At 71.4% G+C, this 57,671-nt stretch carries 42 protein-coding genes, 6 tRNA genes and 1 riboswitch (1 of these 49 running past the window's edge); of the genes, 18 read left to right on the forward strand and 30 right to left on the reverse strand.

Going from position 1 to position 57,671, the window contains the following annotated elements; all coding sequences use genetic code 11:
• Positions 1-392: 392 nt before the first annotated feature.
• Positions 393-941 (reverse strand): MarR family winged helix-turn-helix transcriptional regulator, encoded by a 549-nt coding sequence (locus IG54_RS0127730; RefSeq protein WP_030790235.1) that lies wholly within the window; start codon positions 939-941, stop codon positions 393-395.
• Positions 942-1,063: 122 nt separating this feature from the next.
• On the opposite strand from IG54_RS0127730, the gene IG54_RS0127735 reads away from it, so the two are divergent.
• Complete coding sequence (locus IG54_RS0127735; RefSeq protein ID WP_030790236.1) at positions 1,064-2,347, forward strand: MFS transporter; 1,284 nt, start codon at positions 1,064-1,066, stop codon at positions 2,345-2,347.
• Between the two features lie 6 nt (positions 2,348-2,353).
• Here the strand turns inward: IG54_RS0127735 and IG54_RS0127740 are convergent, their stop codons facing one another.
• Both IG54_RS0127740 and IG54_RS0127745 read right to left on the reverse strand, forming a co-directional pair.
• Entirely contained in the window at positions 2,354-4,024 is a 1,671-nt protein-coding gene (locus IG54_RS0127740) for an ATP-binding SpoIIE family protein phosphatase (RefSeq protein ID WP_030790238.1), read from the reverse strand.
• Positions 4,025-4,206: 182 nt separating this feature from the next.
• Positions 4,207-5,565, reverse strand: a complete 1,359-nt coding sequence (locus tag IG54_RS0127745; RefSeq protein ID WP_030790240.1) for an NAD(P)/FAD-dependent oxidoreductase — start codon at positions 5,563-5,565, stop codon at positions 4,207-4,209.
• A 373-nt stretch (positions 5,566-5,938) separates the two neighbouring features.
• Here IG54_RS0127745 and IG54_RS0127750 point away from each other — a divergent pair, with 373 nt between their 5' ends.
• Together IG54_RS0127750 and IG54_RS0127755 are read left to right on the forward strand one after the other, a co-directional pair.
• Positions 5,939-6,709 carry a TetR/AcrR family transcriptional regulator gene (locus IG54_RS0127750; protein WP_030790243.1) on the forward strand — a complete coding sequence of 257 codons (771 nt, stop codon included), beginning with the start codon at positions 5,939-5,941 and terminating at the stop codon, positions 6,707-6,709.
• Between the two features lie 200 nt (positions 6,710-6,909).
• Entirely contained in the window at positions 6,910-8,802 is a 1,893-nt protein-coding gene (locus IG54_RS0127755) for a sigma-70 family RNA polymerase sigma factor (RefSeq protein ID WP_037897858.1), read from the forward strand.
• 175 nt (positions 8,803-8,977) lie between these two features.
• Here IG54_RS0127755 and IG54_RS43645 read toward each other — a convergent pair whose 3' ends face one another.
• Positions 8,978-14,449 (reverse strand): BTAD domain-containing putative transcriptional regulator, encoded by a 5,472-nt coding sequence (locus IG54_RS43645; protein ID WP_324615432.1) that lies wholly within the window; start codon positions 14,447-14,449, stop codon positions 8,978-8,980.
• Positions 14,450-15,209: 760 nt separating this feature from the next.
• Here IG54_RS43645 and IG54_RS0127765 point away from each other — a divergent pair.
• The 4 genes from IG54_RS0127765 to IG54_RS0127780 all read left to right on the forward strand — a co-directional run bounded on the left by IG54_RS0127765 (position 15,210) and on the right by IG54_RS0127780 (position 20,603).
• The gene (locus IG54_RS0127765) at positions 15,210-16,655 is read left to right on the forward strand and encodes a hypothetical protein (protein WP_030790252.1); all 1,446 of its coding nucleotides are present in this window, start codon (positions 15,210-15,212) and stop codon (positions 16,653-16,655) included.
• Positions 16,656-16,753: 98 nt separating this feature from the next.
• Complete coding sequence (gene lhgO, locus IG54_RS0127770) at positions 16,754-17,980, forward strand: L-2-hydroxyglutarate oxidase (protein WP_030790255.1); 1,227 nt, start codon at positions 16,754-16,756, stop codon at positions 17,978-17,980.
• A 360-nt stretch (positions 17,981-18,340) separates the two neighbouring features.
• Complete coding sequence (gene trmB, locus IG54_RS0127775) at positions 18,341-19,189, forward strand: tRNA (guanosine(46)-N7)-methyltransferase TrmB (RefSeq protein WP_051820060.1); 849 nt, start codon at positions 18,341-18,343, stop codon at positions 19,187-19,189.
• Between the two features lie 43 nt (positions 19,190-19,232).
• The gene (locus IG54_RS0127780; protein WP_030790261.1) at positions 19,233-20,603 is read left to right on the forward strand and encodes a PrsW family intramembrane metalloprotease; all 1,371 of its coding nucleotides are present in this window, start codon (positions 19,233-19,235) and stop codon (positions 20,601-20,603) included.
• A gap of 6 nt (positions 20,604-20,609) precedes the next feature.
• On the opposite strand, the gene IG54_RS0127785 is transcribed toward IG54_RS0127780, so the two are convergent.
• The 5 genes from IG54_RS0127785 to IG54_RS0127805 all read right to left on the reverse strand — a co-directional run bounded on the left by IG54_RS0127785 (position 20,610) and on the right by IG54_RS0127805 (position 25,474).
• Positions 20,610-21,554, reverse strand: coding sequence for an aldo/keto reductase (locus tag IG54_RS0127785; protein WP_030790265.1), 945 nt, complete (start codon positions 21,552-21,554; stop codon positions 20,610-20,612).
• Positions 21,555-21,633: 79 nt separating this feature from the next.
• A complete protein-coding gene (locus IG54_RS0127790) occupies positions 21,634-22,722 on the reverse strand; it encodes a M23 family metallopeptidase (RefSeq protein WP_030790268.1) in 1,089 nt (362 codons plus the stop codon).
• An 11-nt stretch (positions 22,723-22,733) separates the two neighbouring features.
• A riboswitch (cyclic di-AMP (ydaO/yuaA leader) is annotated at positions 22,734-22,881 on the reverse strand.
• A 174-nt stretch (positions 22,882-23,055) separates the two neighbouring features.
• Entirely contained in the window at positions 23,056-24,195 is a 1,140-nt protein-coding gene (locus tag IG54_RS0127795) for a PP2C family protein-serine/threonine phosphatase (RefSeq protein WP_420712290.1), read from the reverse strand.
• A gap of 190 nt (positions 24,196-24,385) precedes the next feature.
• Positions 24,386-24,459 (reverse strand) — tRNA-Met (locus IG54_RS0127800).
• 121 nt (positions 24,460-24,580) lie between these two features.
• Positions 24,581-25,474, reverse strand: coding sequence for an alpha/beta fold hydrolase (locus tag IG54_RS0127805; protein WP_030790272.1), 894 nt, complete (start codon positions 25,472-25,474; stop codon positions 24,581-24,583).
• Positions 25,475-25,616: 142 nt separating this feature from the next.
• Here IG54_RS0127805 and IG54_RS0127810 point away from each other — a divergent pair, with 142 nt between their 5' ends.
• Entirely contained in the window at positions 25,617-26,864 is a 1,248-nt protein-coding gene (locus IG54_RS0127810) for a glycosyltransferase (RefSeq protein ID WP_030790274.1), read from the forward strand.
• 142 nt (positions 26,865-27,006) lie between these two features.
• Here the strand turns inward: IG54_RS0127810 and IG54_RS0127815 are convergent, their stop codons facing one another.
• The gene (locus IG54_RS0127815; protein WP_030790276.1) at positions 27,007-27,588 is read right to left on the reverse strand and encodes an HD domain-containing protein; all 582 of its coding nucleotides are present in this window, start codon (positions 27,586-27,588) and stop codon (positions 27,007-27,009) included.
• 11 nt (positions 27,589-27,599) lie between these two features.
• Positions 27,600-28,718, reverse strand: coding sequence for a helix-turn-helix domain-containing protein (locus IG54_RS0127820; RefSeq protein ID WP_030790278.1), 1,119 nt, complete (start codon positions 28,716-28,718; stop codon positions 27,600-27,602).
• 263 nt (positions 28,719-28,981) lie between these two features.
• Between IG54_RS0127820 and IG54_RS0127825 the strand changes: the two genes are divergently transcribed.
• On the forward strand, positions 28,982-29,383 hold the full coding sequence (locus IG54_RS0127825; protein ID WP_051820064.1) for a hypothetical protein: 402 nt from the start codon (positions 28,982-28,984) through the stop codon (positions 29,381-29,383).
• A gap of 496 nt (positions 29,384-29,879) precedes the next feature.
• On the opposite strand, the gene IG54_RS0127835 is transcribed toward IG54_RS0127825, so the two are convergent.
• The 4 genes from IG54_RS0127835 to IG54_RS0127850 all read right to left on the reverse strand — a co-directional run bounded on the left by IG54_RS0127835 (position 29,880) and on the right by IG54_RS0127850 (position 33,940).
• Positions 29,880-29,952: transfer RNA gene (locus IG54_RS0127835), tRNA-Lys, on the reverse strand.
• Between the two features lie 227 nt (positions 29,953-30,179).
• On the reverse strand, positions 30,180-32,603 hold the full coding sequence (locus IG54_RS0127840; RefSeq protein ID WP_030790285.1) for a DEAD/DEAH box helicase: 2,424 nt from the start codon (positions 32,601-32,603) through the stop codon (positions 30,180-30,182).
• Between the two features lie 259 nt (positions 32,604-32,862).
• Entirely contained in the window at positions 32,863-33,423 is a 561-nt protein-coding gene (locus IG54_RS0127845; RefSeq protein WP_030790288.1) for a hypothetical protein, read from the reverse strand.
• Positions 33,424-33,589: 166 nt separating this feature from the next.
• Entirely contained in the window at positions 33,590-33,940 is a 351-nt protein-coding gene (locus tag IG54_RS0127850) for a metallopeptidase family protein (protein ID WP_199809601.1), read from the reverse strand.
• Between the two features lie 71 nt (positions 33,941-34,011).
• On the opposite strand from IG54_RS0127850, the gene IG54_RS0127855 reads away from it, so the two are divergent.
• The 4 genes from IG54_RS0127855 to IG54_RS0127870 all read left to right on the forward strand — a co-directional run bounded on the left by IG54_RS0127855 (position 34,012) and on the right by IG54_RS0127870 (position 35,915).
• Positions 34,012-35,550, forward strand: coding sequence for a metallophosphoesterase family protein (locus tag IG54_RS0127855; RefSeq protein WP_030790293.1), 1,539 nt, complete (start codon positions 34,012-34,014; stop codon positions 35,548-35,550).
• Positions 35,551-35,630: 80 nt separating this feature from the next.
• Positions 35,631-35,703 (forward strand) — tRNA-Glu (locus IG54_RS0127860).
• A gap of 39 nt (positions 35,704-35,742) precedes the next feature.
• A tRNA-Asp gene (locus IG54_RS0127865) sits at positions 35,743-35,817 on the forward strand.
• Positions 35,818-35,841: 24 nt separating this feature from the next.
• A tRNA-Phe gene (locus IG54_RS0127870) sits at positions 35,842-35,915 on the forward strand.
• Between the two features lie 80 nt (positions 35,916-35,995).
• Here the strand turns inward: IG54_RS0127870 and IG54_RS0127875 are convergent.
• From IG54_RS0127875 to IG54_RS0127890, 4 genes are read right to left on the reverse strand one after another with little or no spacing between them, the layout of a single operon-like run.
• Positions 35,996-37,081, reverse strand: coding sequence for a hypothetical protein (locus tag IG54_RS0127875; protein ID WP_051820066.1), 1,086 nt, complete (start codon positions 37,079-37,081; stop codon positions 35,996-35,998).
• 41 nt (positions 37,082-37,122) lie between these two features.
• The gene (locus IG54_RS0127880; protein ID WP_030790298.1) at positions 37,123-37,968 is read right to left on the reverse strand and encodes a cytochrome c biogenesis CcdA family protein; all 846 of its coding nucleotides are present in this window, start codon (positions 37,966-37,968) and stop codon (positions 37,123-37,125) included.
• Positions 37,965-38,765: a DsbA family protein gene (locus tag IG54_RS0127885; protein ID WP_030790301.1), complete on the reverse strand. Its 801-nt coding sequence runs from the start codon at positions 38,763-38,765 to the stop codon at positions 37,965-37,967. Before IG54_RS0127885 ends, IG54_RS0127880 begins: the two co-directional genes overlap by 4 nt.
• A 54-nt stretch (positions 38,766-38,819) precedes the next feature.
• Positions 38,820-39,179 carry a hypothetical protein gene (locus IG54_RS0127890; RefSeq protein WP_051820067.1) on the reverse strand — a complete coding sequence of 120 codons (360 nt, stop codon included), beginning with the start codon at positions 39,177-39,179 and terminating at the stop codon, positions 38,820-38,822.
• An 83-nt stretch (positions 39,180-39,262) separates the two neighbouring features.
• Here IG54_RS0127890 and hrpA point away from each other — a divergent pair, with 83 nt between their 5' ends.
• The 3 genes from hrpA to IG54_RS0127905 all read left to right on the forward strand — a co-directional run bounded on the left by hrpA (position 39,263) and on the right by IG54_RS0127905 (position 44,754).
• Positions 39,263-43,246: an ATP-dependent RNA helicase HrpA gene (hrpA, locus tag IG54_RS0127895; protein WP_030790307.1), complete on the forward strand. Its 3,984-nt coding sequence runs from the start codon at positions 39,263-39,265 to the stop codon at positions 43,244-43,246.
• A 95-nt stretch (positions 43,247-43,341) separates the two neighbouring features.
• Positions 43,342-43,416 (forward strand) — tRNA-Asp (locus tag IG54_RS0127900).
• A gap of 1,083 nt (positions 43,417-44,499) precedes the next feature.
• Complete coding sequence (locus IG54_RS0127905; protein ID WP_030790310.1) at positions 44,500-44,754, forward strand: DUF6274 family protein; 255 nt, start codon at positions 44,500-44,502, stop codon at positions 44,752-44,754.
• A 499-nt stretch (positions 44,755-45,253) separates the two neighbouring features.
• Here IG54_RS0127905 and bldC read toward each other — a convergent pair whose 3' ends face one another.
• Both bldC and IG54_RS0127915 read right to left on the reverse strand, forming a co-directional pair.
• Positions 45,254-45,460, reverse strand: coding sequence for a developmental transcriptional regulator BldC (gene bldC / locus IG54_RS0127910; protein WP_003949541.1), 207 nt, complete (start codon positions 45,458-45,460; stop codon positions 45,254-45,256).
• Between the two features lie 491 nt (positions 45,461-45,951).
• The gene (locus IG54_RS0127915) at positions 45,952-46,839 is read right to left on the reverse strand and encodes a hypothetical protein (RefSeq protein ID WP_030790313.1); all 888 of its coding nucleotides are present in this window, start codon (positions 46,837-46,839) and stop codon (positions 45,952-45,954) included.
• A 154-nt stretch (positions 46,840-46,993) separates the two neighbouring features.
• On the opposite strand from IG54_RS0127915, the gene IG54_RS0127920 reads away from it, so the two are divergent.
• Positions 46,994-48,070: a Leu/Phe/Val dehydrogenase gene (locus IG54_RS0127920; protein WP_030790316.1), complete on the forward strand. Its 1,077-nt coding sequence runs from the start codon at positions 46,994-46,996 to the stop codon at positions 48,068-48,070.
• Positions 48,071-48,354: 284 nt separating this feature from the next.
• The gene (locus IG54_RS0127925) at positions 48,355-48,609 is read left to right on the forward strand and encodes a DUF3073 domain-containing protein (RefSeq protein WP_030790319.1); all 255 of its coding nucleotides are present in this window, start codon (positions 48,355-48,357) and stop codon (positions 48,607-48,609) included.
• Between the two features lie 114 nt (positions 48,610-48,723).
• Here IG54_RS0127925 and purM read toward each other — a convergent pair whose 3' ends face one another.
• From purM to purQ, 9 genes are all read right to left on the reverse strand, one after another.
• The gene (gene purM / locus IG54_RS0127930; RefSeq protein ID WP_030790322.1) at positions 48,724-49,797 is read right to left on the reverse strand and encodes a phosphoribosylformylglycinamidine cyclo-ligase; all 1,074 of its coding nucleotides are present in this window, start codon (positions 49,795-49,797) and stop codon (positions 48,724-48,726) included.
• Positions 49,798-49,833: 36 nt separating this feature from the next.
• Positions 49,834-51,360 carry an amidophosphoribosyltransferase gene (purF, locus tag IG54_RS0127935; protein ID WP_030790325.1) on the reverse strand — a complete coding sequence of 509 codons (1,527 nt, stop codon included), beginning with the start codon at positions 51,358-51,360 and terminating at the stop codon, positions 49,834-49,836.
• Between the two features lie 73 nt (positions 51,361-51,433).
• On the reverse strand, positions 51,434-52,303 hold the full coding sequence (locus IG54_RS0127940) for an META domain-containing protein (protein WP_030790328.1): 870 nt from the start codon (positions 52,301-52,303) through the stop codon (positions 51,434-51,436).
• Positions 52,304-52,351: 48 nt separating this feature from the next.
• Positions 52,352-53,152: a maleylpyruvate isomerase family mycothiol-dependent enzyme gene (locus IG54_RS0127945; RefSeq protein ID WP_030790331.1), complete on the reverse strand. Its 801-nt coding sequence runs from the start codon at positions 53,150-53,152 to the stop codon at positions 52,352-52,354.
• Positions 53,153-53,161: 9 nt separating this feature from the next.
• On the reverse strand, positions 53,162-53,800 hold the full coding sequence (locus tag IG54_RS0127950) for a TetR/AcrR family transcriptional regulator (protein ID WP_030790334.1): 639 nt from the start codon (positions 53,798-53,800) through the stop codon (positions 53,162-53,164).
• A gap of 5 nt (positions 53,801-53,805) precedes the next feature.
• Complete coding sequence (locus IG54_RS0127955) at positions 53,806-54,645, reverse strand: M23 family metallopeptidase (RefSeq protein ID WP_030790337.1); 840 nt, start codon at positions 54,643-54,645, stop codon at positions 53,806-53,808.
• Between the two features lie 77 nt (positions 54,646-54,722).
• Entirely contained in the window at positions 54,723-55,223 is a 501-nt protein-coding gene (locus tag IG54_RS0127960) for a helix-turn-helix domain-containing protein (protein ID WP_030790342.1), read from the reverse strand.
• Positions 55,224-55,348: 125 nt separating this feature from the next.
• Positions 55,349-57,598 (reverse strand): phosphoribosylformylglycinamidine synthase subunit PurL, encoded by a 2,250-nt coding sequence (purL, locus tag IG54_RS38330; protein WP_037897861.1) that lies wholly within the window; start codon positions 57,596-57,598, stop codon positions 55,349-55,351.
• Positions 57,595-57,671: the end of a phosphoribosylformylglycinamidine synthase subunit PurQ gene (purQ, locus tag IG54_RS0127970; protein WP_030790344.1), read on the reverse strand. The gene runs 604 nt beyond the window's last position; the window shows 77 of its 681 coding nt (coding positions 605-681); the start codon falls outside the window, past its right edge; its stop codon occupies positions 57,595-57,597. The genes purL and purQ overlap by 4 nt, the downstream gene beginning before the upstream one ends.

Raw genomic sequence — 57,671 nt, forward strand, 5'->3', positions numbered from 1 at the left:
GCGTTTCCGACTCTATCAGACTCTTTCGTGTCCGATTTCCTCGGTGCCTTTCCGGTTCCCGCTCCAGCCTTTCGGCTTTCGCGTTTCCCTTTCCGGCGGTTCCGACTCTATCAGATCCTTGCGGGCCTGACTCCCAGTCGAATGGGGGTTGTCCTCGCGGCTGTTGGGCCGTTCCGACGTCTCAAACTCTAGCGGGTTTTCCCGGCGACTCATAATCGAGTCCTGGAATTGAATTCGGGCATGCCGAATGCGTTCCGTTGGGAGGTTGTGCTGAGTTTGGTTTGCCGCTCGATCAGCGGCGGAGGTGTGGCCGCAGAACCGTTACGGCTCAGTGGCAACCCGAAGAACCTTACGGGTCGGTCGGGTGACTGTCAACCCCCACCCAGCGGCCTTCAGTCAAGGTCCGTCAGGCGTCCGCCGGCGTCCGGCTGGGCGTGCTCCACGCGGCGCAGAAGCCGGGTCAGCAGCTCGTCCAGGACGCCGCGCTCGTCGTCGGACAGGTCCTGGAGGAGGTCCTCCTCGAAGACCGTGGCCAGGCGCATCGCCTCCAGCCACTTCTCGCGGCCCTCCGCGGTCAGCTCCACGATGACGCGCACACGGTTCGTCTCGTCGCGGTCGCGGGTGACCAGGCCCTCCCCCACCATGCGGTCGATGCGGTGGGTCATGGCGGCGGGCGTGAGGCCGAGCCGCTTGGCCAGGTCGCCGGGGCCCATTTGGTACGGGGCTCCGGACAGGACGAGGGCCTTGAGGACCTCCCACTCGGCGTTGCTGATGCCGAGGTTCGCGGTCTGACGGCCGTACGCCACGTTCATCCGGCGGTTCAGGCGGCCGAGGGCCGAGACGATCTTCTCGACCTGGGGGTCGAGGTCCTGGAACTCGCGCTGGTACGCGGCGATCTGCTCTTCAAGTGTCGGCTCACTTGGGCCGGGGGTGTCACCCATGGCCGCAGTATGGCACGCCCCCACTTGGCATTGAAGTCCTTCAGTGTGTACTGTTTAGATCCTAACTTTAGCTTCGAAGTCTTCACTTCTAACTCCTAAGGCAGGTGAAAGTGACCAGGGCGATGGGCGCAGCGATGCGTCGTATCCAGGCAGGCAGCGCGCTGAGCGCGTTCGGCATCGGGTTCACGGTTCCGTTCCTCTACGTCTATGTGGCGCAGGTGCGGGAGCTGGGGGCCAGTACGGCGGGCATCGTGCTGGCCGCCTTCGCCATGGCCGCGCTGATCGTCCTGCCCATCACCGGCCGCGTCATCGATCGGCGCGGTCCGCTGCCCGTACTCGTGGGCGCGGCGGTCGTCGCCTCCGTGGGCGCGGTCGCGCTCGGTGTCGCGAACAGTGAGACGACGGCGATCCTGTCCGCCGCCCTGCTCGGCGCGGGCACGGCGGTCATGCAGCCGGCGCTCGCGACGATGATCGTCTGGTCGTCGACGCCGGCGACCCGTACGCGCTCCTTCGCGATGCAGTTCTTCCTACAGAACCTGGGTCTCGGCATCGGCGGCCTCATCGGCGGCCAGATCGTCGACGAGCACCGGCCGAGCAGCTTCACCCTGTTGTTCTCCATCGAGTCCGTGATGTTCCTGGTGCTCGCGGCGATCGCGCTGACCGTGCGGCTGCCGCACGCGCCGTCCATCCAGGACGCGATGCCCACGGACGGCGCTCCCCGAGGCGGGCTGCGCGCGCTCCTGAAGCACAAGGCCATGGTGCAGCTGTGCGTCCTCGGCTTCGTGCTCTTCTTCGCCTGCTACGGACAGTTCGAGTCGGGTCTTTCCGCGTACGGCGTGGAGGCCGCGGGGATCTCGCCGTCGACGCTCGGCATCGCGCTCGCCGCCAACACGGCGATGATCGTGCTCGCGCAGTTCGCGGTCCTGAAGTTCGTCGAGCGGCGCAAGCGGTCCCGGGTGATCGCGTCCGTCGGTCTGATCTGGGCCTTCGCGTGGATCCTCGCGGGGTACGCGGGGCTCGGGCACGGCAGCCAGGCGATGGCGACCGCCGCGTTCGTCTCGACGTACGCCCTGTTCGGGCTCGGTGAGGCGATGCTGTCGCCGACCGTCGCGCCGCTGGTCGCGGACCTGGCGCCGGGCGGCATGGTCGGGCAGTACAACTCGGCCTTCGCCCTGGTGAAGCAGCTGGCCCTCGCGGTCGGTCCGGCCGTGGGCGGTCCGATGGGCGCCGCGCTGCACGCGCCGTACATCGTGACGTTCGTACTGTTCTCGCTCGGCATCACGGTGCTGGCGGTGCGGATGGGACGTCAGCTCACTCCGGTGCAGAACCAGCCCTCGCTGGCCAAGAGCGCTGTGGTGGCGCAGGGCGGGCCTGCTACGGCCGCGCCCGCCAAGGCCGACGCGTAACGCGCGCTACTTGGGGAGCGCGAACTCGCACCACACGGCCTTGCCGCCGCCCGGTGTGCGGCGGCAGCCCCAGCTCGACGCGATCGTGGCGACGATGGCGATGCCGCGTCCCGCCTCGTCGGCCGGTTCGGCGCGGCGGCGGCGCGGCAGGTGGTCGTCGCCGTCGGTGACCTCGATGATCAGGCGGCGGTCGGTGCGGCGCAGCCGCAGCCGCATCGGCGGGGTGCCGTGCTGGAGGGAGTTGGCGACCAGCTCGCTGGCCGCGAGGACGCCCAGGTCGTGCAGCTCCGGGGAGAAGCGCCAGCTGGCCAGCACGCCCGTGGCGAAGGCACGCGCGCGTGGCGCCGCCTCGACGCCACCGAGCAGCTCCAGGGCGGCGTTTCTGAACAGCTCGGCGTCCGAGCCGACGCGGGCGGGGTGCTGGAGGACCAGGACCGCGACGTCGTCGTCGTGGTCGGCCGTCACCCCGAGGGCGCGGATGAGGCGGTCGCACACCACTTGGGGGGTGCCGGTGGCGCCGGCCAGGGCGCGCTCCAGGGAGGCCACACCCTCGTAGATGTCCTCGCTGCGCCGCTCGACCAGGCCGTCCGTGTAGAGGACGGCCGTCGAGCCGGGGGCGAGCGGCACGGAGCCCGAGGTGTGCAGCCAGCCACCGGTGCCGAGCGGGGGTCCGGTGGGCTTCTCGGCGCGGTGGATGGTGCCGTTCTCGTCGCGTACGAGGATGGGCAGGTGCCCGGCGGACGCGTAGACGAGGCTTCCTTCGTTCGGGTCGTGTACGGCGTAGACGCAGGTGGCGATCTGGCTCGCGTCGATCTCGGAGGCGAGGCCGTCCAGGAGTTGCAGTACCTCGTGCGGGGGCAGGTCCAGGCGGGCGTAGGCGCGTACGGCCGTGCGGAGCTGGCCCATGACGGCCGCCGCGCGTACGCCGCGGCCCATCACGTCGCCGATGACGAGGGCGGTGCGGCCGCCGCCGAGGGTGATCACGTCGTACCAGTCGCCGCCGACCGCGGCCTCGGTGCCGCCCGGCTGGTAGGTGGCGGCGATGCGCAGGTCGTCGGGCTGTTCCAGTTCCTGGGGCAGCAGGGACTTCTGGAGGGTGACGGCCGTCTCGCGCTGGGCGCGCTCGCTGGCGCGCAGGCGCTCGGCGGCCTCGGCGTGGTCGGTGACGTCGGCGGCGAAGACGAGCACACCGCCGCCTTCCCCGGCGCCCGCCTCGGAGCCGCCCAGGGGCAGCGTCACGGGCGTGCAGGTGAAGGTGTACGAGCGTCCGCCGGGGGCCTTGCGGGACTTGACGGTGCGCGGCTTCGCGCTGCGCAGGACCTGGTCCAGGAGCGGCAGCAGGCCCAGCTCGTCCAGTTCGGGCAGGGCCACGCGCGCGGGCTCGCCGATGGGGCGGGGGCCGAAGGCGGCGACGTACGCGTCGTTGACGTGGGCGATGCGGTGGTCGGCGCCGTACACGAGGGCGACGAGGGCGGGGATGCGGTCGAGCACCTCGCGGGCCGGCAGCTGGTCGATGCCGTCGGCGGGCGTGGGCCGGGTCCCGTCGGAGAGCCGCTCGGCGCGGGCCGCGGGGACGGAGCCGTCTCCTCGGGATGCCGTGGCGATCGTCTGTTCGGTCCGCGCTGCTGCGCGGCGCTGCGTTCCGGGGAGCCGGGCGCTCCAGCGCGTGAAGTTCACTGCGGTAGGCCTCGTGGTGTCGCTTCTGGATCGGGAACACAGCATGTCGAGGGCGGACGTCCCTGGTCGGCCTTGCGGCCGGACCATGGTCACACGAACAGTCTCGTCTGCCGGACTGACATCGGCGGTCCGGACGGACATCCGTCAGACGTGGGTCCTGCGCGGGGAGTTCCTGACTCCGGTCAGGAGGACTCCTTCGGGCGCTCGCGCCCGGCCGCCAGTTCGAACTCCGCACGGGGGTGCTCAAGCGATCCGAGGGAGACGATCTCGCGTTTGAACAGTCCGGAGAGGGTCCATTCGGCGAGCACACGGGACTTGCGGTTGATGGTCGGCACTCTGCTCAAGTGGTAGACGCGGTGCATGAACCAGGCAGGGTAGCCCTTCAGCTTGCGTCCGTAGACGTGTGCGACACCTTTGTGCAGTCCCAGGGACGCTACGGAGCCGACGTATTTGTGCCGGTACTCCTTGAGGGGCCGCTCGCGCAGGGTCGCCACGATGTTGTCGCCGAGGACCTTGGCCTGGCGCACGGCGTGCTGGGCGTTGGGCGCGCACTCCTTGCCGGGCTCGTCCGCGGTGACGTCGGGGACCGCGGCGGCGTCTCCGGCCGCCCACGCGTGCGTGGCGCCTTCGACGGAGAGCCGCGCGGTGCACTTGAGGCGGCCGCGTTCGTTCAGCGGCAGGTCGGAGGCGGCGAGGACGGGGTGCGGTTTGACGCCCGCCGTCCACACGACGGTGCGGGTGGGGAAGCGGGAGCCGTCGCTCAGCACGGCGACCCGGTCCTCGCAGGAGTCGAGGCGGGTCTCCAGGCGTACGTCGATATTGCGCCGTCGCAGCTCCCGCACGGTGTACTGGCCCATCTCCTCGCCGACCTCGGGCAGGATCCGCCCCGTCGCCTCGACGAGGATCCACTTCATGTCCTCGGCCTTGATGTTGTGGTAGTACCGGGCGGCGTAGCGCGCCATGTCCTCCAGCTCGCCGAGCGCCTCCACGCCCGCGTACCCGCCACCTACGAAGACGAAGGTCAGGGCCGCGTCGCGGATCGCGGGGTCGCGGGTCGACGAGGCGATGTCCATCTGTTCGATGACGTGGTTGCGCAGTCCGATGGCCTCTTCGACGGTCTTGAAGCCGATGGCGTACTCGGCGAGGCCGGGGACGGGCAGCGTGCGGGAGATGGATCCGGGGGCCAGCACCAGTTCGTCGTACACGATGTCGACCGGCCCGGTGCCCTCCTCCTCGGTGGCGAGCGTGGTGAAGGTCGCGGTGCGCTTGGCGTGGTCGACCGACTCGACCTCGCCGATGACGACGCGGCACTGGTCGAGGACGCGGCGCAGCGGTACGACGACGTGGCGCGGCGAGATGTTTCCGGCCGCCGCCTCGGGCAGGAATGGCTGATACGTCATATACGGCTCGGGAGTGATCACGACGATCTCGGTCTCACCCCGCTTCAGCTCCGACTTCAGCTTCCGCTGGAGCCGCAGCGCGGTGTACATACCGACGTAGCCGCCGCCGACGACGAGAATGCGCACAGGTTCCTTCACCATCCCATGACGCACCCGGCTACAGAGTTTGTCCACAGGCCCGGCAATTTGTGTGACCAGTCGCAGTGCGCCCCCGGCGCCCGGGGTATTGCGCCGGAGCGTGCAAGGTGCGCAGGTCAGCGGGGGTGAGGGGGGTATGCGGATGGGGGACGATAAGGCCGGAAACGGTGCGTACTCCGATCGGGGGGCGCTCCGTGCGGAACCCACCCCTTCTGAATTGACTCAGGCTCAACTATGTTCGTGGGACGTCGGGGTGTCGGGGGATGCGCTCGTCGAGCCGAGTTTCCGGGCTCGCGGAAGGGTTCGCTCCCCACACGCCGGTTGACCAATGGCGGGGAGTCTCCGGGGGGAGACGTCATTAACCGGGGGAACGTGTATGAGCATTCAGGAAACCCACTGGACTTCCGCTGCCGCGTCGGCATCAGCCGTCGGCCTCAGCGGGAACGGACGTGACATGGGGGAAGGAGCGCGCACGACACCGCTGCGTGTCGACGCACAGCGCAATCTCGAGCATGTACTTCGCGCGGCACGCGAGGTCTTCGGCGAGCTGGGTTACGGCGCGCCGATGGAAGACGTGGCACGCCGCGCGCGGGTCGGGGTCGGCACCGTCTACCGCCGCTTCCCGAGCAAGGACGTGCTGGTCAGGCGGATAGCCGAGGAGGAGACCGCCCGGCTGACCGACCAGGCGCGTGCCGCCCTCGGGCAGGAGGACGAGCCGTGGTCGGCGCTCTCGCGCTTCCTGCGGACGTCCGTGGCGTCGGGCGCGGGGCGGCTGCTGCCGCCGCAGGTGCTGCGGGTGAGCGTCGAGGACGGCGCGGCCGACGAGGACGAGGCGAGGGTGCCGCAGCAGCGCCAGCCCGCCCCGGACTCGCCCGAGCTGCGCCTGGTGGAACAGCGCCAGGCGCCGGCCGAGGAGTCGGTCCCGATGGGCGAGGACCCGGGGACGGCGACGCTCCTCGATGTCGTCGGCCGTCTCGTGGAGCGTGCCCGTGCGGCGGGCGAGCTGCGCCCGGACGTGACCGTCTCGGACGTGCTCCTGGTGATAGCGACGGCGGCGCCCTCGCTGCCGGACGCGGCACAGCAGGCCGCGGCCTCCTCGCGACTGCTGGACATCCTGCTCGAAGGACTGCGGTCGCGGCCGTCGTAGCGGCACCCTGACGGCGGAAGACTCAACTCCGTTTAGCACCGCGGCTGTTGAGTCTTCCCCGAATGGGTGAACGGTAGTGCTCCGTTGCGGGAAGTCACCTCGGACGAGTGGTTGCCTGTCATCCCCCGTGGTCCGAGCGCGGCCGTGTGCCACGCTTTCCCGGTGGTCGGGTCTGAGTGTGCAACCGGGGGCGTTCCGCGATGAGTGTTGACGGTCGGGACGAGCCGCCGTCCACCGGCTTCGGCGAGGAGGCACCCTCGGCGAGCGGTGGCCAGGGGACCGGCGGGACGGCATCCGGCACGGCCCCCGGCCCCAGCGTGCCGCCGCAGCGCGAGGGCGGCCCGGGAGCCGCCGCGCCCGGCAACGGGGAAGCGGTGCCGTCCGACGCCGACCTGATCTCGCGGATGCGGACGGGCGACGACTCCGCGTACGAGGAGCTGTACCGCAGGCACGCCCAAGCCGTCCGCCGCTACGCCGGCACCTGCTGCCGCGACGGCCACACCGCCGACGACCTCACCGCCGAGGTCTTCGCCCGCATGCTCCAGGCGGTACGCGGCGGCAGCGGGCCCGAGTACGCGGTGCGCGCCTATCTGCTGACCACGATCAGGCGCGTCGCCGCCGGGTGGACGAAATCGGCCAGGCGGGAGCAGTTGGTCGACGACTTCGCGGTGTTCGCCGCGCAGGCCGCGCGCGGCACCGACGTGGGTGACGACGACACCCTGGACCTGGGCGCGGACGTCCGCGCGATGCACGAGGCCGAGCAGTCGATGGCCATGCAGGCCTTCCGCAGCCTGCCGGAGCGCTGGCAGGCCGTGCTGTGGCACACGGAGATCGAGGACGAGTCCCCGAGCGAGGTCGCCACGCTCTTCGGCCTCGACGCGAACGGCACGCGCGTGCTCGCGAGCCGCGCCCGCGAGGGCCTCAAGCAGGCCTACCTCCAGGCGCACGTGAGCGCCACCCTCACCGAGAGCGAGGAGTGCGCGCGCTACGCCGACCGCCTCGGCGCCTACGCCCGCGGCGGGCTGCGCACTCGCGCCGAGCGGGGCCTGCGCAAGCACTTGGAGGAGTGCGCCAAGTGCCGGCTGGCCGCGGGCCAGATCAAGGAAGTCGCCAGCGGGATCCCCGCGGTCGTGCCGATCGCCGTCATCGGCTGGTTCGGTGCCGCCGGGTACGCGAAGGTGGCCGCGCTCGTCGGATGCGGCACCGCGAGCGCGGGCGCCGCGGGAGCCGCGGGCGCGGCCACGGGCGGCTCATCCGGAGGGTCGACCGCGGGCGCGGCCGCCGCTTCCGAAGGGCTCGGCGCCCCCGCGAAGGCCGGTATCGCCGCGGGCGTCGTCGTGGCGGCCGGGGTCGCCGCGGCGATCGCCCTCACCGGTGGCGACGGCAAGCCCAAGGAGGACCGGCCGCCGAAGGCCAAGGAGCCCGCGGTGTCCGAGTCGATCGTGCCGCAGAAGCCGCCGCCCCTGAAGCCCAAGCCCTCTCCGCCGCCCCCCGCGGCGAAGCCGACCCCCAAGCCCACGCCGCCGCCGCCCGCGCCGAAGCCGCCCGCCGAGGAGAAGCCCAAGCCGAAGCCGCCGCCACCGCCGCCACCTCCTCCCAAGCCCGAGCCCACCCCGCCCCCCAAGCCGGCTCCGAAACCACCGCCCCCGCCACCGGCCCCGGCGGTCTACCACTGGAGCGAGCTCCAGTACGGCACGGTGGGCGACGGCACCAAGCCCGAGATGAGGCTCAGCGAGAGCAGCTGGGTGTGGCAGCGCCGGGGCCTGTCGATCGACGACCGGCGCTACTCCCACGGAGTGACCGTGCACGGCAAGTCCTCCGTGACGATCGACCTCAACCGCAGCTGCACGACGTACGACGCGCTCGTCGGCGTCGACGACATGACGATGGAGCTGGGCGCGGTGCGCTTCTCCGTGTACGCGGACGGGGCGCGGCTGTGGCAGTCGCCGCTGATGAAGGGCGGCGACCCCGCGCTGCCCATGCAGGTGAACCTCACGGGCCGCAAGACCATCCGCCTCGTCGTCGAGCCGCACACGCCCTTCTCCTCGGTGGCACTCGCGGACTGGGCGCAGTCGCGGATGCGCTGCTTCTAGGGCGGGCCCACTAAGTCCCGTCGCTCACCCGCAAGGCGGGCGGCAGGGCGGTCCGGTGCCCGCGCTCGGCGTGGCGGCCGGATGCCCTCGTACGGGGTGTACTCGGGCTTTTCGGCCGACGCGGCGAGAGTGCGTGCCGGGCGTCGCGGCGCAGGCGGGACTTCGCGGCGACGCCCTAGGGCGTGTCCGGCCCCGCATGGCCGGACGGGGCCGGGCCGTTCATGGCCTCGGTCAGTTCGCTGAGCAGTTCGTCGATCGTGAGGTCGTCGCCTGCGGCGTACGCGGCCTCGTAGCGTGGCGCGGTGAGGGCGGCCGTGGCGGCGGTTCTGACGCGGTCGGCGGCCCTCACCTCGGGGCGGGGGCGTGGATGGCCGCCCCGGAGGCGGGTGCCGACGGCCAGGAGGCGGGCCGCGCGCGCGTGGTCGCCGAGGTCGCTGAGGAACGTCGCGCCGGTATCCACCAGGGACGCGACGATCACCTCGGAGCACCGCGCGTTCACGGCCTCGCGCAGCGCGTCGGTCAGCTCGGGCAGGGCCGCCGCCGGGCCCGACTCGGCGGCGGTGACCCGGGCCTCCACGCCGCGCACGGCCACGCTGAACTGCGGTGGCGGCGTGCCGTACGTCGACTCGCCGCGGGCAGCGGCGCACAGCCTGCCGGCCGCGGCCGGATCACCGTCGTCCAGCGCCATCACGGCGCGCAACAGCCGTACGTAGGAATGCGAGTCGGTCACGCCGTAGCGGTCGGCCTCGGTGCTCGCCTCGTCCAGGGTCTTCTCCGCCGCCTCCCGGTCGCCCTCCAGGTAGGAGATCTCGGCGAGCCTCGCCAGGAGGAACGGCGTTTCCGCGTACGCCCCCACTTCGTAGGCCAGGCGCAGCCCTTCCTCGTAGGCGACGCGGGCCTCTCCGTGGCGGCTGCGGGCCATCGCTGCCTCGCCCGCGGCGCTGCTCACCTGGGCCCCTACCCACCGGTCGCCCACGCGTCCGCTGAGCGCACGCAGCTCGGCGAGGTCCTCGTCGACGCCCGAGAAGTTGCCGTTCATGTCGATGGCCATGTGCGCGCGGAACATGAGGATGACGCAGAGTTCCCAGTCGCCGCCGTAGCGGCGGCAGTTCTCGACCGCCTGGTCGACGGCGGGGCGGGTGTGGTCGTGCGTGCCGCCGGTGAAGAAGATCGTGAACGGCCAGATCAGTCCCGGGAACCGGGCGGACTCCGGGCCGGGGCGTGCGAAGACGGCGCGCACCCGCTCGACGTACCCGCCCTTGGTCCAGCCCTCCTGGTCCGTTCGCGCGTCGGCGGGCAGGGTCTCCGTCACCAGGAAGAGGTGCAGCAGCCGCAGCTCCATCCACGGCCAGTAGAGCGGGTCGTCCTCGTCGGGCAGGCCCCAGGCGCCGTGCGTGGCGCAGCTCGGGGCCAGGCCGAGGACCCGGCTCATCCACTCGCAGCCCTCGCGGCGGAAGTTGCGCAGCCACCAGAACCAGCCGGTGTGCAGGGCGAGGGCGAGGGCCGTCGTCGTGTCGCGCGCCTCGACGGAGTGCTGGAGGGCCGCGCGGATGTTGTCCAGCTCCGTCTCCAGACGTCTGATCCACGGCAGTTGCTCGGCGGTACGCAGCAGGGGCTCGGCGCGCTCGACCAGCGCGCGGAAGTACGCGCTGTGGCGCCGGGCCGCGGCCGGGAGCAGGCCGGGGGTCTCGGCGGCGCGCTCGGCGGCGTACTCGTGGATGGTCTCCAGGAGGCGGTAGCGCATGCCTCCGTCCTCGGGCCCCGAGCCCGGGACCGCCACGATCAGGGACTTGTCGACGAGGGCGCCGATCAGTTCCGTGGCGGGACCGGTGCAGACCGCCTCGGCGGCAGGCAGGTCCCAGCTGCCCGCGAAGACGGACACCTCGCACAGGACGGTCCGCTCCGCCTCGCCGAGCAGGTCCCAGGACCAGTCGACAACGGCCCGCAGGGTCTGCTGGCGGGGCAGGACCGTGCGGCTGCCGCTGGTCAGGAGGCGGAAGCGGTCGTCGAGCCGGTCGGCGATCTGGCGCGGGGCGAGCAACCGCAGGCGGGCGGCGGCCAGTTCGATCGCGAGCGGCAGGCCGTCCAGGCGGCGGCAGATCTCGGCGACGGCCTCGGCGTCCTCCTCGGGGGCGAAGCCGGGCCGCACCGCCGCGGCCCGCTCGGCGAACAGGCGGTGTGCCGGGTCGGGCGGGAGCGGCTCGACGGGACGGACGGACTCGCCGGGCACGCCCAGGGGCTCGCGGCTGGTGGCGAGGATCGTGAGGCCGGGGCAGTGCGTGAGGAGCGTCTCGGCGAGCGCGGCGGCGGCGTCGATCACGTGTTCGCAGTTGTCAAGGATCAGGAGCAGTGCGCGCTGGGCGCAGTACTCGACGAGCAGGCCGAGCGGGTCGTCCTGCGGGACGGACAGTTCGCTGGTCATCAGCAGGGTCTCGCGCAGACCGAGCGCGCTGACGACAGCGCCGGGCACCGCCTCGGGGTGGTCGAGCGGGGCCAGCTCGGCCAGCCATGCCTGCGGATGCCCGGCGGCGGCTTCCTCGGCGAGGCGGGTCTTTCCGGAGCCGCCCGGTCCGGTGAGGGTGACGAGGCGGGCCCTGTGCAGATCCGAACGGATGGCGGCCAGCTCGGGTTCCCGTCCGACGAAAGAGGTCAAACGGTTACGGATGTTCCCCTTCCGCTCGGGCTTCCGGTCCGCCGGGGCGCGGTTCCGGGCGGCTTCCTGGGTGCCGTCCTGGTCGGCTTCCCGAGCGCCGTCCTGGTCGGCTTCCCGCTGGGGCCGCCGGCCGGCGGGGGCAAGCAACTCCTCGTGCAACGCGCGCAGTTCCGGCCCCGGATCGGCTCCGAGGCCCTCGGCGAGGGCGCGGCGCGCGTCCTCGTAGGCGGCGAGCGCGTCGGCCCCGCGTCCGGCGTCGCGCAGGGCGCGGATCAGCAGGGCGCGCGCTGTCTCGTCGTAGGGCTGGGCCGCGGTCAGTTCCCGCAGTTCCGGTACGACATCGGGCGCGCGGCCCAGCAGCAGGTCCGCCTCGATCCGCGCCCGGAGCACCTCCGCTCGCTGGGCCTCGGGGCGTGCGGCGGCGGCCCGGTCGGGCAGGTCGGCGAGGGCCGGGCCGCGCCACAGGGCGAGCGCGGCACGCAGGGCGCGGGCGGCGGGCGCGGGGTCGTCGCTGTCCAGGGCCGCCCTGCCCTCGCGCGCGAGGCGTTCGAAGCGGTGCAGGTCGACGTCTTCGGGGGCGACGTCGAGGCGGTAGCCACCGGGGGCGGAGGCGACGGCGTCCTTGCCGAGGGCGCGGCGCAGCCGGCCGACGAGGGCCTGGAGGGCGGCTGGGGCGTCGGTCGGCGGATCGTCGGCCCAGACCTCGTCGATGAGGGCGCCGACGGTGACCGTGCGGTTCGCGTGCAGCGCCAGGGCGGCGAGCAGGGCGCGCAGCCGCTGGCCCCCTACGGGCAGGGGGGCGCCTTGCTCGTCGTACGCCTCGGTGGCGCCCAGGATTCCGTACCGCACCGGGCCATTCTCCCTGGCATGTCCCCTTAAGGCGCGCGCTTTAGCGGCGGGCGCGCTAGGGCGTGTCCGCAAAGTCGCGTCGTTCGCCCGGAGGGCGGGCGTCGCGGCGTCCGGTGCGTGCTCTCGGCGTGCCGGCCGGAGGCCCTCGTACTGGCTTCGCGACAGCAGTCTGCGCAGCCACAGCTCCGTGGAGACCAGGTCGGCCAGGCCGTCCAGCGGGAGCGGCTCCCCCTCCGCCGCCTCGCGCAGCGCCTTGCGGACGACGCGGGCCTCGACCAGGCCCGCCTGGGCGAGCAGCGGGGTGTCGAAGAGGGTGATCAGCTCGTCCACCGCCACGCGCAGGCCGGTGCGGGCGGCGGCCGCGTCCGAGGCGTGGGAGGGGGCGCCCCAGCCGGACGGCAGATCGGCGACCCCGGCGCCCTCCAGCACCGTACGCAGGATCGCGGCCCGCGCCCCCGGCTGGACGCGCAGGGCCTCGGGGAGCGCCCGGCACGCGCGGACGACCTGGTTGTCCAGGAAGGGCGCGTGCAGGCGCTGGAAGCGCACCTCGGCGGCCTGCTCCAGGATGCGGAGGTCGGCGGCGTGCCGGGCGAGGGCGGCACGCGCGCGGAATTCCCCGGGGCGCTGGCCGGGGCCGCCGGGGCGCATCGTCGTGTCGTTGAGCCGAACCGATACTTCAGCGAGGGCCTCGCCGGTCAGCCAGCGTGCGGCCGGGCCTGGTCTGGCCCAGGCGAGGGCGGCGAGCGACGCCCCCACGGCTCCGCCCGGTTCGTCGAAGCGGCGGTGCAGCAGCCGTTCGGCGAGCGACTGGACGCCCGCGCGGTGCGGCATGCGGGCCAGCTTGCGCGCCGCGCCGTACACGCGCGCGGGGACCATCACCGAGCCGTCGGCCTTCGCCAGCGCGGCCACCGGGCGCACGAGGTGGCGGCGCTTGCGGTCCATCAGGAGGTCGGCGAGCCGGGCCGGGTGGGCGTCGAGGACCTGTCGCGCCCCGTGGCCCGTGAAGTGGTCCGCGCTGCCCGAGGAGAGCCGGGCGCGGTGGCGCTGGGCGGTCACCAGGGTGCTGCTCGGTTCGTCCGTCAGGGGCCCTTCCAGGTCGGCGTAGGGCAGGGCGTCCTCGCCCCCGGCGACGACCACGTGGTGCAGGCGCGGGTTGGCGGCGATGGCGCCGGCCCGTTCCAGCTCCGCCTCGCGGCCGTTGACGGCGAGGTCGTTGAAGGTGACGGCGAGGAGGCGCTCCCCGGCGCCCGTGCCATGGCCGAGGACCGTGCCGGGCATGCCGGGCAGACCGGCGGCGAGGAGGGCGAGGGTGCCGGACGCGGGCCCGCCGGAGAGGTCCGCTCCGATGCCCGGCACCGGCATGCCGCGCGCGGCGCGCCGCTCGGCGGGTCCCATGCCGGGCACCGGGCCGGGGTCGATGTCCGTGCCGGGCACGTGGCGCGGGGCGGTGAGGCGGGCTCGTACCGCCTCCACGAGGGCGTCGCGGACGCCGTCCACCGCGCTCGCCGCGTCGGCGGCGGGGGCGGCGACGGCGAGCGAGGCGACCGGCTCGTACCCGGCGACTTCCCGCGCGCCCGCGCGCAGGATGAGCGCGTGCCCCGGGGGCACGCGCCGCACGCCCTGGTAGGGCGTCGAGTCGTGCAGCGCCTCGGGGACCTCGGGGGCGGCGAGCAGCGCCGCGAGGTGGCCGATGTCGAGGTGGGCCTCGATGAGGTCGGCCAGCGGCAGCGCGGCGGTGGCGTAGGCCGTACCGCCCGCCCAGGGGGTGTGGAAGACGGGGCGGGCACCCGCGAGATCACCGGCGATCATGACGCGGCGGCCGACCTGGACGACCGCCGTGTAGCTGCCGGACCAGGCGGTGAGGTGGCGCAGCGCGCCGCCGCGCGCGGCGAACAGGCCCACCCGCAGCTGCTCGTCGGAGGCTCCGCAGGTGCCGAGGACCGCGATGCGGGTCTGTTCGTCGACCTTCAGCGTCCGCACTTCGTCGGGCCGCCAGTCGCCGACCGCCCAGAGCGGGTCCGGGTCGCCCCACAGGAGCTGGGAGCCCACGGGGTGCACGGACTCGCCGTCGTCACCGGTGGCCCCGGCCGAGCCCACCACCGAGGGCCTCGCGGCGGTACTGCTCCACCCCACCAACCACCGCATCACTGCCTCCACAGGCTGTGGACGACCGTCGGCAGGCGCCGAGAGGCACGGCCGACCAGTGCACCGAAGCACTGGGGTCCCATGCTGCCACGAAGAAGGCACACGGGAGGGGCCGCGTGGCCGCTCGCACGGCGGTGAATCCACCCTGTGAGGGCGGTAGTTGAAGGGCGGAAGATGCCCTTCTCCTTGCGCACGATTCCAGCGGGCCAGGGCACGCGCGTGGCGCCCAACTCGCGAATGGGCGAAATGCCCGATCCATCACATAGGCTATTTTCGGCCAAATCGGCCTGGGATGAGCCCAGGACGTCATCATTGAAGGGCAACACTCAGCCCGGGAGGCGGTGTTCGCCTCCCGGACCGGTCCGCCGCCCGCGGGGACGGAGGCGGCGGTGTCCCCCAGCCCACTGACTCCAGCGCAGCGGGCCGACCCACGCATCCCCAAGGGAAGCGCTCCCGCCATGGCCGCAGAAGAGCGCACGGACAGGCGCACGGCCACACACCGGGAGCACGCTCCGCGGCCCCTCGTGCTTCCGTACGGACAACAATCCCGCCATACGGAACTGCGCCTCTTAACGCTTGGGATGCGGCGAACTACGCTGTGTGTGCTGATGTTTTCGCGGAGGCATATACCTGGAGGATCGGCCAAACGCTCTTGCGGCCGGGATTCCGGCCACCGGGCCCACTGCCCCCGGGGGAACGCAGCACGAATGCCGTGCGGTCCAGTCATCGCCCGGCAGCCGTCTGTGTCGAGGGGTGGCGCATGTCCAGGGAGCAACGCGGGCCGAACGAAAAACTCGGCACCGTTCTCGCCCTCGCGGGAATCAGCAACGCGGGACTCGCACGCCGGGTCAACGACCTCGGCGCACAACGCGGGTTGACGCTTCGATACGACAAGACATCGGTGGCGCGCTGGGTGTCCAAGGGCATGGTGCCGCAGGGCGCCGCCCCGCACCTGATCGCGGCGGCCATCGGCCAGAAGCTCGGCCGCCCGGTGCCGCTGCACGAGATCGGCCTCGCGGACGCCGACCCGGCGCCCGAGGTCGGCCTCGCCTTCCCCCGTGACGTGGGGGCGGCCGTGAAGTCGGCCACCGAGCTGTACCGCCTCGATCTGGCGGGCCGCCGCGCGGGCGGCGGCATCTGGCAGTCCCTCGCGGGATCCTTCGCGGTCAGCGCGTACGCGACACCCGCCTCACGCTGGCTGATAACCCCGGCCGACAGCTCCGTGGCGCGCGACGCCTCGCGCGACGTGCCGCGGGACCTGGCGCACGCCGACGACGGCGGCGCGCCGATGAAGGTCGGCCACAGCGACGTGCTGAAGCTGCGGGAGGCCGCGGAGGACGCGCGGCGCTGGGACTCCAAGTACGGCGGCGGCGACTGGCGTTCCTCCATGGTCCCGGAGTGCCTGCGGGTCGAGGCGGCGCCGCTGCTGCTCGGCTCCTACTCCGACGAGGTGGGCCGCGCCCTCTTCGGAGCGTCCGCCGAGCTGACCCGCCTCGCCGGGTGGATGGCCTTCGACACCGGCCAGCAGGAGGCCGCCCAGCGCTACTACATCCAGGCGCTGCGGCTCGCCCGCGCGGCCGCCGACGTGCCCTTAGGGGGGTACGTCCTCGCCTCCATGTCCCTCCAGGCGACCTACCGCGGCTTCGGGGACGAGGGGGTCGACCTCGCGCAGGCCGCCCTGGAGCGCAACCGCGGCCTCGCGACGGCCCGCACCATGAGCTTCTTCCGGCTCGTCGAGGCGCGGGCACACGCGCGTGCCCATGACGCGCCGGCCGCGGGGGCGGCGCTGCGGGCCGCCGAGGGCTGGCTGGAGCGGGCCCGCGACGGCGACAACGACCCCTCCTGGCTCGGCTTCTACTCCTACGACCGCTTCGCCGCGGACGCCGCCGAGTGCTACCGCGACCTCAAGGCGCCCCGGCAGGTGCGGCGCTTCACGGAACAGGCGCTGTCCCGCCCCACCGAGGAATTCGTACGGTCGCACGGCCTGCGCCTGGTCGTCTCGGCGGTCGCCGAGCTGGAGTCCGGCAACCTCGACGCGGCCTGCGAGCAGGGCACGCGCGCGCTGGAGGTCGCCGGGCGCATCTCGTCCGCGAGGACCACGGAGTACGTGCGCGACCTCCTGCACCGCCTGGAGCCGTACGGGGACGAGCCCCGGGTCGTCGAACTGCGCGAGCGGGCCCGCCCGCTGCTGATGGCACCCGCGTAGAGGCGCGGAGTGGGGCATATCGGCCGCACGCATCCACCCCAGGTTTGAGGGCGTTGTCAGTGGCGCAGGGCAGTATCTGTGGTGGGAGGTGAGGCGCGGTGAAGAAGGTCGCGTACGACTGCGATGTGCTGGTGATCGGCGGCGGGATCGTCGGTCTCGCGACGGCGTACGCCCTCACGCGCGCCGCCCCCGGCACCAGCGTCACGGTCCTGGAGAAGGAGACGGGTCCCGCCCGCCACCAGACGGGCCGCAACAGCGGCGTGATCCACAGCGGGATCTACTACGCCCCGGGCTCGCTGAAGGCCAGGTACGCGGTCCGCGGCGGCGCCGAGATGATCAAGTTCTGCGCGGAGTACGGCATCGCGCACGAGGTCACCGGCAAGCTGATCGTCGCCACGGACCGCGCCGAGCTGCCCCGCCTCCACGCCCTCGTCCAGCGCGGCAGGGAGAACGGCATTCCGGTGCGCGAGCTGGGCCCCGCCCAGATCGCGGAGTACGAGCCGGAGGTCCGCGGCCTGGCCGCCATCCACGTCGGGACGACCGGCGTCTGCGACTACGGCGCGGTGGCGGAGCATCTGGCGGCCGCCTCGGGCGCCGACATCCGCTACGGCGCGGGCGGGCGCGTCGTCCGCGTCGACCGCCGCCCCTCCCTCGGTGTCGCCGTCCGGACCGCCGACGGCGCGGTGGTGCGCGGCAAGGTCCTGGTGAACTGCGCGGGGCTGCACTGCGACGAGGTCGCGCGGCTCACCGGCGACGACCCGGGCATGCGGATCGTCCCCTTCCGGGGGGAGTACTTCGAACTGGCCCGCCCCGAGCTGGTGCGCGGACTCGTCTACCCCGTGCCCGACCCCGCCTTCCCCTTCCTCGGCGTCCACCTCACCCGGGGCATCGACGGCGGCGTCCACGTGGGTCCGAACGCGGTCCCGGCCCTGGCCCGCGAGGGGTACACCTGGTCGGCCGTCCATCCCCGGGAGCTGGCCGGCACGCTCGGCTGGCCGGGCTCCTGGCACATCGCCCGCCGGCACTGGCGGTACGGGGCGGGCGAGCTGCGCCGGTCCGCCTCCAAGGGGGCGTTCACCGAAGCGGTGCGCAGGCTGCTGCCCGCGATCGACTCCGAGGACCTGGTGCCCGCCCCGGCCGGGGTCCGGGCCCAGGCGGTTCTGCGGGACGGGACGCTGGTCGACGACTTCCTTATTCGGGAGGGGCCGCGGGCGGTGCATGTTCTGAACGCTCCCTCGCCTGCGGCTACGGCGTCCCTCCCTATTGGTAGGGAGGTGGCCCGCCGGGCCATCGGGGCGTTGCGGGCTGGTTCTCAGGGGGGCTGAGGGGGCGATCCCGGGGGCCCGGGGGGGGCGGCTTCCCGGGAGGCCGGAGAGGCTCGGCAGGCGGCTTCCCTGCGGGGCGGTTCGTAGTTGCTTCCCTGCGGCACGGTCGTGGCTGAGCGCAGCTTCCCTGCGGGGCGGTTCGTAGTTGCTTCCCTGCGGCACGGTCGTGGCTGAGCGCGCAGTTCCCCGCGCCCCTTATGGGGCACGTCTGGGCGCCCTCGTGATTCCCGGCGCCCCTTACGGGGCACCTCCCCGCGCCCCGCGTCGGATCCCCCGCGCCCCCTTACAGGGCACCTCCGCGCGCCCCCTCCACAGCACGGCCCCGCTTCCCCCCGGCCCAACCCGTAAAATCGCCGCACTGTGTCTGACTCATCCCATAACCCCGAAGCCCCTCGGTCCAGTGGCCGTGTGCAGGCCGCGCCCCGGTTTCCCGGGGGGCCCTCGCCCGATCCCGCCGGGTCGCACCACGAGCGGCGGATCCGCAGTTTTCAGCCTCGTCGCAGCCGGGTGACCGCCAGCCAGGGTGATGCCCTGCGGCGGCTCTGGCCCACGTGGGGACTGGACATCGACGGGCTGCGCAAGCTGGACCTCGCCGAGCTGTTCGCGGACGAGACCGGGCCGCGCCCCGACCTCCCCGTCGTCCTGGAGATCGGCTTCGGCATGGGCGAGGCGACCGCGCAGATGGCCGCCGCCGACCCCGGCACCGGCATCCTCGCCGTCGACGTGCACACCCCCGGCCAGGGCAACCTCCTCGGGCTCGCCGAGCGCGGCGGTCTGACGAACGTCCGCGTGGCCAACGGCGACGCGATCATCCTGCTCCGCGAGATGCTCCCGCCCGAGTCCCTCGACGGACTCCGCGTCTACTTCCCCGACCCCTGGCCCAAGGCCCGCCACCACAAGCGCCGCCTGATCCAGCCGGAGTTCCTGACGCTGGCCGCGCCCTCGCTCAAGCCCGGCGCGCTGCTGCACTGCGCGACGGACTGGGAGCCGTACGCCGAGCAGATGCTGGAGGTGCTCACCGCGCACCCCGACTTCGAGAACACCCAGCCCGACGGCGGGTACGCCCCGCGCCCCGCCTTCCGCCCCTTCACCCGCTTCGAGGGCCAGGGCCTGGACAAGGGCCACACCGTCCACGACCTGCTCTTCCGCCGCGCCGAGACCCTGCACGAACCGGCCCGCGAGGGCACCGGAACAAGCCCCCGGAGCTGACACCCCGTCGCGGTCACCCGTATCCCTCGTTAGGGTCAACGACGTGGCCACCAGTCCTCCGTATCCGATACCCCCCGAGGCCCCCGCCCCGGGGGAGCTGCGCCGCGCCCGCTGGTGGCAGCGGCGCGCGATACGGGCGGCCGGGCTCGTCACCCTGCTCGCCCTCTCCGGCCTGGTGATCCTCGCCCTGGTGAGGGAGCAGACCGGCACCGAGGGCTTCCTCGTCGGGCTCGGCCTCGCCACGGTTCCCGTACCGCTGCTCGTCGCCGCGTTCCGCTGGCTGGACCGGGTGGCGCCGGGGCCCTGGCGAAACCTCCTCTTCTCCTTCGCGTGGGGTGCCTGCGCGGCCGCGCTCGTCGCGATCGTCGCGAACAGTTTCGCGATCCGCTGGATAGCCACCGCCACCGCCGACCCCACCAGCGCCGACACCCTGGGCGCCACGGTCATCGCCCCGATCGTCGAGGAATCGGCCAAAGCGGCGGCCATACTCCTCGTCTTCCTCTTCCGCAGACGGGACTTCACCGGCCTCGTCGACGGCGTGGTGATCGCCGGGGTGACCGCGACCGGCTTCGCGTTCACCGAGAACATCCTCTACCTCGGCAACGCCTTCGTCACCGACCAGCTCAGCCGCGACAGCGGCCTCGCCTCCGTGACGGCCGCGACGTTCTTCGTACGCGTGGTCATGTCACCCTTCGCGCACCCGCTGTTCACGGTCCTGACCGGCATCGGCTTCGGCCTCGCCGCGTTCGCCGCCGAGCGCCATCACCTGCGCCGCGTACTGCTTCCCCTTACGGGACTGCTGCTCGCGATGGGCATGCACGCGCTGTGGAACGGCTCCGCGGTCTTCGGCCAGTACGGGTTCTTCACCGTGTACGCGCTCATCATGCTGCCCTCCTTCGGCCTGCTGACCTGGCTGGCGATCTGGACCCGGCAGCGCGAACTGCGCCTGATCCGCGCGGAGCTGCCCGCGTACACGGCGGCGGGCTGGCTCACCCCGCCCGAGCCGTTCGCGCTCGGCTCGATGCGCGCCCGCGCGTTGGCCCGCGACTACGCCTCGTACACCTGGGGAAAGGCCGCGGCCCGCACGGTCGTGGAGTACGAGATGTACGCGACGTCGCTCGCGTTCCTGCGCCACCGGGGCCGGCGCGGCAGGGCGGGCCCCGACTTCGTCGTACGCGAACGGGAGCTGCTCGAAAAGCTCTGGGAGCGCCGCGAACCGGCCCGCCCCGCCCTGGCCTACGCGGCCCGCGCGACGGCCCCGGTCATGCTCCCCATGCCCATGCCCGCGCCCATGCCGTACGCCGGGCACGGGTACGCGTACGGGTACCCGGGTCACCCCCAGGCCCCGTACGCGCAAGCTCCGCCCCTCCAAGCCCCGTACGTCCAAGCCCCGTACAACCCCTACCGCTCGTAGCCGCCGCTAGGCCGAAGCCGCCGTGAGCGCCGCGGTCTCCGTCTCCGTCAGTTCCACGTCCGCCACCGCCAGCAGGGCCGGCAGCTGCTCGACCGTGCGTGCGGAGGCGATCGGTGCCGCGACGGTGGGCTGTGCCGCCAGCCAGGCGAGCGCCACGGTCGCGACCTGGACGCCGCGCTCCGCCGCGATCGTGTCGAGCGCGGCGAGGACTCGGTCGCCCCGCTCGCTGCCCACGTACTCCTCGACCCGGCCGCTGCGCGCGCTCTCCACCCGTGCGCCGGGGCGGTACTTGCCGGTGAGGAAGCCGGACGCGAGCGCGAAGTAGGGGACGGCCGCGAGGCCGGAGCGGGAGGCGACCGCCTGGAGCGGGCCCTCGTAGGTGTCGCGGGAGACGAGGTTGTAGTGCGGCTGGAGCGCGACATAGCGCGCGAGGCCCTCGCGGTCGGAGAAGTCGAGGGACTCCTGGAGCCGCTCGGGGCTGATGTTGGAGGCGGCGATGGCGCGCACCTTGCCGGCCTCGACCAGCTCGTCGAGCACCCCGATGACCTCCTCCACCGGGACCGACGGGTCGTCGTAGTGGGTGTAGTAGAGGTCGATGTAGTCGGTGCCCAGGCGGCGCAGTGACGCGTCGGCGGCCCTCTTGACGGTGTCGGCGGCGAGCCCCTTGTACTCGGGGTGGGCGCCCACCTTCGTCGCGATGACGACGTCGGAGCGGTTGCCGCGCTCGGCCAGCCACTCGCCGATGACGGTCTCGGACTCGCCGCCCTTGTTGCCCTCCACCCAGTGCGAGTAGGCGTCGGCGGTGTCGATGAAGTTGCCGCCCGCCGCGGTGTAGGCGTCGAGGACGGCGAAGGACGCGGTCCGGTCGGCGGTCCAGCCGAAGACGTTGCCGCCGAGGGCGAGCGGGAAGACTTCGAGGTCGGATCCGCCGAGGGTACGAAGAGGAGTCATGCATTCCTCAACGTCCTTGCCGGAAAACGAATTCCGGGAACTCCCCCAAGGGAACGTCAAGTCCGCCCTACGGGACCGCTCAGGGGTTGAGGCCCTTGCTCCGCAGCCAGGCCAGCGGGTCGATGGCGGCGCCGCCGGAGGTGCGGACTTCCAGGTGGAGGTGGGGCCCGGTGACATTGCCGGTCGCGCCGACGCGGCCGATGACGTCGCCCGTGCTGACCTTCTGCCCGACGCTCACGTTGAGGGAGGACTGGTGGCAGTACCAGACCTCGGTGCCGTCCGACAGCTCCAGGACCGTGCGGTAGCCGTACGCGCCCGCCCAGCCGGCTTCCTTGACGGTGCCGGTGTGCACGGCCTTGAGCGGGGTACCCGTCGGCGCAGCGAAGTCGAGACCGGTGTGCTGACCGGAGGACCACATCGAGCCCGAGTCACCGAAGTGCGAGGTCAGGGTGTACGAGGAGGTGGGGATGGCGTAGCTTCTCGCGAGCTTGGCGCGACGCTCGGCCAGGGCCTTGGCCTTGCGGGCCTCCTCCTCCTTCTTCTTCTTCGCGGCAGCCTTGGCATCGGCCTTGGCGTCGGCCTCGCGCTTGGCTTCCTTCTGCTGGGCGGCGGCCTCCTCGGCGGCCTTCTTGGCGGCGGCCTCCTCGGCAGCGGTCCGCACCGCGTCGTCCGCCTGGTTCTGCTGGCTCTCGGCCTGCTGCATGATGCGGGCGCGCAGGGCCTCGCCCGCGTCGGAGGTGCCCTGCCCCGCGTCGGCGGTGGTCATACCGGCGGTCGTGAGCGGAGCGCCGGCGGGGACGGCATCGGAGCCCGCGGCGTCCGGCGCGTCGTCGGATATCAGGGAGCCCACGCCCGGAAGGGACTTGGCCTCCGGCAGCGAGTCGGTGACGGCGCCCAGGTCGGGCATCGATATGGAGACCGGGGGCTTGCCGTCCTGCGCGGTGGCGATGCCGCCCGCGCCGACGGCGGCGATGACGCCGACGCCCAGCACGGTGGAGCTGCGGGCGAGCCCGCCGCCGCCCTTCTTGTGCACACGGTGCCTGCCGCGGACGGGACGGACGGACTCCTCAGTGGGATTCCATTCCTCCCAGGTCTCCTGGTCGTACCCACCGAAATCGTCGTCGTTCGGTATGTACACGGCTTGGGGGGCAGGCCGGTTGGACGCCACTGGGGCGCACTCCTTTCCTTCCTTCTCGCCTACCGGGTTAGCTGACGGGTTCGGAGCAGGAAGGTCTCCTACGAACAGCTGGCACGGATGCACAGATGCCCGATTCACCCCAAGTTGGTGGTTCCCCGGCTCCCTTGCGGGATTAGGCGTGTGCGCACGGAGCCGCCTCTAGTGACGGCTGGGACGACCGTGCTGCGTTATCGAACGTTAATAGACAGGGGGTCCGTATTCCAAGCTGTTCCGGTTGATCGTTAACGCGGACCCCCGCCCACCCGCCACCGGAACTTCACATTCCCTTGACAGGACGTCAATTGTTCTGCGGAGCGGTGCACTTCAGTCACGGCCGGTGACCTCGGCGTCCCCGGCCGTCGGCCGCCGCACCGCGAGCAGCGCCATGTCGTCCGTCGCCGCGCCCCCGGTGTGCCGCCGTACCTCCTGCGCGAGCGCGGCGAGCAGCGCGTGCGGCCCCTCGCGGCCGGGGAAGATCCGCCCGCCGAGCCGGGTCGCGGGATCGTAGAACTCCCCCGCGGCGTCCCGCGCCTCCGAGAGGCCGTCTGTGTAGAAGAGCAGCATCGCGCCGGGCGGGAACTCCGACTCGTCCGCCCGGTCCGGCCAGAACCCCAGCTCACCCATGCCGAGCGGCAGCGCGGGCTCGCTCGCGGAGAGCACGCACAGCCGTCCGTCGCCGCGCAGCAGCAGGGGCGCCGGGTGCCCTCGGTTGACCAGCCGTACGGCCCCTTCGCCGTGCCGGATCTCCGCGAGGACGGCGGTGGTGAACCCCTCGAAGGCGTCGAGCCCGTCCCGCCGCATGCCTTCCCGCGCGAGCGCCCGCTCCAGGCGCTCCGCCACGGCCTCCAACGTGGCCTCCTGCTCGGCGGCCTCCCGGAACGCCCCGATGACGACGGCGACGGCCGCCACCGCGCCCATGCCCTTCCCCCGTACGTCCCCGACGACGAGCCGTACGCCGTGCGGGGTGTCCTGTACGGCGTACAGATCACCGCCGATGAACGCGTCGGCCTGCGCGGCCTCGTACCGCGCCGCGATGTCGAGCCCGCCGATGCGGGGGTCCGGCTGCGGCAGGACGGCGCGCTGGGTGGCCTCGGCGATGGAGCGGGCGGTGGCGAGGCGGTCGTATCCGCGGTGGATGACGCGGTTGATGACGATCGCGAGGGCGGCGACGGTCGCCACGGTGACCAGCTCGGTGACGGCCTCGACATGGCTGGTGTTGGTGTTGCCGTAGTGCAGTACGAGGACGGAGACGGAGGCCGCGATGCCCATGAGAACGGTGTGGAGCAGCGAATAGAAGGGGGCCGCGATCAGCGGGGCGGCGGTGAAGAGCGGGGCGGCGGTGAACTCGGCCGGGGTCGAGGCGTCGTACACGATCCCGACGGCCAGGAGCAGGACGGGCAGGGCGCGGACGAGGGCCCGCTCGTGCGCGGTGGTCCCGCCGCCCATTCCGCCACGCTGCCCCACCGCTTGTCTCCCGCCGAGTCCGCGCCCATCACCGCGCCGCACTCAGGCTTCCCGGAGCGGGGTGCGGGGGCGACCTGGTGGGGGCCGAGCGGGTTACGCACGTCCTGGGTGCCGCACGCCCTCTTGGCACACGGGGCCGGAAAACACCCAGGGCCGGAAGCGATGAACGCTTCCGGCCCTGGGTCTTCAGTAGCGGGGACAGGATTTGAACCTGCGACCTCTGGGTTATGAGCCCAGCGAGCTACCGAGCTGCTCCACCCCGCGTCGGTAAACACAACTGTACGGCATCCAAAGGGGTGAAGCGAACCACCGCTCCGGGGGGCCCGCCCGCGCCGGGCCGGAAGCCGGCGGACATCGCCTCGGTGGGGGGCCGCTGCCGGTCCTGTCATGCCGGGGCGAAGCACTCCACGGGGTTGAGGTAGGGAAGGGCTTCGAGCGGCTGGTCGGTGAAGAAACGGTCCATCAAGTCGGCCAGATCGGTGTCGCGCTCGATCTGCACCAGGTGGTCGGAGTCCTTGATCGTGGCGAACCGGGCCCCGAGCCCCTCGGCGACGCGGCGGCCGACGGGAGGGGGCGTGATGGAGTCGTGCTCGCCGGTGAACACGAGGGCGGGAGCGGTGATCACCGGCTCGGGCAGACTCCACGCGTGCGACAGGAGACGCTCGTGGTGGGTGACGTCCATGGCGAGTTCACGCGCGGTGAGATGGGCGAACCTCTGCCGCATCAGGCGAGCCACGGCAGCCCGTCGCCGCACGAACCCATGCTCGGGCGGTGACATGAACTGCTCGACCATGTCCTGGGCCACATCGTCGAGCAGGCCGTCGTCCACCATGCGGCGCCATCGGTGCGCGGAGGCGATGTACTCGGGGGAGATCTCCTGGGCGGTTCCCCCCAGCATCAGACGCGTGACCCGATCCGGGTGCCGTTGGGCAAGGCGCAGCGCGATGGCGGCTCCGAAGCACGCGCCGAATACGTTGACCGGTCCCAGCGAGAGCGCGTCGACGGCGTGGCGGACGGTGTCGGCGAGAAAGTCGATGCCGTGTTCGACCGGGAGGGGATCGGCGTCTCCGTAGCCGGGCAGTTCCAGGGTCAGCATGCTGCTGTGCGACAGGAGCACCCGCTCGTACCGCAGCCAGGAGAACCGATCCTGCGAGGAACCGCCCAGGACGACGACGGGTTCGGTCGCGCAGCCGCCCGCCGTGGCCAGGCGGGCCACGTACCGGAAGCCGCGGAAGTGCAACTCATGTTCTGTCACGTGCACGTCGATGCTCTGGGACATCCGCCCTGTATATCGACGGCCGGACGGCCGACACGGCATTTCACCGCCGGTTTGGTCCTTTCGAGCGTTACGCCGTGCTCGTCGGGGCTGTCGGAGGTGTTCCCCCGCACGGTCGACGGGCGCCATGTCCATACTCGGCCGCATGCGACTGCTGCTGGTGACGTGGGGCTCGACGGGTGACGTGGCCCCCTATGTCGGGCTGGGCGTACGCCTCGTCGCCGCGGGACAGGAGGTGGTGGTCGCCACCTCCGAACGTCACGCGCCCAGGTTCCGCCTCCACAACATGCCGGTCCACGTTCTTCCGCTGGCCCGGCAGGAGGAGTCCGCGCTGGCTGCCGACCGTTTCGACCGGTGGCAGAGCCCCGCCCGGCTGCGGCGCAGGAAGCGCAACGCCCAGGACATCGCCCAAGTGATGGCCCGCGGCGTTCTCGAAGCGACCGGGCAGGGCGTGGACGCGATCCTCGCCCATCCTCTGGCGCACCCGGTATGCGCCGTGATCGCCGAGGGGACGGGCCTGCCCTGTACCGGAATCTACACAGCGGCCCCCGGAATGCTCCTGCCGCGACTGAGCGCGGCCCCCGCCTTGTCGCCCCACGGCTACCGGCTCGCCGAGACCCTGACGCGGGCCGCCATGAGCCCGCTGTACGCTCCGGCTCTTTCCTGGGTCCGCCAGGAACTGGGAATGCGGCGCGGAATGGGTTACGGAGTGGGCCGCGGAATGGGCCGCCCGCCCGCTGAAGTACTGCGCCACCGGCGCGTGTTGCACGGATACAGCAGCGCCCTGCTGCCGAAGGGCCACCGATTGCCGGACGGCCATGCGTGCGTGGGTTACTGGTGGCCGGCCCGGGACCCTCACTGGCGCCCCGACGAACGCCTGCTCGATTTCCTCGCCTCGGGTCCGGCTCCCGTGTACTTCGGATTCGGCAGCGTCTCTCCCGGTGACGCGGAGCGGCTGAGCGACACCATCAGGGACGTGGTGCGCAGGCTGGGCGTACGCGCGGTGGTGCAGGCCGGCTGGCAGGGCCTGGACGTCTCCGCCGATGACGTCCTGACCATCGGCGAGTGCCCTCACGACTGGCTCTTTCCCCGCATGAGGGCCCTGGTGCACCATGCCGGACCCGGCACCGCGGGAGCCGGCCTGAGAGCCGGGGTCCCCGCCGTGCCCGTACCCCTAGCCCTCGACCAGCCCTTCTGGGCCCACCGCCTGACGTCCCTGGGCCTGGCCCCCACCAGCCTCCCCGCTCGCCGGCTGACGGCACGGAAACTGGCCGGGGCGTTGCGTACGACGCTGTACGACGATCAGTACCGTGCCCGGTGCGCCAGGCTTTCAAAGGTCATCGGCGCCGAGGACGGGGCGGCTAGCGTGCTGGGCTCGCTGGCGAGGGCCTGAGGGCGGCCTCAAAGACCGACGAACTACGCCCAGTTGGGCACCTCAGCGTCGGAGTCCACGCGGTTCTGGTAGCTGACCGCTCGGCTCCGGGCACGGCGCCTCCGGTACGCGGGCGCGCAAGGGAGCCGTCGTCGTACTGGGATCAGCCCTTCTCCCCCATGGCCGCATGCAACCACTCCAGGGGAGTCTGCGCGAGCAGTTCATCGGCCAACCGCTGCCCCGACGCCGTGACGATGCGTGCGCGACTGTTGTCGATCCACCGCTGAGCGCTGGTGTACCCCTGGGCCCTGTACTCCAGGCCCTGAAGCATGCACTCCAGCTTGTCGGCGTCCCGTGCGCAGATGGCCTCGGGCGATTCCTGGGCCTCGTACTCGGCGACCAGGGCGCGCACGGCGGTGCGCAGGACCTCCGGCATGCCGGCCGTCTGGTCAGCGGTCACCGCCTCGTGGTCTCCGGGCGCGGCGTACTTCTTACCCAGGTGATTGACGTCGCCTGTGCGCGTCTCCTGGGAGTCGTGCCACACCGCCAAGTGCGCGGCACGAGCAGCGTCGGCGCCCTCCAGCGTGGCGATGACCGAGGCGATCACGGACGTGCGCCATGCGTGCTCGGCCACGCTCTCCGGGTCTCGGACACCCGCCATCCACCAACCGGTTCGGCGCGCGGTCTTCAGTGTGCCCGCCTCCCACAGGAAGTGGGCCACCTCTGTGAGGTCCTGGTCAGCCACGGTGTCCCCTTTCACGCCTCGGCGAGGCGGATTGCGTACCGAATGCCCTCCAGCTTCCGCCTGGCCTGCGCGGAAAGCTCCACGTCATCCAACATCACGGGCAGCCGGGTGCGTAGGGCCATGCCCGCGGCGGAGGGGGCGCGGAGCAAATTGGGGCGCGCGGCCAGCAGGGCCCACAGGGTGTGGATGTTGAGATCGAAGAATCCGTGCTGGGGGCTGAGCCCGCGGACGAGGTGGTCCAGCAAGCGATCACCGTGCCAGGCGCCTGGGGCGGGTGAGGCGATGAAGTCGTCCGACAACTGGATGTGGGGTGTCTCGCCGACCCAGTACGCCCAGTAGTTGAGGTTCGCGGCCTCGGCTGCCTCGTCGGCACCAAGCGTGCGCGTGATGAAGTGCGCCATCCGGTCTCGGTCACCCTGTCGAGCTGCGACAGCGGCGACCGAACGCGAATTGAGCCAGCGAGCGAGCCAGTCATCAGGGCGCACGAGCGTCTGCTGGTGAGCCAACCAGTCGGACGTGTCGCACTCCTCGTCGAACCCCGCCAGATACAGGGCCTGACGCCGCAGCAGAAAGTTGCCGCCACCCCGGGCCTGTTCCGCTGTCTTCCGCATCTGTATGAAGAACCGCGCGCGGTCGGTGGCGGGGAGGTCGGGTGCCGTGGGCACAGGACCGCGTCGCCGCCGCGGCGGTGCGGGGAGATTCCTGACCGGCGTCGGAGCCACGTTGGTCAGGGGCCAGGTCAGAACTTCGACGAGGTCGCGCTGCAAGACCCAGGCTCCGAGCGGACTGGCTTCGGTTGGCGCGGCCTCGTCGAGGACGCTGGCGAGCAGGGCGTCGGCTTCCATGGCTCGCTCCAAAGCAGCCAGGAGTGCGGGTCCGATTCCTCTGTGCATCAGGCGGTGGCGGTGGACAAGCATCTGTCCGACCGGCACTGATGTGAGCGGGCGGCGGCCCGACTCCCAACCGGAGATGGTATCCGGCGAGACGCCGAACGCCTCGGCGAAGTCGTCCTGAGTGTGGCCCAGCTGCTCGCGGATCACGCGGAAGACGTACCCCGAGATGATGCCCGCTCGGGTGCGGTCGCGCGTTCCCCGACCGCCAGTCAGGGTCGCCCGCGCATGGTGCTCCATGTCGCCCCCTTGCCCGCATTTGACAGGCCCTTACCCGTACCTTCGGTCACTTCTGGCGACGATCACCGCTATCTACTGTCAAGGGGTGATGACCGGCAACTCAGCGTAGTAGGAGTGGTGCCATCGTGGACCCCGTACACCGAGCCGTCGCCCCGTATGAGGGAAGAACGCTGCAAGGCCTGGACACGCGGAAGGCGGACCAAGCAGTCGCGGACTGGCTCGCACGTTCTCAACGGACGCCCGCGCATGCTTGGCGCGAGTGGATGGACCGTGGCGTCGCACTACTGCCGCTCGGCCAGCGGTTCGAGGTGGCCCGCCTCCCCGAACGGCTTGTGCTCGCGGCAATGTGCACGACCGACCCGCAGCGGATCGCCGTGCTCCTCGGCCGAGCCCTCAACGGCCCCGTCATCTACGACAACCTGGCCATGGGCGGCATGTATTACGCCCTCACGCGGCCCCGCACGGGGCGCGCGTGGGAGCACAAGAACGTCCCGCCATGCCTGGGAGCAGGTTCCTACCTCGGCGTGCCACGGCTCGACCGCACGGAGCCGCCCGGCCTGCATTGGGTCATCCCCCCACGTTTCGAGGGTGACCTGTGCGAGCCCGCTACTGTCGCGGCCCTCATCAGCTTCGGGCTCAACGCCAGCCAGGAGGCAGAGCAATGACCTCGCAGACCAGAGTCCCAGAAGAGATGAGCCCCGTGGAGATCCGTCTGGCTGTCGTCAGGCACACCTACGGCTGCCCCCGGTGCGTGGCCCTGGGGCGCATCTGCATCAAAGGGCGTCGGCTGCGCTGGGCCCTAGAAGCGGGCGAGCACCCACCCAAGCGACGTGTGAATAGGGGCCGGGGATGAGCGAGGGCGTGCGGTACTGCTGGCGCTGCGACACACCGATTACCGAGCAGCACCCCGGCACGTCCGCCGTCAAGGTGTCCATCTCGGCCGGCGGCGCCGTCATCTGGCTCCACAACAAATGCCCGCGACGGAAGCCGTTCGTAATCCGCATCCCTCGGTAGACCCCGGACGTGCCCCTGGGGAGCGCGGTACACCGGAAGGCATGATCGTTAGCCACTCGTGCGAGCTGCGGGCCAGCAAACGATCCTCAAGCCCCTGAAACACGCCGAAAGCCCAGCCGGGACCCTCCCCGAACTGGGCTTTCTCCGTAGACCGTGTGGGACTCGAACCCACAACCAATGGATTAAAAGTCCACTGCTCTGCCAATTGAGCTAACGGTCCTCGGCGGTGCACCCCCGAGCATAGCGGGACGCGCCCCGCCATCCGATCGGGTATCGCGCCGGAAGCCGTCCCAGTCTACGGACGGACCCGGCCGGGCCCCAGTTCACAGGTCGTCAAGTCGTCAAGTCGTCGGTACGTACGCCAGTGGCCCCCACCCGGATCGGGTGGGGGCCACTGGCAATGCGGCTCAGCGCGGGTCAGCGCGGCTCAGGCGCGGCTGCGTGCCGTCAGCTGTTGCGCTTCCAGCGGGGCTTGTCGTCGCGGCGGCCGAAGGAGCCCGTGCCGGTGCCGGAGCGGTCGTCGCGGCGGTTGAACGACGGGCGGTCGTGGCCACCGGAGCGGAAGCCGCCGGAGGGGCGGTCGTCGCGGCGGTCACGGTTGAACGGGCGGTCGCTGCCGCGGTGGCCGCCGGCGGGGCGGTCGTCGCGGCGGAAGCCCGAGCCGCCGCGGTCGTCACGGCGCTCGAAGGGACGGCCGCCACGGTCGCCGCCCGACGGACGGTCGTCACGACGGAAACCGGAGCCACCGCCACGGTTGTCGTCACGGCGGAAGCCGCCACGGTCGCCGCCCGACGGACGGTCGTCACGACGGAAACCGGAGCCACCGCCACGGTTGTCGTCACGGCGGAAGCCACCGCGGTCGCCACCGCGGTCGCCACCGCGGAAGCCGGAGCCGCCACGGTCGTCACGACGCTCGAAGGAACGGCCACCACGGTCGTTGCCACGGTCACGGTTGAAGCCGCCGCCCTCGCGACGGTCGCCGCCGCGGAAGCCGGAGCCACCGCGGTCGTCGCGACGCTCGAAGGAACGGCCGCCACCGCGGTTGTCGTCGCGGTCACGGTTGAAGCCACCACGGTCATTGCGGTCGCGACGCTCGTAGTTGCCGCGCTCGTCACGCTGCGGACGGCGGTTCTCGTACGAGGAGGAACGCTCCTCGCGAGCCGGGCGCTCGGTGCGCTCGACGCGCTCGGCGACGGGCTGCTCCGGAACCGACACGGCGGCCTCGACGACGGCCTCGGCAGCGGCGGCGGCCTCGGCGATCGCGGTCTCCGGGTCCTCGCCGCGCTCGCGGGCGGCACGCGCGGTGAGGCGGTCGGCCTCCTCGCGCAGCTCGGCGGCGCGGCGGGTGGCGCGCTCCAGCTCCTTGGTCAGCTCCTTGACCTCGCGCTCGGCCTGGGTCGCGGCGTTGCCCGCGGAGTCGGCCTGGACCTCGGTCATGGAACGGGCGCCGGTGATTTCGGCGACCTCCGGGTCGAAGGTGCCGCCGCCATTGATGATGTGGCGCGTGGCGTCGACGCCCGCGTCCTCCATCAGGCGGAAGATCTGGCGGCGCTGGTGCGGCAGGGAGAGGGAGACGACCGTACCGCTGCGGCCGGCGCGGGCCGTACGACCCGAGCGGTGCAGGTAGTCCTTGTGGTCGCCGGCCGGGTCCACGTTCAGGACCAGGTCGATGCCGTCGACGTGGATGCCGCGGGCGGCGACGTCGGTGGCGACGAGGGCGTTGACGTAGCCCTTCTTGAAGTCCTCCAGGACGCGCGTACGAGCGCCCTGCGTCATGCCGCCGTGCAGCGCGTCGGCCTTCACGCCGGACTCGCAGAGCTGCTCGGCGATGCGGTCGGCGCCCAGCTGGGTGCGGACGAAGATGATCGTGCGGCCCTTGCGCGCGGCGATGGCGGCCGTGACGGGCGCCTTGTCGCGGGGCTTCACGATGAGGATGTGGTGCGTCATGGTCGTGACGTTGCCCTGGGCGCTGTCGACCTCGTGCGTGACCGGGTTGGTCAGGTAGCGCTTGACCAGCGTGGAGATCTCGTTCTCCATCGTGGCCGAGAAGAGCATGCGCTGACCGCCGGACGGGACCTGGTCGAGCAGCTCGGTGACCTCGGGCAGGAAGCCCAGGTCCGACATCTGGTCGGCCTCGTCGAGCACCGCGATCTGGGTGTTCTCCAGGGAGCAGGCGCCGCGGCTGATGATGTCGCGCAGCCGGCCCGGGGTGGCGACGAGGATGTCGACGCCGCGCTCCAGGGCATAGATCTGGTTGCCCATGGACGTACCGCCGCAGACGACCTTCATCTTCAGGCCGAGGACGTCGCCGTAGGGCTGGAGGGCGTCCGCGACCTGCATCGCCAGCTCACGGGTCGGGGTCAGGATGACGCCGCGGGGCTTCTTCTTCTCGGTGCGGCCGCCCTCGGCGAGCGTCGCCAGCATCGGCAGGCCGAAGGAGAGGGTCTTGCCGGAGCCGGTGCGGCCGCGGCCGAGGATGTCCTTGCCGGCCAGGGCGTCCGGGATGGTCGCGGCCTGGATCGGGAAGGGCGTGGTGACGCCGTTCTGCGCGAGCTTGCGGACGATGCCCTCGGGCAGACCGAGGTCCGCGAAGGTCATCTCGGGCTCGGCGTCGGCGACAGCCTCGGCATCGGCGTCGGCGTCGGCGTCGGGGGCGGCGACAGCCTCGGCGGCCTCGGCGTCGGGGGTGACCTCGGCGACAGCCTCGGACTCGATGATGTCGATCGTCTCGACGGCCTCGACGGTCTCGGCGGCGGCAACCGCACCGCTCTCGGCGACCGCACTGGTCTCGACGGCGTCGGCAGCGGCCTCTACCGCCTCGACGATCTCGTTCTCGGGCAGGACGGCGTGGTCAGAACTGAAAATGGACATGCGAAATGCGAAACCTTCCGGAGTCTCGGCACGCGCCCGTCAACTCCGTGATTTCGCAATGGACCGCCTCGATGCGGTCAGCCACGGCAAGGGAGAGTACGCGCCACGCGGCGCTCTTCTGTGTCGGCGCCGGGCAAATGGGATCAAACGATCTACCACCATACGCACCCCCCACCCCATATGGCAAACCGCTCCCTCTCTCCCCCCTCCCACCTGCGGATACGAGGTTCAGCTCCGCCCGCGCACCAGCCGACGGCAGCTACCGCGGACCCGCCTCGGGCGACGGCTCCCGCTCCACGATCTGCGCGTTCCGCCGCTGCAACTGCGCGCCCTGCCCCGACCCCTCGTGCGCCGACGAGGAGGGCTCCGGAGTGGTCGGATCCGGCGTCGGGGTCGGCGTCGGCTTCGGCGGCTCGGGCTCCGCGGTCGGCCGCGTCGGGGTCGGCTTGGGCCGGGGCGGGACGGGCTTGCCGGGGCCGTCCGGTTTCGTCGGTCTCGCGGAGGCCGGGGTGGAGGCGGACCCCGACGGCTCCCCTCCCCGGGGCGCCGATTCGCCGCCCCTCGCGGACTTGCCGCCCGCGCCCTTGCGCTTGCCCTTGGCCTTCCCCTTGTCCCGGCCCTGCCCCCGCTCACCTCCGGAGGCGACGCCGTCGCCCCGGGTCACCGGCTTGCCGTCCGACGCGGCCGCCCCGCCGCGGTCGCCCGCCGAGCGTCCGGGCCGCGGCCCATCCCCGTCGTCACTGATGCTCATGCAGCCCGCCGTCGCGGCGACGGCCATCGCGACCGCGGCCCAACGGACGGAAACGTACAACTGGCGCACGGCCGAGCACCTCCTGAGGCGCTGAGAATCGGGACGCCCTGTCCAACTCCCGCGGCCCACAAGAGGACACGGACGCGACCCGCGCCCGCACCGCCCCCACACACCGACCGGACACGCTCGCTCACCCGTACCCGTACCCGTACCGGACGCGTACGACCGGTCTCGCTCAGCCGTACCCGAGCGCGTGCAGCCGGTCGTCGTCGATCCCGAAGTGGTGCGCCACCTCGTGCACCACGGTGATCTCCGTCTCGGCGACCACGTCCTCGCGCGACTCGCACATCCGGAGCGTGGGCCCCCGGTAGATGGTGATGCGGTCGGGGAGGACGCCCGCGTACCACTCGCCCCGGTCCGTCAGCGGAGTCCCTTCATAGAGCCCGAGCAACTCGGGATCGTCGGCGGGCGGCTCGTCCTCGACAAAGACGGCCACGTTGTCCATCAACCGCGTCAACTCCGGCGGAATCCGGTCAAGGGCCTCACTGACCAGTTCCTCGAACTCCTCGCGCGTCATCTCCAGCACACCCCCATTGTCGGCCACCCCGCCGTCCCCGTCCCGGCATACCCATCGCCGTGACGGGGCATACGGGACCAATGGCTCGCGCCTTCACGGTCGTTCCCCAGGGCGTACGAAGGGCAGTGACCGCCCTCGTAAGCCACCGCCCCTTCAATTCCGCCCTCGGCCTCATAGCCGTCGTCCTCTTCGGCGCCTGGCTCGGCCTGCTGATCGTCGGCAGCGTGCACGCGCCCGTCGGCCCCATGGACACCCGCATGACGCTGCGCCCGTCCCTGACCGGCGGCACGAAGATCGACGTCTCCCCGCTCGGCGCCCTGGAACTGCGCTCCCACATCGCCCCCATCCGCCTCGATGTGGACGTCGACCGCCTCGACCCCGTGCGCTCCCAGGCCCTGGTCGACCACCCCGAGCGGCTCGCGGGCCTCCAGGACGAGGTGGCGCGCGATGTCGGCCACGGCACGCTCGACCTGGCCGTACGTTCCTGTGTCGCCGTCGTCTCGGGCGCCACCGCACTCGGCCTCGCCGTCTACCGCCGCCCGCGCCGCGCCCTCGCGGCGGGCGGCCTCGCGCTCGCCCTGCTCGCGGCGTCGGGCACGGCCGCGTACGCCACCTGGAACCCGAAGTCGGTCCTGGAACCCAAGTTCTCCGGTCTCCTCAGCAGCGCCCCCTCCGTGGTCGGCAACGCGCGCAGCATCGTCAGCGAATTCGACGTCTACCAGCAGGAGTTGGCCCGCCTGGTCACCAACGTCACCAAGCTCTACGACGTCACGTCCACGCTCCCCGCCTACCAGCCGGACCCCACCACCATGCGGGTCCTGCACGTCTCCGACATCCATCTCAACCCGGCGAGCTGGAAGATCATCGCCTCGCTCGTCGAGCAGTACGAGATCGACGTCATCGTCGACTCCGGCGACACCATGGACCACGGCTCGGCCGCGGAGAACGGCTTCCTCGACCCCATCGAGGACCTCGGCGCCCCTTACGTGTGGGTGCGCGGCAACCACGACTCGTTCACCACCCAGCGCTATCTGGAGCGCTTCAAGAACGTCCACGTCCTCGACGACGGCAAGGCCGAGACCGTCGCCGGCCTGCGCTTCGCCGGGATCGGCGATCCGCAGTACACCCCCGACCGCTCGACGAAGCAGGAGGGCTCCGCCGTGCAGCACATGGCCGGCATCCGCCTCGCCTCGGCCCTGCGCGCCGAACGCGCCGCCGGTACGCCCGTCGACGTGGCGATCGCGCACAACCCGACGGCCGCGCGGGAGACGGACGGCGAGGTGCCGCTGGTCCTCGCGGGCCACATCCACCGCCAGGAGATGGAGGTCATGGACGGCGGCACGAGGCTGCGTATCGAGGGGTCGACGGGCGGCAGCGGGCTGCGGGCGGTCGAGGGCAAGTACCCCGACCCGGTCGAGGCGTCCGTCCTCTACCTGGACCGCACGACCAAGCGGCTCCAGGCCTGGGACGAGATCAGGCTGGGCGGGCTCGGCCTGACGAAGGCGGAGGTCAGCCGTCACCTCCCCAAGGAGAACCAGCCCGGGGCGACGCCTTCCCCGACGGCTCCCCCGCCCTCCCGCGCCGGGTCCTCCGGGGAGCGGTCCCCGGGGCCCGGATAACCGTTTTGGCGATACCTCCCCGCATCCCATATGCTTCTCACGTCCCCGACGCGCTGCAAAGCGCCCAGGCGGGCCTCTTAGCCCTCATCGTCTAGTGGCCCAGGACGCCGCCCTTTCAAGGCGGTAGCACGGGTTCGAATCCCGTTGGGGGCACGCAACACCTTGTGCGAGACTAGTGCTCGCACAATGCTTGGTCCTGTGGAGCAGTTTGGAGTGCTCGCCACCCTGTCAAGGTGGAGGCCGCGGGTTCAAATCCCGTCAGGACCGCTTGCGATTCCACGCGGATCGCGTGGCTGGGTAGCTCAGTTGGTACGAGCGATCGCCTGAAAAGCGATAGGTCGCCGGTTCGATCCCGGCCCCAGCCACCTCTTCCGAAGGCCCCGTCCCCTGGACGGGGCCTTCGGCGTTCCTGGGGCGGGGGCCCGGCGCGGTCCCACCCCGGGGCTCACGCGTGCGCCGGCGTGCCTCCGCGTCCGCCCGGATGGCGATGCCGCCACACCCAGAACACCGCCGACGACAGCACCGCCCAGCCCCCGAGCACCAGGAAAGGGAACGCGTGCTGGTGGCCGCCGAAGTACACCGCCGTGTGCTGCGCGTTGACCGACGCCCCGGGGGGCAGCCACCGTCCGATGTGCCCCAGCACCGACGGCAGCAGCGGCCACGACACCGCGCCCCCGGACGACGGGTTCCCGAGGAGCACCATCAGGCCCCACGTCGGCAGCATCGCCCAGCGCCCGAACATCGTGTTGAACATCGTGAAGACCATCCCCGACGCGAACATCGTCAGCGCGAGGATCAGCCACGACTCCACGAACGGCAGGTCCACCGCCCCGAGCCACCAGTCCACGACCGCCGCGATGACGAACGCCCCGAGCAGCGCGTACAGCGCCGTGAAGCCGATCCGCTCCGCCGGATTCAGCCCCCGCGCGTGCACGCTCAGCTGAATCGCCCCCACGAAGCCGATGATCACCGCGGCCAGTGAGATGTAGAAGATGGCGAGCCCCCGGGGATCGCCCTCCTGGAGCGGCTTGATGTCCTTCACGGTGACGGGGACCCCGACCTGCTCGCCCACCTTCGGCGCGGTCTCCGCGAGGACCTGGGCGACCGAGGCCCCGGACGCCCCGGAGACGTCCAGGGTCACCTTCTTCCCGCCCTTCTCCTCACCCACATCGAGGATCGCGAAGACCTCCTGCTCCTCCATGCCGCGACGGGCCCCGGCCACGCTGTCGTACCTCCGCACTTCGAGCGAGGCGTTCAGCGCCTTCTCCATGCCGCCGAGGAAGGCCTTGCCGTGCGCCGCGTCGGGGCTGCCGACGACGGCCGTGGGAACGTGGTGGGGCGTCGGGTTCGCCATGGAGTACGTGTACGAGCCCGCGAAGAGCCCCGCGGCGGCCGCCAGGATGAACACCAGGACGATCGCGGGCAGGAACGGCGACTCCTTGAAGGCGGCCCACCGCTCACGAGGGGTGGGCACCCTTCCGTGTGCGCCGTGCGGATACCGACTCTGCTCTCCCGGCTCATGATCAGGCATACAAATACGCTAAACCACACATAAGTCAGCAACCGCCCAACTCACTCAGCTGTCGACGAAACGGACTTCTCCCTCCGCCGCCACGTCCGTACCCCGAGCACCGCCCCCACCAGCACCACGACACCGGCCAGCAGCACCGGGTCCGGTACGGCCCTGCCGACGCCCTGCGCCCACTGCTCCACCGCGAAGGAGTCGTCGACGTCCAGGAGACCCGGCAGCGCGGTCGTCCCGTCGTAGGCGAGGAAGAGCGCCCCGAGGCCGATGAAGAAGAGCCCGGACAGCAGCGAGGTCGTGTGCAGTTCGAACCGGCCGAGCCGGAAGGCCCGCCCCCGCAGCCACCTCCGCCGCCCCAGCTCGAACCGCTCCCAGAGCAGTGCGAGGAGGAAGAGCGGCACGGCCATGCCCAGCGCGTACACGGCGAGCAGCAGACCTCCGTACACCGGGCTGCCGCTCACCGCAGCGACCGTCAGGACGCTGCCGAGGATCGGTCCCGCACAGAACCCGGCGAGGCCGTACACCGCGCCGAGCGCGTAGACGGAGACCGCGGTCGTCGGCCGGATCCGCCCCGAGAGTTCCGCGAGCCGCCGCGAGGCGAACCCCATGCCCACGATCTGAAGCGCCCCGAGTCCGATGATCAGCCACCCGGCGACGAGCACCAGCTGGTCGCGGTGGCCGAAGAAGAACCGACCCGCGTAGGAGCCGGCCGCGCCCAGCGGCACCAGGGTCGTGGCGAGTCCGGCGTAGAAGATGCCGGTGCGCGCGACGAGCCGGGACGTGGAGTCGATCGAGTAGGCGAAGAAGGCGGGCAGGAGCAGCGCACTGCACGGACTGACGAGAGCGAGCAGCCCGCCCAGGAACGCGGCGAAGTACCCCACGTCGGCGGTCACTCGGAGCCGCCCTTGCCGCCCTCGGAGCCGCCCTTGCCCTTGGAGGGTGCCGCGCTCTTGGCCCCCGCGCTCTTGGCCGCCGCCTCGATCGCCTGATCGAAGACCTGGTCCGGCTGCGCGCCCGAGATGGGCCGCCCGTTGACCAGGAAGGACGGCGTCGAGGTGGCGCCGAGGCCGTACGCCTCCTCCTGGTCCTTCTTCACCGCCGCCTTCGCCGCGTCGCTCCCGGCGTCGCGCACGAAGCGGCCGACATCCTTGACCCCGGCTTCCTGCGCGAGTTCCCTCAGCCTGTCCTCGCCGAAGCCCTTCTCCTTGGACCCGTCGGCGTACGCGGCCTTGTGGAACTGCCAGAAGCGCCCCTGCTTCCCGGCGGCCCACGCGCCGCGCGCGGCCCGCTCGGAGTCCGCGCCGAAGATCGGGAAGTTGCGCCACTCGATGCGCAGGGTGCCCTCGTCGACGTACTTCTTCACCAGGCCCGGCTCGGTGTCGCGGGCGAACTTCCCGCAGAAGCCGCACTTGAAGTCGGCGTACTCGACCATCACGACGGGCGCGTCGGCGCGGCCCTGGGCGAGCGGGTCCCCGGCGTCGCGCCGGGCGAGCTTCTCCAGCTCGGGGTAGACCCCGGCCCGCTCCCCCGCGGAGGGCGCGGCGCCCTCGCTCTCCGCCCGGACGGCGCCGCCCGGGGAGTCGGAGGGCTTGGTCGCCGTGTAGGAGGCGGCGCCGAGCAGCAGGGCGGCGACGGCGACACCCGCGCCGATGGCGATGTTCTTCTTTTTGTTGTTGTTGCTCTGCGGCATCAGGAGGTTCTCTCTGTTCCTGTACGTGGTGGAAGGGCCCGGACGCGGGCGCCTCTACACACGCAGGACGGAGAGATCCACAGGGGAAGGCGGCGCGAGCGGCGGCGGCCCCCGCACCGGCGTCACGTCAAGGACGGCCTGGTCGCCGCTCCAGCAGCCGGACGCGCCGTGGGCCTCGTACAGCGCGGGCAGCAGATCGTGCGCGGAGCTGGAGCGCGGCGGCGACACGGGGCTCTGCCCGGCGTCCCCCTGCCCGCCCTTGCCGCAGCCGGGCCCGTCGTGCCTCTCCGCCGCGTGCGCCACCGCGGAGACCGGCGCCCCGGCGTCGGCCACCGCGGGCCCGCACAACCCCCCGAGCACGACGAGCAGCACCGCCACCAAGGGGCACCAGGCCGTACGCGCACGGGACAACATGCCCGGAATCGTACGTGCCGTGCCGCACCGCCGGGGAAATCGGTTCGCCACTGTCGAGCGGCGGGTGAGATCCTGGACGGCGTATGTCTACGCAGCCCGCCCTCGCCCTCGACACCCTCGCCCCCCGCCTGTCCCAGCTCTCGTTGCGCGATGAGCACCGGATCGGCCGCCGGCTGGAGGGTGCGCGCCGCATCCGTAAGCCCGAGGCCCGCGCCACCGTTCTCGCCGAGATCGCGGCGGACGTGGAGAAGGCCGAGGCGCGGATGGCCGAGCGCGGCTCCCGCGTGCCCGCGATCACGTATCCCGAGCAGCTGCCGGTCAGCCAGAAGAAGGACGACATCGCCGAGGCGATCCGCGACCACCAGGTCGTGATCGTCGCGGGCGAGACCGGTTCGGGCAAGACCACGCAGATCCCCAAGATCTGCCTGGAGCTGGGCCGGGGCGTGCGCGGCATGATCGGCCATACGCAGCCGCGCCGTATCGCGGCCCGTACGGTCGCCGAGCGCGTGGCCGAGGAGATGGACACGCCGCTGGGCGAGGCCGTCGGCTGGAAGGTCCGCTTCACCGACCAGGTGAACCCGGACGGGACGTTCATCAAGCTGATGACGGACGGCATCCTGCTGGCCGAGATCCAGACCGACCGCGAGCTGCGCGCGTACGACACGATCATCATCGACGAGGCCCACGAGCGCTCGCTCAACATCGACTTCCTGCTGGGCTACCTCGCCCAGCTGCTGCCGAAGCGCCCCGACCTCAAGGTCGTCATCACCTCGGCGACCATCGACCCCGAGCGTTTCTCGCGGCACTTCGGGGACGCCCCGATCGTGGAGGTCTCCGGCCGCACCTACCCCGTCGAGGTCCGCTACCGCCCCCTCCTCGAAGAGGACTCGGACGACTCCGACCGGGACCAGATCACCGCGATCACGGACGCCGTCGAGGAACTCCAGGCCGAGGGCAAGGGCGACATCCTCGTCTTCCTCTCCGGAGAGCGCGAGATCCGCGACACGGCGGACGCGCTGAACAAGAAGAACTACAAGTTCACGGAAGTCCTCCCGCTCTACGCCCGGCTCTCGCACGCCGAGCAGCACCGCGTCTTCCAGCAGCACACCGGACGGAGAATCGTCCTGGCGACGAACGTCGCCGAGACCTCCCTGACCGTCCCGGGCATCAAGTACGTGATCGACCCGGGCACGGCCCGCATCTCCCGCTACAGCCACCGTACGAAGGTGCAGCGCCTGCCCATCGAGGCGATCAGCCAGGCCAGCGCCAACCAGCGCAAGGGCCGCTGCGGCCGTACGTCGGACGGCATCTGCATCCGGCTGTACAGCGAGGACGACTTCCTCTCGCGTCCGGAGTTCACGGACGCGGAGATCCTGCGGACGAACCTCGCCTCCGTCATCCTCCAGATGACCGCGGCCGGCCTCGGCGACATCGAGAAGTTCCCCTTCATCGACCCGCCGGACCACCGCAACATCCGCGACGGCGTGCAGCTCCTCCAGGAGCTGGGCGCGCTGGACCCCACCCAGAAGGACCCGAAGAAGCGGCTCACCCAGCAGGGCCGCAAGCTCGCCCAGCTGCCGGTGGACCCGCGGCTTGCCCGCATGGTCCTGGAGGCCGACAAGAACGGCTGCGTACGCGAGGTCATGGTGATCGCGGCGGCGCTCTCCATCCAGGACCCGCGCGAGCGCCCCGCGGAGAAGCAGGCGCAGGCCGACCAGCAGCACGCCCGCTTCAAGGACGAGACGAGCGACTTCCTCGCCTTCCTCAACCTCTGGCGGTACGTCCGCGAGCAGCAGAAGGAGCGCGGCTCGTCCTCCTTCCGCCGCATGTGCAAGGCGGAGTACCTGAACTTCCTGCGCATCCGTGAGTGGCAGGACATCTATACGCAGCTGCGTACGGTCGCCAAGCAGCTGGGCATCCACCTGAACGAGGACGACGCGCCGGACGACCGCGTCCACATCTCCCTGCTGTCCGGTCTCCTCTCCCACATCGGGATGAAGGACGTGAAGGAGTCGAAGGAGAGCAAGGAGAAGGACCCCAAGCAGCGCGGTGGCGGGCGGGGCGAGTACATCGGCGCCCGCAACGCCAAGTTCGCGGTCTTCCCCGGCTCGGCGCTCTTCAAGAAGCCGCCGCGCTTCATCATGTCGGCCGAGCTGGTGGAGACCTCGCGCCTGTGGGCCCGCGTCAACGCGCGGATCGAACCCGAGTGGGTCGAACCGCTGGCCGAGCACCTCCTGAAGCGCACGTACAGCGAGCCGCACTGGGAGAAGGACCAGGCGGCGGTGATGGCGATCGAGAAGGTGACGCTCTACGGCGTCCCGATCGTCACCGACCGCAAGGTGAACTACGGCCGGATCGACCCCGAGGTCTCCCGCGACCTGTTCATCCGCAACGCGCTCGTCGAGGGCGACTGGCGCACGCACCACAAGTTCTTCGCCGCCAACCGCAAGCTGCTCACCGAGGTCGAGGAGCTGGAGCACCGGGCCCGGCGCCGCGACATCCTCGTCGACGACGAGACGCTCTTCGACTTCTACGACCAGCGCGTGCCCGCCGATGTCGTCTCGGGGGCGCACTTCGACTCCTGGTGGAAGAAGAAGCAGCGGGAAGAGCCCGAACTGCTCGACTTCGAGCGGTCGATGCTGATCAACGAGAAGGCGGGTGACGTCTCCAAGGACGACTACCCCGACTCGTGGCGTCAGGGGCCGCTGAAGTTCAAGGTGACGTACCAGTTCGAGCCCGGCGCGGACGCGGACGGCGTCACGGTCCACATCCCGCTCCAGGTGCTGAACCAGGTCACGGACGACGGCTTCGACTGGCAGATCCCGGGCCTGCGCGAGGACGTGGTCATCGAGCTGATCCGCTCCCTGCCGAAGCCGATCCGGCGGAATTACGTCCCGGCGCCGAACTACGCGAAGGCGTTCCTGGACCGCGCGCTCCCCCTCCAGGAGCCGCTGCACGTGACGCTGGCGCGCGAACTCCAGCGGATGGTCGGGGTGCCGGTCGCGCCCGAGGACTTCGATCTGACGCGCGTACCCGACCACTTGAAGATCACGTTCCGGATCACCGATGAGCGGCGCAGGAAGCTCGCCGAGGACAAGGACCTCGAAGCGCTCAAGCTGCGGCTGAAGCCGAAGGCCCGCAAGGCGCTCTCGCAGGCCGCCGCCGCGACCGCCGAGCGGACGGGCGGCTCGGCCGTGGAGCGTACGGGGCTGACGGACTGGAGCATCGGCACGCTCAGCCGCGTCTTCGAGACGCGCCGCGCGGGGCAGCCCGTGAAGGCGTACCCGGCCCTCGTGGACGACGGGGACACCGTCTCCGTGCGCCTCTTCGACACCGAGGCGGAACAGCGGCAGGCGATGTGGCGCGGCACGCGCCGGCTCATCCTGCGCAACATCCCGGTCAACCCCGGCAAGTTCGCCTCGGACAAGCTGACGAACCAGCAGAAGCTCGCCCTGTCCGCGAATCCGCACGGCTCCATACAGGCGCTGTTCGACGACTGCGCGATGGCGGCGGCGGACAAGCTGATCGCGGACTTCGGCGGGCCCGCCTGGGACGAGGAGTCGTACCGCAAGCTCTTCGACAAGGTGCGGGCGGAGATCGTCGACACGACCGTGCGGGCCGTCGGCCAGGTCCAGCAGGTCCTCGCCGCCTGGCAGGCCTGCGAGCGGCGCCTGAAGTCCGCGCAGAGCCCGGCCCTGCTCGCCAACCTCTCGGACGTACGGGAGCAGCTGAACTCCCTCATCAAGCCGGGCTTCGTGACGGAGACGGGCCTGCGCCGCCTTCCCGACCTCATGCGGTACATGGTGGCGGCGGACCGGCGGCTCCAGCAGATGCCTACGAACGTGCAGCGGGACACCGCGCGCATGGAGAAGGCCCGCGAGATGCGGGACGAGTACCTGTGGCTCCTGGAGCAGCTGCCGCGGGGCCGGCCCGTCCCCCAGGAGGTCCTGGACATCCGCTGGATGATCGAGGAACTCCGCGTCAGCTACTTCGCGCACGCGCTGGGCACGGCGTACCCCGTCTCGGACAAGCGGATCGTGAAGGCGATCGACGCGGCGGCGCCGTGAGCGCCCGCGCACGCAGGGTGAGTTCGACCGCCGGGCCTGCGCTGCTGTAGAGTCCTGTCTCGCAGCACAACGCGCAAGCAAGTGCCGCGAAGCAAGGTCCTGTGGAGCAGTTTGGAGTGCTCGCCACCCTGTCAAGGTGGAGGCCGCGGGTTCAAATCCCGTCAGGACCGCAGTAAGAAAGGCCCGCAGCCAACTCCGGCCGCGGGCCTTTCGCGTACCTCCTCGCCGGCCCGCACCCAGAGCCTGGCCGCAGGCCCTTCCCCGCGCCCCCCGGGCCACACCGCCAAGGCCGAGGCCGCGTCGCGCGGCGCAGCCGCAATCAGGCACGGCAAATCCCGTCAGGGCCGCCGCAACGCGGGGGCCCGCAGCCAACTCTGGCCGCGGGCCTTTCGCGTACTTCCCCGCACCCGGAGACTGGCCGCGGCCCCTTCCCCGCGCCCCCCGGGCCACACCACCAGGGCGGAGGCCGCGTCGCGCGGCGCAGCCGCACTCAGGCACGGCACATCCCGTCAGGACCGCCGCAACGCGAGGACCCGCAGCCAACTCTGGCCGCGGGCCCTTCGCGTACCTACCCGCACCCGGAGACTGGCCGCGCCCCTTCCCCACACCCACCGGGCCACACCACCAGGGTGGAGGCCGCGCCGCGCGGCGCAGCCGCAATCAGGCACGGCACATCCCGTCAGGACCGCCGCAACGCGGGGGCCCGCAGCCAACTCTGGCCGCGGGCCTTTCGCGTACTTCCCCGCACCCGGAGACTGGCCGCGGGCCCTTCCCCGCGCCCCCCGGGCCACACCACCAGGGTGGAGGCCGTGTCGCGCGGCGCAGCCGCAATCAGGCACGGCACATCCCGTCAGGGCCGCCGCAACGCCAGGGCCTGCGGCCACCGGGTCCCCGCCGATCTGGAGCCCGCGCCGGGCCGCGCAGTCGCAATCCGGCACAGCAGAACCCGTCAGGACCGCCGCAACGCAAAGGCCCGAACCCCCCAGCTGGTCGCAGGCCTTTCGTGTGGCCCCCCTCGGCCGCCCCGCCGAGGTGGAAGCCGCGCCGCGCAGCGAGAGTCCGCGGCCGCGCTCCCAGCAGGCCAACACCCCCCGCCAGCCCCCGGCTGCGTCAAGACCGCCCCCGAGGGGGCGGACCCCGGCCCCGCCGGATCCAGCCCGTTCTCGTGTTCGCGTCTTGACTGCGTCACATTCCGCCGGTACCCCAGACAACAGGAGAGGGAGCCGGCGGCAGGCTCCCCCGGGAGGTGACGCATGTCTGCTTCTTCCGCGTCCGCGCGGCACGAGACGCGTGCCCTGTTGCGCGCGCACCTCGCGGCGGCCACCAGCTATCGGCATCTGACACGGCACTGCCCCATCTGCCACCGGCTGCTGAGGCTCGCCCTGGAGCCCTCTCCGCACCGTCCGGGCGAGTGCGAGACGACCGAGGGCGGCTTCGTCCAGGAGAGCGCCGTACGGGACGAACTCGACGGCGAGGCGGGCGAGGACGAAAGTCCCGCCAACGCATGACCAAAGCCGCCGCACCGCCCGCCCCCTCGGTGGGAGGGTGGGACCGGCAGGCCCAACACCCCTCTAGCGCAGGGGTATCGCACACAACAAGCCGCACGGCATGTGACGGGTGTCACCGAACAAGTTTTAGGAACACCCGGACTTACACCCCCCCTACATGGGGTCAATTTAATATGTGCAATTGCACCGCCACCAGGGCACACCCCGCGACACACGGCTCGGATCCCCCGAGAGCCCCTCAGGACTCCCCGGAGTGCAACAGGGCCGCTCACGCCCCTGTCCGCCCACACGCCCCCGGCGCACAAAAAAGATCGCGCTGGACCCGGCGGAGTCCAGCGCGATCGAAACGACTCACCCATGCGGCTCAGGCGTGGATCCCGTTGGGGCGGGAACCGCGTCGTGTGTAGCTATATGTCGGACGTACGACCAGGTTGGGGGACCCGGCAGCAGTGGTGCTCTTCGCCCGAGTTGTGCGGGTTACTGCTGGTTAAGCGGTAGTTCAGGCCTCGCTGCGCTGCTGCGGGATACCCGCGAGCAGTGCGCGGACCTCAGCCTCGCGGTACCGGCGGTGTCCGCCGAGCGTGCGAATCGACGTGAGCTTGCCAGCCTTGGCCCAGCGCGTCACCGTCTTGGGGTCGACGCGGAACATCGTGGCGACCTCAGCCGGGGTCAGCAGCGGCTCGGCATCAGGGGTGCGAGCGGTCATGAGCGGCCTCCTCGGGAGAACCGAACCTTCTCGGTTCATTCCTCTAAATTCTGCACCTTGACCCGCGTTGCCCGAAATGGCGGACGCGAGTCGAGTCGGTTATAGGACGAACGGCTTGTCCTCGGCACTACAACTACACCATCCGTCCAGCCACGTCGGCCAAACCGATGGAATTGCCCTCCCAGGTGTTCATCACCGACGGAAGCCGATGGACCATGCCATAGCGGACAGTCACGCCGCCGTGACGATCAGTCACAGAGCGATCAGGAGTCAACAGACCCCCCATAGAGTGCAATGCTGAGCATTCCGCCCGTACATGGGCGGAAGGAGCCCTCCCCGGGCTCCTTGTCCTATTTTGGCACGAGGGGGGGCGATGGGCGCAAGGGCGCAGTAAAGTGCGGTCCGTCACGCTTGAGACAAAGGCCCGGATCGGGACCTACGTCCCGTCACTCGTCACCCGCAACCGCCGAACACCGGACGACCGCCGGCCCTCAGTTCGCGAACTGAAGGTGCCGGACCGCCCGCCATCGCTCCACGAGCCTCGCATACGCCTCGCCGGCCCCCTCGCCGTCGCCGACGCGCAGCGCCTCGATCCCCTCGGCGACATCCGCCGCCGAGTGATCCTCGTCCAGCTCGGCGGCGGAGACGGCGTGCACGAGACCGCCGTAGTCCAGTTCGACCAGGGAACGCGGATGGAACTCCTCCAGCCACCGGCCGACGTCCACGAGCCCCTCGATGAGCGGCGCCTCGTCCAGCGCGTCCCGCAGCGTCTTGAGGCCGCGCGCGACCCGGCGCCTCGCCTCGACCATCGGGGTGCGGTAGCGAAGGACCGGAGCGGCGTCCGGCCCCGCCACGTCACCCCCGCCACCCCCGTCACTCCTGGCAGCCCTGTCGCCCCTGTCATAGCTGCGCTCCTCGTCCGAGACGAGGACGAACCAGTGCAGCGGCACCTGCCACGTCGACGTACGGATCCAGGGGCGCGCGTCGGGGTTGCGGGCCAGCCACTGCTCGTAGTCCGCGGCCGTCTGGCGGCGCAGCACCGGCGGGAGCACCGCGTCGAGGACGGGCGCGGGCAGCTGCCCGCTCAGCTCGCCCATGGCCTGCCAGCCGCGCAGCCGGGTCCGCCACGGGCAGACGCACAGCACGCCGTCACTCTCCAGGACGAAGGCGTCACCGCTCTCGTGCACCGGCACCGGCACCGGCGGCGTGGGCACCAAGTCCGCCAGTGAGCGGCGCAGTTCGTCCTGGTACGAGGGGCGCTCCGGGCGGCGGGCGTAGCGCGCCCAGTGGTCGCGTTCCGGCTCGGGGAAGGCGGCCAGCGGCTCGTAGACGCGCAAGTACGACGCGTACGGGACCGTCACCGATGACACCTTGGGCACGGCTGCTCTCTCCCCCGCGGACGGTCCGGAAAACTCTGCTGATCGTGCCATGGCCGAACCGCGCGGTGGACAGGCTCTAGTGTCATGCCCCACGGGCCCCGCCACCCGTACGGAGAGCCCGTCCACCGCCGCTACTCGACCGGGAGTCACCACAGTGACCGAAGCAGACAACGGCGTCCTGCGCACCCTGTTCCACTCGGACCAGGGCGGCCATGAGCAAGTAGTGCTCTGCCAGGACCGCGCCAGTGGCCTCAAGGCCGTCATCGCCCTCCACTCCACCGCCCTGGGCCCGGCCCTCGGCGGCACCCGCTTCTATCCGTACGCGAGCGAGGAGGAGGCCGTCGCCGACGCGCTGAACCTCGCGCGCGGGATGTCGTACAAGAACGCCATGGCCGGCCTGGAGCACGGCGGCGGCAAAGCGGTGATCATCGGCGACCCCGACCGGATCAAGAGCGAGGCCCTGCTCCTCGCCTACGGCCGCTTCGTCGCCTCGCTCGGCGGCCGGTACGTGACGGCGTGCGACGTCGGTACGTACGTGGCGGACATGGACGTCGTCGCGCGCGAGTGCCGCTGGACCACCGGGCGCTCCCCCGAGAACGGCGGCGCGGGCGACTCGTCCGTGCTCACCGCCTTCGGTGTCTTCCAGGGCATGCGCGCCTCGGCCCAGCACCTGTGGGGCGACCCGACGCTGCGCGGCCGCAGGATCGGCGTCGCGGGCGTCGGCAAGGTCGGGCACCACCTGGTCGAGCACCTCCTGGCGGACGGCGCCGAGGTCGTGGTCACCGACGTACGCGCGGCGTCCGTGGACCGGATCGTCCACAAGCACCCGTCGGTGACGGCGGTGGCGGACACCGACGCCCTGATCCGCACCGAGGGGCTCGACATCTACGCCCCCTGCGCGCTGGGCGGCGCCCTGAACGACGACTCCGTCCGGGTGCTGACCGCGAAGGTGGTGTGCGGCGCGGCCAACAACCAGCTCGCGCACCCGGGCGTCGAGAAGGACCTGGCCGACCGGTCGATCCTCTACGCGCCGGACTACGTGGTGAACGCGGGCGGCGTCATCCAGGTCGCCGACGAGCTGCACGGCTTCGACTTCGACCGGTGCAAGGCGAAGGCCGCGAAGATCTTCGACACCACGCTCGCCATATTCGCTCGCGCAAAGAAGGATGGCATTCCGCCGGCCGCCGCGGCCGACAGGATCGCCGAGCAGCGGATGGCCGACGCGCGCTGACCGCACGCTCGCGGGGGCCCGCCGGCGTATTCGGGAGACAAGACTCACCCCCGTCGGCGGGTCGCCCGGCAAGAAGAGGTTAAAATCGCAGTTGACCAGCGAGGACGGGGCTCCTCGCGGGTTCTGCGCCGAGGCGCGTCCTGCGGGCGACGTACCGTATGGCCGCAGGAACAGGTACCGTGGAAGCCCTACGGACCGGTCTCTCCGAGGAGAGTCCGTCCTAGATCATGAACGCGTGTCAAGACTCTGGGGCCGTCGAGCCCCGTATCCGAGGGGGTCGAGCCATGGGGCGCGGCCGGGCAAAGGCCAAGCAGACGAAGGTCGCCCGCCAGCTGAAGTACAGCAGCGGCGGGACTGACCTGTCGCGTCTGGCCAATGAGCTGGGCGCTTCGACTTCGCAACAGCCGCCAAATGGCGAGCCGTTCGAGGACGACGACGAGGAAGACGACCCGTACGCCCAGTACGCGGATCTGTATAACGACGACGAGGACGACTCTTCCGAAGAGTCCGGTCCGTCGTCGCAGCGCCGCGGCGCTTGACCTCGTTGTAGCGACTGCACTTCACCCGGTCCGGGGTGGTCACCACACCGGACCGGGTTTTGTGCTGCCTCGGGGCTTTCGAGGGGCGCCCCCGGACCAGGAGCGCCCCCGGGACTACTTCGCGTAGTCACCGATCAGGGCCGCGCCCGTCGCGTGCTCGCCGCGGTCGGTGATCTCACCGGCGACCCAGGCCTCCACGCCACGGTCGGCGAGGGTGGTGAGCGCCGCGTCCGCCGACTCCTCGGGGACGATCGCGATCATGCCGACGCCCATGTTCAGCGTCTTCTCCAGTTCGAGCCGCTCGACCTGACCGACCTTGCCGACCACGTCGAACACCGCGTCCGGGGTCCACGTCTCGCGGTCGACGATCGCGTGCAGACCGTCCGGGATGACCCGGGCGAGGTTCGCCGCGAGGCCGCCGCCGGTGATGTGGCTGAAGGCGTGGACGTCGGTGGTGCGGGTGAGCGCCAGGCAGTCCAGGGAGTAGATCTTGGTGGGCTCCAGAAGCTCCTCGCCGAGCGTGCGGCCGAACTCCTCGACCCGGCGGTCCAGCGCCCAGCCGGCGCGGTCGAAGACCACGTGCCGCACGAGCGAGTACCCGTTCGAGTGAAGACCGGAGGCCGCCATGGCGATGACCGCGTCCCCCTTACGGATGCGGTCGGGGCCGAGCAGGCGGTCGGCCTCGACGGCGCCCGTGCCGGCGCCCGCGACGTCGAAGTCGTCCGGGCCGAGCAGGCCCGGGTGCTCCGCGGTCTCGCCGCCGACGAGGGAGCAGCCGGCGAGGACGCAGCCCTCGGCGATGCCCTTCACGATGGCGGCGACGCGCTCGGGGTGGACCTTGCCCACGCAGATGTAGTCGGTCATGAAAAGCGGCTCGGCGCCGCACACGACGATGTCGTCCATGACCATCGCGACGAGGTCGTGGCCGATGGTGTCGTACACGCCCATCTGCCGGGCGATGTCGACCTTCGTACCGACGCCGTCGGTGGCGGAGGCGAGCAGGGGGCGCTCGAAGCGCTTGAGTGCGGAGGCGTCGAAGAGCCCGGCGAAGCCGCCGAGGCCGCCGAGGCCCGCGACCTCCGGGCGCTGGGTCTTCTTGACCCACTCCTTCATCAGCTCGACGGCGCGGTCGCCCGCCTCGATGTCGACGCCCGCGCTTGCGTAGCTGGCACCAGTGGTCTCAGACATGACGGTGAGAACTTTCGTGTCGTACTGCGTGGGGTCTTACGGGCGACGGATCGCGTCGGCGGCGGCGGTGCCCGCCGGGCCCGCGGCCAGTTCCGTCTCCAGAAGCTGCTTGCCGAGCAGTTCGGGGTCGGGCAGGTCCATCGGGTACTCGCCGTCGAAGCAGGCGCGGCAGAGGTTCGGCTTGTCGATGGTCGTGGCCTCGATCATGCCGTCGATGGAGATGTACGAGAGGGAGTCGGCGCCGAGCGACGTGCCGATCTCCTCGATGGTCATGCCGTTGGCGATCAGCTCGGCACGGGTCGCGAAGTCGATGCCGAAGAAGCACGGCCACTTCACGGGCGGGGAGGAGATCCGGATGTGGACCTCGGCGGCGCCGGCCTCGCGGAGCATCTTGACCAGGGCGCGCTGGGTGTTGCCGCGGACGATCGAGTCGTCGACGACCACCAGCTTCTTGCCCTTGATGACTTCCTTGAGGGGGTTCAGCTTGAGGCGGATGCCGAGCTGGCGGATCGTCTGCGAGGGCTGGATGAAGGTCCGGCCGACGTAGGCGTTCTTGACCAGGCCCGCGCCGAAGGGGATGCCGGAGGCCTCCGCGTAACCGATCGCGGCGGGGGTGCCTGATTCGGGGGTCGCTATGACGAGATCGGCCTCGACCGGAGCTTCCTTGGCGAGTTTGCGGCCCATCTCGACGCGCGAGAGGTAGACGTTCCGCCCGGCGATGTCCGTGTCGGGGCGCGCCAGGTACACGTACTCGAAGACACAGCCCTTGGGCTTCGCTTCCGCGAATCGGGATGTTCGCAGGCCGTTCTCGTCGATGGCGACGAACTCGCCCGGCTCGATCTCGCGGACGTAGGAGGCGCCGCAGATGTCGAGCGCCGCGGACTCCGACGCGATGACCCAGCCGCGCTCCAGGCGGCCGAGGACCAGCGGGCGGATGCCCTGCGGGTCGCGGGCCGCGTACAGCGTGTGCTCGTTCATGAAGACGAGCGAGAAGGCGCCCTGGACCTGCGGGAGGATCTTGCCGGCGGCTTCCTCGATGGTCAGCGGCTTGCCGTCGTCGTCCACCTGCGCGGCGAGCAGCGCCGTGAGGAGGTCGGTGTCGTTGGTGGCCGCCACGCGTGTGGTGCGGCCCTCCTGCTTGGGCAGGTCGGCGACCATCTCGGCGAGCTGGGCCGTGTTGACGAGGTTGCCGTTGTGCCCGAGCGCGATGGAGCCGTGCGCGGTGGCACGGAACGTCGGCTGGGCGTTCTCCCAGACGGAGGCGCCGGTGGTCGAGTAGCGGGCGTGACCGACCGCGATATGACCCTGGAGCGAGCCGAGAGAGGTTTCGTCGAAGACCTGGGACACGAGGCCCATGTCCTTGAAGACGAGGATCTGGGAGCCGTTGCTGACCGCGATTCCCGCGGATTCCTGGCCCCGATGCTGGAGGGCGTAGAGCCCGAAGTACGTGAGCTTTGCGACCTCTTCGCCCGGAGCCCAGACACCGAAGACGCCACAAGCGTCCTGGGGGCCTTTCTCGCCGGGGAGCAGATCGTGATTGAGTCGACCGTCACCACGTGGCACATCATCGAGTGTAGGCGAGATCGACCACTGGTCCGAATTGGGGATACGACCCTTGTACGGACGGTGACGACTCCTACGGCGTGGCGGCGCGCGCGTCGATCACCGTGCCGTCGGCGGCGGTGAGCTTCAGGGTGTCCCGCTCGACGTCGTAGCGGGCCGTGCCGTCGAAGAGCTTCAGCAGCTTGCGTTCGGTGGCCATCGTGTCGCCCGGGCACATCTTGCGTGTCGTGGTGGGGGCGCCGAAGGTGATGCGGCCCTCCTTGGCCCCGGCCTTGCCTGCGGCCTTGGCCTCCGCCTTGGCGGTGACGTCGTTGCAGCCGAGGTTGCCGCGGGCCTTGCCGTCCTTGCCGAAGGTCAGGTGGGCCTTGCCGGACACGTCCTTGGGCAGGGGCGCGGCGCTCTTGCCGTCCCCGACGGTGTGCACCGTCCACTTGGTGCCGGTGAGCGGGGTGCCGGGCTTTCCGGGGCCCGAGGTGAGGTCCACGCGGTCCCCCCCGGCGGTGGTGAGGGTCAGCCGGTCGCCGTCGGCCGTCGCGGTGAGCTTCTCCCCGGCGAGGGCGCGCGTGAGGTTCTCCTCGAACGTCATCAGGCCCTCGGGGCAGGCCCGCTTCGTCATCGTGGCCTTGCCGAAGTCGAGGGTGTCGCCCTTGATCTTCACGGCGACACCGGCGTAGTTGCAGCCGAAGCTGCCGCCGGCCCGCCCGTCCTTGCCGATCTTGAGGTGGGCGTCGTCCGGGGCCTCGTACTTCTTGCCGCCCACGGTGACGCTGTCGACGTTCCAGCGGATGCCGGTGAGGGGCACCTCGCTCTCCACGGAACGGCCTTCGGAGCCGCTTCCGGATCCGCTGTCGGAGCCGGCTCCGGACTCGGTGCCGCATGCGGTGAGCAGCAGCCCGGCGGAGGCCAGCGCGGTCAGGGTCAGGGTCAGACGCTGCGTGTGCATGATGATGTGACGGGCAAGTGGGAGAGCCGGTTCCATCTGACGCCCGCGCTAACCCATGATCGGCAACAGGCCCGAGAGATCGGCCCGTTCCCCGCTCGCGCTCACCTTCGCCGCGTCCAGGGCGTTCGCCCAGTCCATGCGGCCGGTGGCGAGGCGGATCCAGGTCAGCGGGTCGGTCTCGACGACGTTCGGCGGGGTGCCGCGGGTGTGCCGGGGGCCCTCGACGCACTGCACAACCGCGTATGGCGGAATCCGCACCTCTGTCGAAGCTCCCGGCGCCTTCAGCGCGAGCGCGTCGGCGAGCAGGCGGGCGCAGGCGGCCAGGGCCTGACGGTCGTACGGAACGTCGAGGTCCGGCACGGCGTCGTTCAAGTCGTCGGTGTGGACGGTCAGTTCGACGGTACGGGTGACCAGGAAGTCGCCGAGGCTCATGGCGCCGAAGCGGGACGGCACCAGGCGCTCGTCGGAGGCGGCGGCCAGCGACGCCTCGATGTCGGCGAGGGTGCGCGTGAACAGCTCGTCGAGGTCCGTGCCCGCGCTCTCCGCGATGGCGCGGGTGTCCTCGTCGACCTGGGCCGCGGCGGTGACCGTCACGAACGGCCAGTCCATGAGCGGCACTTCGTGCTTCGCGGGCTCCGGAAGGCCCAGGTAGCGGTGGACGGTGCCGAGCACCATCGCGATGTGGGCGGCCAGTTCGTGGACGGTCCAGTCGCCGAGGCGGGTCGGGCGGGCGAGCTGCTCGGGCGTGAGGGTGCGCACGGCGTCTCGTACGTTGCCGAACTGGGCGAGCACGGCGGTGCGGATCTTGGCGGGGTCGTACGAACGCGTGCGCTTCTTGGCCGGTGGCATGGGCCGAGCCTAAGTGTTTCCGGGGTATCCCTGAAGTCCCTTTTCCACCAGACCGAAGGCGCGCTCGGCGGACTCGGCGCAGTCCTTCGCGATGTCGCCGGGCGCCTCGCCGTCAAGGGTGCGCTGATGGTTCTCCATGATGAGCGCGTTCCGGGCGCCGATCAGCTGGGTGGCGGCGACCCGCGCGAGGAGCGGGTCGCCCGTCTCCTCGGCGAGAGCGTCCGTGAGGAGCTGGACGCTGCGCATATGGAAGACCACCATGCGGTGCGTGAGGGTCGGCGTCTCGTTGATGAGCTGGCGCACCTTGAGGGTGCGCGGGTCACCGCTGAGGGCGATCGACGGGTCCCGCCGGGTGATCTGCTCCAGGAACTGGCGGCGCATGGCGGCCACCGCGGACTCTCCCGGCCGGCGCTCGCGCACCGCGCGGGCCGGGTCCCCGGCGTGCTCCTCCATCGGGGCGACGATCACGCCTTCCTTGGTGCCGAAGTAGTTGAAGACGGTCATCTTCGACACCTCGGCCGCCTCGGCGATCTCCGCCACGGAGACGTGGTCGAAGCCCCGCTCGGAGCAGAGGTCCACGGCGACCCGCCAGATCCGCGCGGCGGTCTGCTGCTTCTTGCGCGCGCGCAGCCCCAGCTCCTCAGTCATGTCGGTCACGGTACCGGGGTGGCGTCCTCCCCCACCGCGAACGTCTCGCCGCCGCCGGGCACCCCGACCCCGCGCCAGCTGAACGGCACACCCCGCGCCGTGTTCAGATCGGGCCCGTCCATCAGCTGGAAGTGCAGATGCGGCTCGGTGGAGTTGCCGGAGTTCCCGCAGCTGCCGAGCCGCCGGCCCGCCACCACCTTCTCGCCCGCCCGCACGGTCAGCGAGCCCTGCTTGATGTGCGCGTACACGGCGTACGTGCCCTCACCGAGGTCGAGCACCACGTGGTTGCCGACGACGCGGCGGGCCCCGCCGATCGTCCTGCCGATGCCCTCGATCACGAAGAAGTAGAGGAGCGCGGCGAGGGAGTTGCGGCTGAGGTGGTCCCGCTGGCCGTCCTCGGCGTGGACGACGGTGGCGTCGGCGACGGCGAGCAGCGGCGCCCCGAACGCGGGGAAGGAGCGGTTGCGGCGCGCGATCGGCCACAGCCAGCCGAAGGCCGGGCGCGCGGGCCCCTCCTCCGGCTCGGCCACGATGTCGATGGCGTAGGTCTGCCCGAGGCCGTGTGTGCCGTGGCTCGGCACCTTGTCGGCGGGGCTGTTCAGCGCCGACCAGCGGCCGGTCACCGGCGGGTCGACCTCGACGGGGGCCGGGGGGCTCGCCACGATCTCCCGGCTGACGGCCCGGCGCCGGGGGATACCGATCGCGAAGACGGCGACGATCGGTAGCCAGCCCACCCAGTACGGGTACGGCAGCTCGACGAAGAACCCGGCGACGACCTGGACGAAGACGTACAGCACCAGCAGGCGCTCAAGCACCGCGGTGAATTTGCGCATACCTATGGACATGTCGTTCCCCCTGCTGCGGATGTTGCGGTCGCTGCGGTCATTGCGGTGGCTGCGGTCATTGCAGCCGCTGCGGTCGGTCAGGGACGCGCGGCGGAGAGCATCACGAGCAGCGGGACCACCCGCCCCGCCGGAACCTCGTAGCGGCCGCGTCCCGTGCTGTGCAGCCAGCCCGCGCCGGTCAGTTGGCGCAGGTGGTGGTAGATCTGGCCGGTCGTGCCGATGTCGTCGAGCGCGGCCAGCTCGGCGGCGGTGTGCGTGCCCGTGAGGATCTCCCGCAGCAGCCGCAGCCGCACGGGGCTGCCGAGCGCGGCGAACGAATCGGCGGCCTCGGACCAGTCGTCCTCGAACAGCGACTCCGTGAGCCGGCCGTACTGCCACTCGTACCGATGTCCGGTCGGCACCCGCACGGCTCCGGTGAACAGGACGGCGCCGTCCGCGTCGCGCGCCACCGGGTGCCGTGCCTTCAGCGCGTCGAGGGCCCAGAAGTCGCCCTCCTCCACGGGGGGCGCGGACGGGCCCGCGCTCTCCAGCTCCGCCATGCGCCGTTCCAGCGCGGCCACGCGCTCTTCCAGGTCCATGAGTGAGAGGTTACGTAATTACGTAATTTTGATCAAGGGTGTTGATCCATCGGCGCCGGACCGGGGAACGCCGAAGCCCCCGCCCGGACGGTGAGGTCCGGGCGGGGGCTTCGGGGAGACGGCTGTCAGGCGAAGAGGCCCGGAATCGTCCCTTCGTGCGCCTCGCGCAGCTCGCTCAGCGGCAGCGTGAACTCGCCCTGAAGCTCGATCGCCTCACCGTCGACGACACCGATGCGCCGCACGGGCAGACCGCGCGCCCCGCACATGTCGGTGAAGCGCAGCTCCTCGCTGCGCGGCACGGACACGACCGCGCGCCCGGCCGACTCGGAGAACAGGAAGGTGAACGCGTCCAGGCCGTCCGGGACGACCAGCCGCGCACCCTTGCCGCCCCGCAGGCAGGACTCGGCGACGGCCTGCACGAGACCGCCGTCGGAGAGGTCGTGCGCGGCGTCGATCATGCCGTCGCGCGAGGCCGAGATGAGGATGTCGCCGAGCAGCTTCTCGCGCGCCAGGTCGACCTTCGGCGGCAGCCCGCCGAGGTGGTCGTGGATCACCTGCGACCAGGCCGAGCCGCCGAACTCCTCGCGCGTCTCACCGAGCAGGTAGAGGAGCTGGCCCTCTTCCTTGAAGGCGATCGGCGTGCGGCGCGCGACGTCGTCGATCACGCCGAGGACGGCGACGACCGGCGTCGGGTGGATGGCCGCCTCACCCGTCTGGTTGTAGAGCGAGACGTTGCCGCCGGTGACCGGGGTGCCCAGCTCCAGGCAGCCGTCCGCGAGGCCCCGGACGGCCTCGGCGAACTGCCACATGACGTCCGGGTCCTCGGGCGAACCGAAGTTCAGGCAGTCGGAGATCGCGAGCGGCTTGGCGCCGGACGCGGCCACGTTGCGGTACGACTCGGCGAGCGCGAGCTGGGCACCCGTGTACGGGTCGAGCTTCGCGAACCGGCCGTTGCCGTCGGTGGCGATGGCGACGCCGAGGCCCGTCTCCTCGTTGATCCGGATCATCCCGGAGTCCTCGGGCTGGGCGAGCACGGTGTTGCCCTGCACGAAGCGGTCGTACTGGTCGGTGACCCAGGACTTCGCGGCCTGGTTCGGGGCGGCGACCAGCTTGAGGACCTGCGCGCGCAGCTCGTCCGCGGTCGCCGGGCGGGCCAGCTTGTTCGCGTCGTCGGCCTGGAGGGCGTCCTGCCACTTCGGGCGCGCGTAGGGACGCTCGTAGACCGGGCCGTCGTGGGCGACCGTGCGCGGGTCGACGTCGACGATCTTCTCGCCGTGCCAGAAGATCTCCAGCCGGTCGCCGTCGGTCACTTCACCCACGACCGTGGCGATGACGTCCCACTTCTCGCAGATCGCGAGGAAGCGCTCGACCTTCTCCGGCTCGACGACGGCGCACATGCGTTCCTGCGACTCACTCATGAGGATCTCCTCGGGAGTGAGCGTGGAGTCGCGCAGCGGTACGTCGTCCAGCTCGACCCGCATACCGCCGGAGCCGTTGGACGCCAGCTCGGACGTCGCGCAGGACAGCCCGGCCGCGCCCAGGTCCTGGATGCCGACGACGAGCTTCTCGGCGAAGGCCTCCAGGGTGCACTCGATGAGGAGCTTCTCCTGGAAGGGGTCGCCGACCTGGACGGCCGGGCGCTTGCTCGGCTTCGTGTCGTCGAAGGTCTCGCTCGCCAGGATCGAGGCGCCGCCGATGCCGTCGCCACCGGTGCGGGCGCCGTACAGGATGACCTTGTTGCCGGGGCCGGACGCCTTGGCCAGGTGGATGTCCTCGTGCCGCATGACGCCGATGGCACCGGCGTTGACCAGCGGGTTGCCCTGGTAGCAGGCGTCGAAGACCAGCTCGCCGCCGATGTTCGGCAGACCCAGGCAGTTGCCGTAGCCGCCGATGCCCGCGACGACGCCGGGCAGCACGCGCTTGGTGTCGGGGTGGTGCGCGTCGCCCATCCGCAGCGGGTCCACGACCGCGACCGGGCGGGCGCCCATCGCGATGATGTCGCGCACGATGCCGCCGACGCCGGTCGCCGCGCCCTGGTAGGGCTCGACGTACGAGGGGTGGTTGTGCGACTCGACCTTGAAGGTGACCGCGTAGCCCTGGCCGACGTCGACGACACCGGCGTTCTCCCCGATGCCGACGAGCATCGCGTCGTTGGCCGGGACCTTCTCGCCGAACTGCCGCAGGTGGACCTTGCTGCTCTTGTACGAGCAGTGCTCGGACCACATGACGGAGTACATGGCCAGCTCGGCGCCGGTCGGGCGGCGGCCGAGGATCTCGCGGACGCGCTCGTACTCGTCTTCCTTCAGGCCCAGTTCGGCCCAGGGCAGCTTGACGTCGGGGGTCTCTGCTGCGTGCTTGACGGTGTCCAGAGTCATGCGTTGACCAGCTTCTTCAGGATCGAGGTGAAGAATCCGAGGCCGTCGGTGCGGCCGGTCCCGACGAGCGGCT

The organism is Streptomyces sp. NRRL S-920 (assembly GCF_000717945.1).
In the GTDB taxonomy this organism is placed as follows: Bacteria; Actinomycetota; Actinomycetes; order Streptomycetales; family Streptomycetaceae; genus Streptomyces; species Streptomyces alboniger.

Bases quoted from the DNA above. Each gene is read 5' to 3' on its own strand.
- hrpA (WP_030790307.1), top strand. From the start codon at position 39,263: ATGTCTACGCAGCCCGCCCTCGCCCTCGACACCCTCGCCCCCCGCCTG.
- IG54_RS0127730 (WP_030790235.1), bottom strand. From the start codon at position 941: ATGGGTGACACCCCCGGCCCAAGTGAGCCGACACTTGAAGAGCAGATC.
- bldC (WP_003949541.1), bottom strand. From the start codon at position 45,460: ATGACCGCTCGCACCCCTGATGCCGAGCCGCTGCTGACCCCGGCTGAG.
- IG54_RS0127950 (WP_030790334.1), bottom strand. From the start codon at position 53,800: ATGACTGAGGAGCTGGGGCTGCGCGCGCGCAAGAAGCAGCAGACCGCC.
- IG54_RS0127855 (WP_030790293.1), top strand. From the start codon at position 34,012: ATGGCTCGCGCCTTCACGGTCGTTCCCCAGGGCGTACGAAGGGCAGTG.
- IG54_RS0127905 (WP_030790310.1), top strand. From the start codon at position 44,500: ATGTCTGCTTCTTCCGCGTCCGCGCGGCACGAGACGCGTGCCCTGTTG.
- IG54_RS0127755 (WP_037897858.1), top strand. From the start codon at position 6,910: ATGAGTGTTGACGGTCGGGACGAGCCGCCGTCCACCGGCTTCGGCGAG.
- IG54_RS0127820 (WP_030790278.1), bottom strand. From the start codon at position 28,718: ATGGAGCACCATGCGCGGGCGACCCTGACTGGCGGTCGGGGAACGCGC.
- IG54_RS0127745 (WP_030790240.1), bottom strand. From the start codon at position 5,565: ATGGTGAAGGAACCTGTGCGCATTCTCGTCGTCGGCGGCGGCTACGTC.
- IG54_RS0127750 (WP_030790243.1), top strand. From the start codon at position 5,939: ATGAGCATTCAGGAAACCCACTGGACTTCCGCTGCCGCGTCGGCATCA.
- IG54_RS0127840 (WP_030790285.1), bottom strand. From the start codon at position 32,603: ATGTCCATTTTCAGTTCTGACCACGCCGTCCTGCCCGAGAACGAGATC.
- IG54_RS0127945 (WP_030790331.1), bottom strand. From the start codon at position 53,152: ATGCCACCGGCCAAGAAGCGCACGCGTTCGTACGACCCCGCCAAGATC.
- IG54_RS0127825 (WP_051820064.1), top strand. From the start codon at position 28,982: ATGGACCGTGGCGTCGCACTACTGCCGCTCGGCCAGCGGTTCGAGGTG.
- IG54_RS0127960 (WP_030790342.1), bottom strand. From the start codon at position 55,223: ATGGACCTGGAAGAGCGCGTGGCCGCGCTGGAACGGCGCATGGCGGAG.
- purM (WP_030790322.1), bottom strand. From the start codon at position 49,797: ATGTCTGAGACCACTGGTGCCAGCTACGCAAGCGCGGGCGTCGACATC.
- IG54_RS0127875 (WP_051820066.1), bottom strand. From the start codon at position 37,081: ATGCCTGATCATGAGCCGGGAGAGCAGAGTCGGTATCCGCACGGCGCA.
- IG54_RS0127885 (WP_030790301.1), bottom strand. From the start codon at position 38,765: ATGCCGCAGAGCAACAACAACAAAAAGAAGAACATCGCCATCGGCGCG.
- IG54_RS0127785 (WP_030790265.1), bottom strand. From the start codon at position 21,554: ATGACTCCTCTTCGTACCCTCGGCGGATCCGACCTCGAAGTCTTCCCG.
- IG54_RS0127810 (WP_030790274.1), top strand. From the start codon at position 25,617: ATGCGACTGCTGCTGGTGACGTGGGGCTCGACGGGTGACGTGGCCCCC.
- IG54_RS0127890 (WP_051820067.1), bottom strand. From the start codon at position 39,179: ATGTTGTCCCGTGCGCGTACGGCCTGGTGCCCCTTGGTGGCGGTGCTG.
- IG54_RS0127735 (WP_030790236.1), top strand. From the start codon at position 1,064: ATGGGCGCAGCGATGCGTCGTATCCAGGCAGGCAGCGCGCTGAGCGCG.
- IG54_RS0127955 (WP_030790337.1), bottom strand. From the start codon at position 54,645: ATGTCCATAGGTATGCGCAAATTCACCGCGGTGCTTGAGCGCCTGCTG.
- IG54_RS43645 (WP_324615432.1), bottom strand. From the start codon at position 14,449: ATGCGGTGGTTGGTGGGGTGGAGCAGTACCGCCGCGAGGCCCTCGGTG.
- purL (WP_037897861.1), bottom strand. From the start codon at position 57,598: ATGACTCTGGACACCGTCAAGCACGCAGCAGAGACCCCCGACGTCAAG.
- IG54_RS0127765 (WP_030790252.1), top strand. From the start codon at position 15,210: ATGTCCAGGGAGCAACGCGGGCCGAACGAAAAACTCGGCACCGTTCTC.
- IG54_RS0127805 (WP_030790272.1), bottom strand. From the start codon at position 25,474: ATGTCCCAGAGCATCGACGTGCACGTGACAGAACATGAGTTGCACTTC.
- IG54_RS0127925 (WP_030790319.1), top strand. From the start codon at position 48,355: ATGGGGCGCGGCCGGGCAAAGGCCAAGCAGACGAAGGTCGCCCGCCAG.
- IG54_RS0127940 (WP_030790328.1), bottom strand. From the start codon at position 52,303: ATGCACACGCAGCGTCTGACCCTGACCCTGACCGCGCTGGCCTCCGCC.